The following is a 57,210-nucleotide window of genomic DNA, read 5'->3' as shown; positions in this document are numbered from 1 at the left end:
AGAGGCCGGTCTTGGTGTCTGTGATTGCATTCATGCCTGTATTCTCCAACTGGAAAAGGGTGGGTCGTGCTCACGGCCAGACAACGAGCCATCCGATACTAGCGCCTGCGAAAAATGGCACTACTGTGCATTATGTCACTTGACGGTGCGGAGGAGGTGGCATAGCAACAGCCACTGCTCGAGCAACGCCGGAGGGGCAAGGAGCGCAGCCAGTTCAGCTTATTGGTGATGATGATTTGGGCTTCGTATGGAGCAAAAATCTGCCGTGGTGAACCTGTGTCGTTCAGGTATCTCATGCTACATTGCCCACTGGTTATTGAATTGTGAAACTATGGAGCGTCCCATGCCTGCCATCCCCTATTCCGTTCTCGATCTGGTGCCCGTCCCCGAAGGATCCGTGCCGGCCGAATCATTCCGCCACTCGCTGGATCTGGCGCAGCATGCCGAGCGCTGGGGCTATCACCGCTACTGGCTGGCAGAGCACCACAACATGCCCGGCATCGCCAGCGCCGCCACCTCGGTGCTGATAGGTCATCTGGCGGGCGCGACCCAACGGATGCGGCTGGGTTCCGGCGGCATCATGCTGCCAAACCACTCTCCTCTGGTGATTGCCGAACAATTTGGCACCCTGGCATCTCTCTACCCGGATCGAATCGATCTGGGGTTGGGGCGAGCACCCGGTACCGATCAGCGCACCATGCAGGCACTGCGTCGCCAACGCAGCGGTGAGGTGGACGACTTCCCGGCCGATGTACGCGAGCTGATGCGCTACTTCGGCGACCAGCCGGGCGCCGTGCAGGCGGTACCCGGTCAGGGGCTGCATGTGCCCATCTGGCTGCTGGGATCCAGCCTCTACAGTGCCCAGCTGGCGGCGGCTATGGGACTGCCATTCGGCTTCGCCTCCCACTTTGCACCCGGCCAGTTGTTGCAGGCATTGGAACTTTACCGTAGCCAGTATCAGCCCTCCGCCCGCTGGCCCAAACCCTATGCGGTGGTGTGTATCAACGTGATAGCAGCCGACACCGATCGCGAGGCCCGCTTCCTGTTTACCACGCTGCAGCAGCAGTTCCTGCGGCTCTATCGCGGTGATGCGGGCAAGTTGCCGCTGCCGGTGCAGGCGTTGGGGGATGAGTGGTCACCGCGAGAACTGATGGCGATGGAGCAGACCCTGGCTCGATCCTTGGTGGGAGACAGGGACAGAGTTCGTCACGGCTTGCAGGCATTGCTGGCGGAAACCGGCGCCGATGAGCTGATGTTTAACGGTCCCATCGTCTCCCACGAAGCCAGGCTGCGCTCGTTCGAGATCGCCGCCGAGCTGATGCAGGGGCTCTGAGTCGTATATGAGCGCCGAAGTTCCATGGCGGTGGCGCTCATCTCCCGGATCCTGCGATGAAGCAGCTAAACAGGTTCGGGTAGCGGAAATTTTGGGTGTCGGATCCGGATGCTTCGCCGTCATGATTCGTCCCAGAGCTGGGCTAAGAGTCCATCATATGATGATGGTAATTCATTGATTTACAACGGAAGTCAGGTTGATGTCAGGCCTTTGTCGTGTTGCCTTTCCTCACTCGCCCCTATGCTGGCCCTGTCAATAACCACGAGGAGCCGATGATGATAGTCAGGAAATTGAGATTGCAGCGAGGTTGGTCCCAGGAGCAGTTGGCGACCCTGTCTGGTCTGAGTGCGCGCACCATACAGCGTATCGAACAGGGACAACAACCCGGACTGGAATCCCTCAAGGCCCTGGCCTCCGTCTTTGAGCTCGATGTGACTCAACTGCAGGAGAGCGAGATGAAAGGCAATGAGTTCGACAGCCAGGGTGCCGTGCATGTCGCCCAAGATGAGCGGGAGGCGATGAAGTTCGTCGAGGGGTTGAAGGGCTTCTACGGCCATCTCATCAGCTATGTTCTGGTGATAGCGGGTCTGTTTGTCATCAACTACCTGAGCAACCCGGATTACATCTGGGCCTGGTGGCCCATGCTGGGCTGGGGATTGGGCCTGATGTCTCATGCCATCAACCTGTTCCAGCCGTTCAAGCTGTTCGGCCCCGAGTGGGAGCGGCGCCAGGTCGAGAAACGGCTGGGTCGCAAGTTGTGATCGAGTGACGCTCAGATAAAAAACGGGCCCGGCTGCATGCCGGGCCTGTTTCATTGCTGAATCGTGCCGCCGTTCAAGACGAGGCCGTGACTATGCCTCATTTGGCGTAGGCGGGGCAGGGCGTCGCTATCAGGGCATCATCTTCATAACGCCACATGGTGAGGCTATTGCCCCACACGCAGCCTGTGTCCAGCCCCTTGATGTCATCCTTGCCGGTAACCCCCATCAGGGCCGCCCAGTGGCCGAACACCAGTATGGGATCGTCCACATGGTGCTCACGCTGTTCAAACCAGGGACGCAGGCCGGGAGTGGACTCCGTGGGGCCCTTCTTGCATTTGAAGTCGAGTCGACCGTCGAAGTAGCAAAAACGCATGCGGGTGAAGCTGTTGATGATGTAGCGATAGCGCTCTATCCCCAACAGATTGTCATCCCAGCTGTCCGGCTGGTCGCCATACATGTTGTGCAGCAGCCACTGGTACTGATCGCCGCGCAGCAGGCTCTCCACCTCGCGGGCACAGTTACGAGCGGTACGGGCATCCCAGGCGGGAGAGAGGCCGGCATGCACCATCATGATGGGCAGATCCGGGTGTTCCGCCAGCAGGGGGCGCTGGCGCAGCCACTCCAGCAGCTCGTCCCTGTCCGGCGCCTCCATCAAGGGCTGCAGCTTGTCTTTCTTCTTGAGCGGTGCCACCCCGTCAGCTACCGCCAACAGGTGCAGATCATGGTTGCCAAGCACGGTGACCGCACGTTGGCCCAAGGATTTGACGAAGCGCAGGGTATTGAGGGAATCCGGGCCGCGGGCGACCAGATCGCCACAGAGCCAGAGCATATCCTTGTCGGAGTCGAATTTGGCAAGGTCCAGCAGACGGCGCAGGTCGTCGTAACAGCCCTGGACATCACCGACAAAACAGTTTGCCATGAAACCTCAGTTAATTATGTTGGGAACGGCCAGCGTGAAGGGGGCTATGGGGGCCTCGAACTGCTGTCCCGACTCATCTTGCAGGGTGTAGCTGCCCTCCATCACGCCGAGGGGCGTGTCGAGGGGCACGCCACTCTGGTAGCTGAAGGTCTCGCCGGGGGCGATGAAGGGTTGCTCTCCCACCACCCCGGGTCCTTCCACTTCCTGCATCTTGCCATTGGCGTCGGTGATGAGCCAGCGTCGATACAGTAGTTGCACAGTGCCCGGCCCCAGATTCTCTATCTCGATAAGATAGAGAAAATGGTATGGATCCTGGGTGCCGGTCACATACAGTGGGTGCGGGCGGATCACTATCCGGGACTGTGTCATGGGATCAGGCCTTTGGCTGATCGGCCAGCCAGTTGGCGATCATGACGAACTGCTCAAGGGAGAGATTCTCCGGGCGCAGGCTGCCATCGATGCCAAGCTCGGTCAGCTGAGCTTCGGTGATGAAGTTGGAGAAGCTGTTGCGAATGGTCTTGCGACGCTGACCGAAGCCCTCGGTACAGACGCGGCTCAGGCAGCGCATGTCTTTGGCGACTATGGTCGGGTTCTTGTGTGGCATCAGGCGTACCACGGCAGAATCGACTTTTGGCGCCGGTTTGAAGGCGCCAGGGCCCACTTCCAGCACCGGGATCACCTGGCAGAAGTACTGAACCATGACGCTCAGGCGACCATAGGCCTTGCTGCCCGGGCCGGCGCACATCCGCAATACTACTTCCTTTTGCAGCATGAAGTGCATGTCCTCCACCCGATCGGCGAACTCGCACAGGTGGAAGATGAGTGGAGTGGAGATATTGTAGGGCAGGTTACCGAAGATGCGCAGCGGCCCCTTGCCTTCTCCCATCAGGGTGCCGAAGTCGAAGCGCATGGCATCGGCTTCGATCACGGTCAGCTTGTCTTTCAAAGTGGGATGCTCGCGCAGGCGCGCGGCCAGATCCCGATCCAGCTCGACCACGGTCATCTTGTCCATCTGGGATGCGACCGGCTCGGTCAGCGCGGCCAGACCAGGACCGATTTCCACCAGATTCTGACCCGGCTGCGGGTTGATGGCCGCCACTATCTGGTCGATCACATAGCGGTCGTGCAAGAAGTTCTGACCGAAACGCTTACGGGCCGTGTGGCCCATGTGCACCTTATTGCTCTGCACCTTACTGCTCATATCTTTTTTTCTCTACCATCTTGATGGCGTGGTTAATCGCGGTGATTAGGCTACCCGAGTCCGCCAGGCCTTTGCCTGCCAGATCCAGCGCGGTGCCGTGATCCACCGATGTGCGGATGAATGGAAGTCCAAGGGTGATATTGACCGAGTTGCCAAAGCCCTTGTATTTGAGCACCGGCAGTCCCTGGTCGTGGTACATGGCGAGTACCGCATCCGCATCCTTGAGGTATTTGTCCTGGAACAGGGTGTCGGCCGGCAGAGGGCCGACCAGATCGATCCCTTCCTGGCGCAGTGCGGCCAGGGCGGGTTCGATCACCTCAATCTCTTCCCGACCGAGGTGGCCACCTTCCCCGGCATGGGGATTGAGGCCACAGACGTAAATACGGGGTTGATTGATGCCAAATTTGGTCTTGAGATCCGCATCCAGGATGCGGATCACCTTGCCGAGGCGATCTTCGGTGATCGCCTTGGCCACGTAGGCGAGCGGGATATGAGTCGTCGCCAGCGCGACCCGCAGCCCCTCTGTCGCCAGCAACATCACCACATCGGCGATGCCCGATTGCTGGGCGAAAAATTCGGTGTGCCCACTGAAGGAGACGCCAGCCTGATTGATGATCCCCTTGTGCACCGGGCCGGTCACCACGGCAGCAAACTCGCCGCTGAGGTTGCCATCGCAGGCCCGTTGCAGGGTGGCCAGCACATAGCTGCCGTTGGCCTCATTGAGCTCACCCGGTACCACCTGGGCGCCGAGCGAGATCGGGCAGAGGCTCAGGGTGCCCGCCCGCTGTGGTTGGGCCGGCGCACTGGCATCGTAGGGTTGCAGCGTGATGGGCAGGCCCAGCAGGGCTGCCCGTGCCAGCAGCAAGGCCGGATCGGCAATCACCACCAGCTGGTGAGGCCAATCCTGCTGAGCTATCTGCAGCACCAGATCCGGACCTATGCCCGCCGGTTCACCCGGCGTGATGGCAAGACGACGACAGCTCATCTGCTCATCGCCCATCAATTGGGTTCGATCTGGATGTAGGCCTCATCACGCAACTCATCCAGCCAGGCTTGAGACTCTTCGGTGAAGCGGCGGTTGAAGATGAGTTGATAGGCGCGCTGCTCCTGTGCCTTGCCGGTGGCATCCTGGCTGCGGCGCTCTTCCAGTTGCACTATGTGCCAGCCGTGGCTGGTGCGGAACGGCTCGCTGATCTGGCCTGGCTGCAGGCGGTTGACCATGTCGCGGAACTCCGGCACGTAGACGTTGGGATCGGACCAACCCAGTTCGCCACCCTGTACAGCCGAGCCCGGATCTTCGGAGTATTTTTCCGCCATACTGGCGAAGCTGGCCTTGCCGCTCTTGATGTCGTGCAAGATGCCGTCCAGTGTCCCCTTGGCCTTCTCCTCACTCAGTATGATGGAGGGCTTGATCAGGATGTGGCGCGCGCGCACTTCGGAGACCATGACTTGCTGCTGGCCCTTGGTGTCGAAGACCTTGACGATGTGCAGACCGGCGCCGGAGCGCAGCGGACCTATGATGTCACCCTTGCTGGCACCTTGTACCGCTTCGGCCATCAGCGTGGGCATCTCCTGCGGGCTCATCCAGCCCCAGTCACCCCCTTCCAGGGCCTTGGGACCATTACTCTCGGCGATGGCCAGCTTACGGAAATCAGCGCCACCCTTCAGCGCGGCCAGGATGCGTTCAATCTTGGCTTTGGCAGCATTGAGCTGTTCGGCGTTCGGGTTGTCCGGCAGGGCAACCTGGATGTGGCCAACATGGTATTCGGTCTGTTGCTGGCCCTGTTTGCTCAGTGCCTCGACCACCTGCTTCACCTCCTGCTCGGAGATGTTGATGCGGCGGCGAACCTGGCTGCGGCGCACTTCGTTCATCAGGATCTCGCGGCGGACTTCTTCCCGGTACTGGGCATAGGTCAAGCCTTCGCGCTCCAGCTGGGCACGCAGTTGCTCCAGGGTCATCTTGTTGTCGGAGGCGATGCTCTGGATGGCCTGCTCCAGCTGGGTGTCACTGATCTTGAGGCCTTGGCGATCCGCTAGTTGCAACTGCAGGCTCTCCTGGATCAGGCGATCCAGCGCCTGTTTGCGCAGGGTGGCGTCATCGGGCAGGGATTGGCCGCTCTCCTGAGCGGATGCCTTCACCTTCTGTACCAGTGCGTCCTGCTGGCTGACCAGTACCACGTCCTTGTTGACCACGGCAAGCACCTTGTCCATCAGCTCGGGAGCGGCAATGGCACCCTGGCTCATGACACCAAACAGGCCTGCCGTCAGCAGGGAAATCAACGTCTTCTTCATATCCATCTCTCAAGGCGTTTGCCAGACCGGTTATTGGTCTCGCAGGTTAAACGGACGAATGTAAGGCAGTGCTTCGGTATCCAGGGAAGTGCCCTTGGAGCCGGTACCCACGCTACCCAATCCTTTCATTTCAAATTGAATGCCCAGGCTGCGCTCGGATGTCGGTGTCATGTTCACGTTGTCCGGCGTGTTGACCCACTCCAGGTTGAAGTTGATGCTCCAGCAGCAGGAGTCGTACTTCAAACCCACCTTGCGGTCAGACTTCACGTTCTGGTTGAGCTCCTGATAGTAGCCGCCATAGAGGTGCCACTGATCGTTGAGCGGCGTGGTCAACAGCAGGCCGATTTGGTTGAGATCGGTCACCTGACCCTTGTTGTCTAGGTCGTAGTTGGCGTCGCGCACGAAGCGGTGGTTCAGCTGGCTTATCAGCTTCTCACGGCGGTATTCAAGGGCGCTGTTGGAGGCGCTCATCTGGCGTTGTTCCACATCATATTGTGCCCCGGCATGGGCGAACCACTGTTCGTTGATCTTGGCATCCCCCTCGAACGACAAGGGGGAGCGATTATTGGTGTTCACCACGTCGCTGGAGTAGAGCTTGACCCTAGGGGCCACGAAGTCGAAGGCTTGGGCAACGGCCAGCCGGATTCGTTCATCGCCAGCAGGATCATAAATGCGGGTGGTGACACCCACAGAGATGCGGTTGGAGTCACTGATGCGATCCAGGCCAGCAAAACGGCGGTCACTGAACAGGCTGTAGTAGTCCTGGCGCATGGTGGTGGAGTCATAGACCCCGATGTTGTCCTGGTCCTTATAAGGCACATAGAGATACTGGAATTCGGGCTCCAGGGTCTGACTGGCCACCTCTCCGAACCACTGCTGATCACGCTCGAAGGTCATGCCCCCCTTGAGGCGGAACGATGGCAGCACGCGGGTGATGGTACCTTCTTCCAGCGTGACATTTTCTTGTTTCCCGGTTCCGGTATTGACACCTTTTGAAGTGGGATCAAATTTGTCACGGAATGCTTGGCTCATGTTGTCCGGCACCGTTTGATCGTAGCGGGTGTACATCAGCTTGTATTGACTGTCGAGGAAGTAGCCAGCCTGGTCGATGAGCGGGATGGTCAGGGTGGGAGCTGTGTAGAAACGGGTCCCGGTGTAGGCCTCCCCCTGATTCTGGGCGATGGCCTGATCATTGTTGTAGCCGAAGTTGGTCAGCTCGGTGTTCCAGGCCAGATCGTACCAATTGCCTTGATGGTAGTAGTTGTGGTTGATGCGCGGCATCAACTCGTGGGGCTGCTGGGCGCTGGCCAGCAGGATCTGGTAGGTCCGCACCTCGGCATTGAGGTTCCAGTTTTGCTGGAAATAACCTGCCATCAGGGACTGCTGCAACTGGTTGTCGACCTGGGTGCCCACTCTGGGGGAGAAATCGTTGAAGTAGTTGTAGTCCCGGTCCCGTACCTTGGTGTAGTCCACCGCGATGCGCAACGCATTGTCCATAAACATGGAATTGTGACGGGCGTTGAGCAGATAACGGTGGCCATCGGCCAGGTTGTCATTGAGGCTGTCGGTCTCGTCGTACTGCTTGTCGTCTGCCAGGTTTTCGAAATAGAGGCTGCCAACATGGGCCGGATCCGGCATGTAGCGGAACTCGACTTGCTCCATCAGGCCGCGTCTGTCCATGAAGCGAGAGGTGATGGTCGCGTCGTAGTTCGGCGCTATGTTCCAGTAGAACGGCTGGGTGATGTCCATGCCGTTCTTGGAGCTTTGGGTATAACCCGGATAGAGCAGGCCGGTCTTGCGCTCATCCTTGATGGGGAAGTTGATATAGGGGAAATAGAAGACCGGGTAGTCATAGAGCCAGAGGCTGGCGTTCCAGGCTTCCCCGAATACCTCGGCCTGATCGATATCGATGCTGCCCGCCTTCAGGGTCCAGGCCTCCTGGCCCGGTGGGCAGGTGGTGTACTGTGCGCCTTCCAGGGTGATGTTCTGGTTGTTGTTGGTCATGGTCACCTTGTCGGCAAAGCCGCGCACCGGTGAGCCATGAACCTGGTACTTGCCCTCTTCCAGCTCGGAGTTCTTGGTGTCCAGGTTGGATTTCAGGGTCTTGTCACTGGTGACCGTGATCTGGCCATCGTTGTAATAGATGTTGCCGATGGCGATGACATCCCGGCTCTTCTGGTCGAGCTGGGCATAGTCGGAGTCAAACTTGCGCACCCCCTGACGAACCTTGACGTCACCCTCATAGACGGCGGTGCCGCCCTGTTTGGCTTCCAGGCGATCCGCATCCACCTCGACGGGCTGGGCGTTGGCTTCCTCATTCGACTTCGGTTTCTCTACCTTGGGCACATAGTCATAGCAGAGGCTGTCGAGGATCCCGGTGGCCGGTGGCGCATTGAATGGCGCTGCCTGTACCGCGATCGGACTCAGGGCAGGAACAAGGCTGATGGTCAGGGCGATGGGATAAGAAGACCCCAGTGTCCATTTTGTCATGTGAAGGGCTCGCGCAATCCGTGATAAAAACGGTTGATTCAGGGCATGCATTTTATGTCAGGATCCATCGAGTTGACATTGCATGTCATTGCTTTATGTTAGCCAGCAATGATAAAGCATTATTGCGGCCAGGGCTAACAGCCAAGTGCTGCTTTCCAATTTGGTCCCCGACTCATGCACGATCGCGATTCCCTGTTATTACAATGGGCGCGCCGGATATCCGGTGATGCCAGCCTCCAACTTGCCCTGATCTCCGGTGACGCCAGTTTTCGCCGCTACTTCCGTGGTGGCGCTCTGGTGTGGGTGGATGCCAATCCGAAAACCGAAAAAAATCATGAATTTGTCCGCAATGCAGCCGCGCTGAAACTGGGTGGGCTGCTGGCCCCCGAGGTCAGGGCGGTGGACTATGAACTGGGATTGCTGGCGGTGACGGATCTGGGCGATACCCAGCTGATAAACTGCTTGGACTCGCACAACGTACTGGCCTGGTATGACAAAGCCATCGCCCTGTTGCCGAGGCTCGGCGCGGTCGCGCTGGCGCTGGAACCCTTCGATAAAGCCTTTATGGCCCGTGAAGATGCCATCTTCCCCGAGTGGCTGCTGGGTCATCACCTGCAACTAGCCTTGAGCGAGGCCGAGCAGCAACTGCTGGGCGACACCTTCGCCTGCCTCACCGCCAACAACCTGGCGCAACCTCAGGGCGTGATGCACCGGGATTTTCACAGCCGCAACCTGATGGTGTGCGGCGAGCCGACCCCCACCAGCAGCGAGCTGGGCATCATCGATTTCCAGGACATGGTGATTGGTCCCCTCAGCTATGACCTGGTGTCCTTGCTTAAGGATTGCTACGTACGCTGGCCTGACGAGGTGATCGAGCAAGGCATGCGCCACGGCTTCGCGACCCTGAGTGAAGCTAACTTGCTGGCCGGGCTCGACTATGCGCGCTTTCGCCGTCACGCCGATCTCACCGGCATGCAGCGTCATCTGAAGGCGGCGGGCATCTTTACCCGCCTCCATCATCGGGATGGCAAGTCAGGTTACCTCAAGGATATTCCCCGTACTCTGGGCTATGTGGTGGATGTGTGTCGCCTGCACGGGGACGATTACCCTGTGTTGTCTCGTTTTGGTACTTGGTTGCAGCAGAATGTTTTGCCCGCCCTGGCACGAGTGGGTGCGTCGGTATGAAGGCGATGATCCTGGCCGCCGGCCGTGGCGAACGGATGCGCCCGCTCACCGATCTGTTGCCCAAGCCGTTGCTGGCGGTGGGGGGCAAGCCGCTCATCGTGCATCATATCGAGAAGTTGCAACGTGCCGGAGTGACGGATCTGGTCATCAACCACGCCTGGCTCGGTCACAAGCTGGTGGAAGCGCTCGGTGACGGCAGCGAGTTTGGGGTACAAATTCAGTGGTCGGCGGAAGAAACCGCGCTCGAAACCGCAGGCGGCATAGTTCAGGCACTGCCGCTGCTGGGGCCTGAGCCATTTCTGGTGATCAATGGCGACACCTGGCTGGATCTGGACTATCGCACCCTGGTGAACCAGAGGCTGGGAGACGATCTGGCCCACCTCTGGCTGGTGCCCAATCCGCCCCAACATCCTCATGGGGATTTCGCGCTGCAAGCCAGCCGGGTGCTGGACACACCGGCGCTGACTTTCAGTGGAGTTGGTGTGTATCGTCCCGAGGCCTTTGCAGATCTTCCCGTCGGCGCGCGCAAGCTGGCGCCCCTGCTGCGAGAGTGGATGGCACAGGGCCGCGTCGGCGGCAGCCTGCTGGCCGGTGAGTGGCGGGATATCGGTACAGTCGAGCGGCTACGGGAGCTGGATGACGAACTCCAAGTCGGGGCAGCACGGCAGCACAATTAATTTTCGACAGCATTGTTTGCCGACCCCTCCAGACTCGGGTTGGCGATCTACTCATTCATCTCACGAGGTCTTGAACCATGCGTATTTGGGGTAAGGTGCTTGGCGCCTTCTTCGGTTTTCTGCTCGGCAACATCTTTGGTGCCCTGCTGGGCCTGTGGATCGGCCATCGTTTCGATCGGGGCATGGGCATGTCTTTCCGCCGTGCGCCCACCCAGCAGCAACAGGATATCTTCTTCCACGCTACTTTTGCCGTCATGGGCCACATCGCCAAGGCGAGCGGTCAGGTCACCGAGCAGGAGATCCGGGTCGCCTCCAACCTGATGGACAGGATGCGCCTCTCCGGCGAGCAGCGAGTGCGGGCGCAGGAGTCGTTCCGCCAGGGCAAGGAGAGTGGCTTCCCACTGCGGGAGACCCTGGCCGAGTTCCGTCAGGCGAGCCAGGGGCAGCGCGATATCTTGCGCTTCTTCTTGGAGGTCCAGCTGCAGGCCGCCTTCGCCGATGGCCGGGTTGAAGCGGATGAACGCGCCATCCTGCAGACCATCGCCGATGAACTTGGTGTCAGCCGCATCGAGCTGGCGCGCATTCTGGCCATGGCCGAGGCGCAGATGAATTTCTTCCATCGCCAGCAACAGAGCGGTGGTCAGGGCCAGCAATACCGGCAGGAGGCTCCCTCGGCGGATCGCCTCAAGGATGCCTATCAGCTGCTGGGGGTGAGCGAGAGTGACAGCGATCAGGATATCAAGCGCGCCTATCGCAAGGAGATGAGCAAGCACCATCCGGACAAGCTGGCCGCCAAGGGCTTGCCACCCGAAATGATGGAGATGGCCAAGGAGAAGACTCAGGAGATCCAGCAGGCCTGGGAGTGGATCCGCGAGGCACGCGGCATCCGCTAGCCTCTGATCACCGAACGTTAATCATAAAAAATGCCCGTCGATGACGGGCATTTTTGTGTGTGGCAGCCGTGCTTAGTGGCTGTCGACCCAGACGAACTTGATAACGAACAGCAGGGCAACCACCAGCACGCAGGGGTTGATCTCGCGCCAGCGGCCAGTGCCTGCCTTCATCACGCAATAGGAGATGAAGCCCACGGCGATCCCCTCGGTGATGGAGAAGCTGAACGGCATCATGACCGCGGTCATGAAGGCCGGTACCGCCTCGGTCAGGTCTTCCCATTTGACCTTGGTCAGCTCGGAACACATCAGCACACCCACGTAGATGAGGGCGCCAGCGGCGGCGTAGGCGGGCACCATGGCGGCGATGGGGGAGAAGAAGATGGCCAGCAGGAACAAGACGCCAGCGACGATGGCAGTCAGGCCGGTACGGCCACCCACGGCGACCCCCGAGCTGCTCTCGATGTAAGCAGTGACCGATGAGGTACCCATAAAGGCGCCACCGACGGAACTCACGCTGTCGACCATCAGCGCCTGTTTCATGCGCGGGAAGCGACCCTTGTCATCCGCCAGCTTGGCACGGCTGGTTACCCCAATTAGGGTGCCGGATGAGTCAAATAGGTTGACTAGCATGAAGGAGAAGATGATCCCCGCGAGGCTGATGTCCAGCGACCCCATCAAGTCCAGTTGACCAAACACAGGGGTGATGCTGGGCGGCATGGAGACGAAGCCCTTGAAACTCACATCGCCAAACAGCCAGCCGAGGGTGGTGGTGACCACGATGGCGATCAGCACGGCGGAGTGCACGCCACGAGCGGAGAAGATGCAGATCAGGAAGAAGCCGAGCAGCCCCAGCAGGCAGGGCAGGGAAGTGAGGTTGCCCACCGTCACCATGGTGGCTGGGCTCGCGACCACAATACCGGCGTTATGCAGGCCGAGCAGGGCGATGAGCAGGCCGATGCCGGCGGTGATGCCGACTCGCAGGGTGAGCGGAATGTTGGCAATCAGCCAGTAGCGCACTCGCAGCAGGGTGAGGATCAGCAACCCCAAGGCGCCCCAGAAGATGGTGCCCATGCCGACTTGCCAGGAGTAGCCCATGCCGGCGACGACCACGAAGGCGAAGAAGGCATTGAGGCCCATGGCGGGGGCCAGGGCGATGGGCAGGTTGGCCAGCAAGCCCATGAGAATGCTGCCGATACCGGCGATGAGGCAGGTGGTGACGAACACGGCCTGGGTGTCCATGCCCGCAGCGGAGAGGATCTGCGGGTTGACGAAGACGATGTAGACCATGGTCAGGAAGGTGGTGATGCCGGCGATGACCTCGGTGCGGGCCGTGGTGCCATGACCTTTCAGGGCAAACAGACGCTCGAGCAATCCTTGCCCGGCCGCCTGGCTGGTGGCTTGATGTGATTGATTCATTTTGGATTCCAATGGGTGACGTGAAATAGGCAGCAGGCGCGATCCCGCCCATCCATAGGGGCTTGACCTTGTCGGTGGCGACTTAATCGCCAGACTCGTCCTGATACCGTGACAGCGCGCACATTTTTACACAGGCGCCGCGGTTTACAAACCCCGGATCTGCGAAGCGGATCAATGAATAGAGTAAAAATTCAAACGTTTGCTATCGGAGTGGCAAAAATGGAACTCGATAGAGACCATTATGCTTCCTGGTGAGGTTCAGAGGGTCTTGAAGTAGCGTTCGACCAACTGGGCCAGCATGGCGTCGCTGCGCTCTTGCAGGGCCGTCAGGGTCAGCCCCATCCGCTGTAGCAGCAAACTGGCCTGCGCGTCGTTCAGCTTGCGTCCCTCGATGAAGAATTCCTGCTCGGGCAACTGCTTGTCATGGCGTGGCAGCAGCACCCAGCTCACCCGCTCGGGTTCGATGGCGGCGAAGATCCGGCCAGCGGCGGCGCAGAAGGTTTCTATGTGTGACTTGCCATCGGGCCCGAGGCAGCCGGGTTCGATCCGGATCTGGATGGTGAGTTTCTTCACACTGCCTGTGGTCTGGGTCATCGGTTGGCATCGGTAGGGGGAGGCGGGGAGATTGTAAGCAAAAGGCAGCAAAAAGGGGAGCCCGGCTCCCCTTGTCACATACCTGATTCACCTATTTGGTGATGCGTTTGTACTTGGCGCGATGCGGTTGCACCGAGTCGGCGCCATAGGTCTTCTTCTTCCACTCTTCGTATTCGCTGAAGTTACCCTCGAAGAAGGCGATGTTGCCCTCGTCCTGGTAATCCAGAATGTGAGTGGCGATGCGGTCGAGGAACCAGCGATCGTGGGAAATGACCATGGCGCAACCCGGGAATTCCAACAGGGCGTTCTCGAGGGCGCGCAGGGTTTCGATGTCCAGATCGTTGGTTGGTTCATCGAGCAGCAACACGTTGCCGCCGGTTTGCAGCAGCTTGGCCAGATGCAGACGGCCACGCTCCCCCCCGGACAGCTCGCCAACCCGTTTCTGCTGGTCGGCACCCTTGAAGTTGAAGCGGCCGATATAGGCGCGGCTCGGGAACTCATGGTTGCCGATACGCAAAATATCCTGACCATCAGCCACTTCCTGGAACACCGTCTTCTTGTCGTCCATGCTGTCACGGAACTGATCCACCGAGGCCAGCACCACTGTGTCGCCCAGGGTGATGCTGCCGGAATCCGGCTGCTCCTGGCCTGACATCATGCGGAACAGGGTCGATTTACCGGCCCCGTTCGGACCGATAATGCCAACGATGGCGCCCTTCGGAACGGAGAAGGAGAGATCGTCGATCAGCACCCGATCACCGTAGGATTTACGCAGGTTGGCCACTTCCAGCACCTTGTCGCCGAGGCGGGGTCCGGGCGGAATGAACAGCTCGTTGGTCTCGTTGCGCTTCTGGTAGTCGTTGGTATTGAGCTCTTCGAAGCGCGCCATACGGGCCTTGGACTTGGCCTGGCGGCCTTTCGGGTTCTGACGAACCCACTCCAGTTCCTTCTCGATGGACTTGCGACGAGCGGCCTCGGAGCTGGCCTCCTGCGCCAGACGAGCATCTTTTTGCTCCAGCCAGGAGGAGTAGTTGCCCTCCCAAGGGATACCTTCACCACGGTCCAGCTCCAGGATCCAGCCCGCCACGTTGTCGAGGAAGTAGCGATCGTGGGTGATGGCCACGACGGTGCCCTCGTAGTCGTGCAGGAAGCGCTCAAGCCAGGCCACGGATTCCGCATCCAGGTGGTTGGTCGGCTCGTCCAGCAGCAGCATGTCCGGCTTTTCCAGCAACAGGCGGCACAGTGCCACGCGGCGGCGCTCACCCCCGGAGAGGTGCTTGATCTGGGCATCCCAGGCAGGCAGGCGCAAGGCATCGGCCGCACGCTCCAGCTGGTTTTCCATGTTGTGACCACCCTGAGCGGAGATGATGGCCTCCAGCTCGCCCTGTTCGCGGGCCAGCTTGTCGAAATCGGCATCCGGCTCGGCATAGGCCGCATAGACCTCATCCAGCCGCGCCATGGCACGTTTCACGTCACCAACGGCCTCTTCGACCGCTTCGCGTACCGTCTGCTCCGGATCCAGTTTTGGCTCCTGGGGCAGGTAGCCTATCTTGATGCCCGGCTGCGGGCGGGCTTCCCCTTCGATCTCTGTGTCGATCCCCGCCATGATGCGCAGCAGGGTGGATTTACCGGCCCCGTTCAGACCCAGCACACCGATCTTGGCGCCCGGGAAGAAGGAGAGGGAGATGTTCTTGAGAATATGACGCTTTGGCGGCACGACCTTGCCGACCCTGTTCATGGTGTAAATAAATTGAGCCATTGGCTAATTCTCTTCCTTTTCAGCAGTTTAATGTCTTGGCATTAACAGACTGATGTCGTGGTGGGGCCTGGTCGGCACAGACCAACCCGGTTCCAAAAAACCTGTCGATTGTAAACCAATGGGAAGGGGGCGGCAAAGCGGCGCACCGGTTGGTCATTCCGAGCCGGAAGTGGGCCAGCAAAGGACATAGAAGCCAGAGTGCTGTTTGGTAAATTGCCAGCCAAGGTGCGCGCTCCGCAGGCTTAATTTTTCCTTAAGCCTGTCTCGATAGGATTCGCTCTGAACTTGAGCCGTATCCGGACTTGCCACTGGTGTCGATGTTAGCGTCTGCCATCAGCGTGGCGTTTAGTTTCCTTGGGTTGTTGGTGTCCCGAGTAATAGAGCACCCGCTGCACATATTCCTGGGTCTCCTGATAGGGAGGCACGCCGCCATAACGAACCACGGCCTGTTCACCGGCGTTGTAGGCGGCACTGATCCTTATCCAGTCGGGGCCAAATTGTTTTTCCAGCCATTTCAAATAGATCATGGCGCCCCTTATGTTTTGCTCCGCATCGAACGGGCGGGTCACGCCGAAACGCTGCTGGGTTTCGGGGATGAGTTGCATGACCCCTTGGGCCTGTTTGGGTGAGACGGCGAAGCTGTTCAGGTTCGATTCGGCGATGGCGATGGCCAGCGCCAGTTGGGGGTTGACCTTATGACGCTGAGCCGCCAGGCGGATCATGCCGGCCAGCTTCTGCTTGGTCATGGACTGGCGAGCCAGGTAACTATCCTGATCGAAGGGGGTTGAGGGGCGTATCCAGGGGGCTCCACCGCCAGAGCCGCCGCCGACGCCGCAGGTGCCAAGAGGCGCATTGCCCACCCGCTCGTTGTAATAGCGGGCGGCTTGCTGGTTGCCAAGGCGCATGGCCATGGCGAGATAGGTATTGGCGTAGCGAGCGCTGCGGATCCCCTGTGGTCCACGGGCCAGCAGGCGACCGATGCGGAAATAGGCTTCCGGGTTGCCGAGGCTGGCCGCGTTGCAGTAGTAGGCGATAGCCTGCCTCGGATTGCTGCGCTCGATGGCGGCGCCCTGGCGCAAGGCATTCATCGCCTTGGGGGCTTGGCGAAAGGAATCGGCGTGGGTCGATGTGGTGGCCAGCAGGAGCAAGAGCCCCCAGCCCCAAGTGCAGAGTCTCTGCATGATGGATACCTCGTTTTCGTATCCGGAAGATATAGGCTCGATATGGGGGCGCTGCCAGCCAGCCGATGGAACATGTGGTTATGTGCGCGGTTATCAGAGATGAAAATGGTATGGAACTTTTGGCAGAGGGAAAAGCTTCCTTTCAGCCTGCATCAGCAACAATGGAAATGAGGCTATCAGACGAGATTTTTCGTCTCACCAAAAATGATAAACATATCATTTACAGGGTGGTAAACTTTATCGATTGTGCTTAACACCTTGTATTTGCATGAAGTTATGAAAACGGTCTGCGCATATCTGATGGCGCAAGCAGCAGACATGGTTGCACCCTTGGTCATAGTCGGGAAGCTCATATGGTTTATGCAGTCGATGTATCAGTAGTCGTTCCCGCCAAAGATGAGCGGGATAATCTGGCGTCTCTCATCGGTGAAATTGATGCCGCATTGGCCGGTAAATACGACTACGAACTGATCTACGTGGATGATGGTAGTGAGGACGACAGCTACGCCTTGCTGTGCGAATTGAAGACCCGTTTCACCAGGCTGAGAGTGGTTCGCCATGCCAAAGCCGTGGGTCAGAGCATGGCGGTACTCAGTGGTGTGCGGCACGGTCGTGGTGACTGGCTGGTGGTACTCGATGGTGACGGTCAGAACGATCCGGCCGACATTCCCGCCATGCTGGAGGAAGCCAAGCGCCGCTTCGCCGCAGACAAGAATCAGGTCGGGCTCATCGGTCACAGGGTGAATCGCCGTGATGATTGGGTCAAACGCCTCTCCTCCAAACTCGCCAACGGTTTTCGCGATCTGTTGCTGCGCGATGGTATCCCGGATACCGGCTGCGGCCTTAAGGTGGTGCGGCGCGACTGGTATCTGCGCCTGCCCGGTTTCAACCACATGCACCGCTACATTCCGGCGCTGATCCAGGCCCAGGGTGGCCGCATGTCACCCTGGCCGGTCAATCACAGACCCAGGCAGGCGGGTGTCTCCAAGTACGGCGTCTGGAACCGGCTCTGGGTCGGGCTGGTGGACGTGGTCGGTGTCTGGTGGCTGCAACGTCGCTCCAAGGTGGTTGAGGTAAGGGAGATACTGGAGTGATCGATACTCTGCTCTCGGAGCCACTGCTCTGGCTGGAGTGGACGGGCCTGCACGTGACGGGCTGGAAGATCATCGGCTATGCCGGTGCGCTGATGTTTGGCGGCCGCTGGCTGGTACAGTTTGTCGCCTCCAAGCGGGCTGGCAAGCCGGTCATTCCGCGCATGTTCTGGTATATGAGCGTGCTCGGCAGCCTGATGACGCTGAGCTATTTCATCTTCTCGCCCAAACAGGATTCTGTTGGCGTGCTGCAGAATCTTTTCCCTACCTTCACCGCACTCTACAGCCTCTATCTGGATATCCAGCATCGAGGTTGGCATCGCGATAAGGCCTCCGCTAAGGATGTACACAATGGATAGTGTTGATACCCGGCTCACCCTGCGCGCTGAATATCCGGCTCCTGGCGAGCTGTCAGTGCCCTGCTTGCGAGGTCTACCATGGTGAATGATCGCGCCTTGCTCAATCAGACTTCGCTTGGCTGGTTGTTGCTCATTGCACTGGTGGTGCTCGGCGCCGGTCTTGGTCTGCGAGACCCCTGGCCTGCTGATGAGCCACGTTTCGCCCTGATCGCCAAGGAGATGGTCGAGAGCGGCCAATGGCTGTTCCCCATGCGCGGTGGCGAGATCTATCCGGACAAGCCTCCGATGTTTATGTGGGGCATCGCCATCGGTTATTTGCTGACTGGTTCCATCAAGGTGGCCTTCTTGCTGCCTTCCCTGCTGGCGGGTCTGTTGACCATAGTGCTGACCTGGGATCTGGGGCGCCGGTTGTGGAACCCGGCCGTCGGCTTCATGGCAGGCTTGCTGCTGCTGTTTACCGTCCAGTTCACCCTGCAGGCCAAGACGGCCCAGATCGATGCGCTGGTCACCTTCTTCATCACCCTCGGGGTTTATGGTTTCGTCCGCTTCCTGCTCTGTGATGGTGGTTGGCGCTGGTACTGGCTCGGCTGGTTTGCCGCCGGGCTGGGTATCATCACCAAGGGAGTCGGGTTGTTGGCGCTGTTGATCCTGATCCCGGCTATCTGGACTCACAGAGATAAGATCCGCGCCGCTTCCCGGGCCGACTGGCTCAAGGGGCTGGCGGGGCCGCTGTTTATGCTGCTGGCCATCGGCCTGTGGCTGGTGCCCATGCTGATCGCGGTGGCCCAGAGTGGCGACCCCATCTTGCAGGCCTACCGGGACAACATACTGCTGCGCCAGACGGTGACCCGTTATGCCAACTCCTGGCATCACGTCAAACCCTTCTGGTACTACCTCACCTCGGTGATACCGCCATTCTGGCTGCCATTGTCCCTGTTGCTGCCCTGGCTGGTGGTGGAGTGGCGCAAGGCGGTTCAGGGGCAGGACAAGCGGGTCATCCTGCTGCTCGGTTATCTGCTGCTGGTGGTGGTGTTCTTCTCTGTGTCGCCTGGCAAGCGCGGCGTCTACGTCACGCCGGGTACGCCGGCACTGGCCTTGTTGACGGCTCCCTTCATCGGTGCGCTGTTGACGCGAGTCTGGCCGGGCCGCCTGCTGAGTGGACTCGGCTGGCTGCTGGGGATCCTCTGTGTGGGGGGCGCCGTGGCGTTGGCGTTCAGTGCCAAGCTGGCGAGCAAGGTCGGTGACATAGGTCCGGCGCCCTGGTTACCCCTGCTGGCGATGGGCGTGGCGCTGCTGTTGATCAATGTCTTGCTGCGGCGGGCACCGCTCAGCGCCATCCTCTGCTCTCTTGCTGTGGGTTGGCTCATCTACTCCAGCTGGATCTGTGTGAAGCTTAACGATATGCGCACCCCACAGGGCGTGATGACGCTCGCGGCCGAACGCGTGCCGGCAGGTGACGAACTGCTGCTCACCGGTTTCAAGGAGCAGCATTTGTTGTTCACTCAACAGCCGCTGCGGCACTATTCCTACCAGATGCCCGATGGAGAGCAGGCCCGTGAGGCGGCTGCCTGGGTGGTGGCAGCGCCCAAGCGCTGGGTGCTCGGCGCGGCCGATCTCATGGTGGTGTGCTTCGATCAGGAGAAGATGAGCAATCTCGGCAACCGTCATCGCACCGACTGGTTGCTGGCCGGGCCGGACGCTCTCAAGCCGGAATGCCAGGGGTTGACTCCCAAGATTGAACCCTTCAGCTACACACCCGGCCATTGAGGTCTGAACAACACAAAAGGGCTGCCACTGGCAGCCCTTTTTCATGGTCAGGCGGCGACTCGCCGCGGTCAGACGCGATAGTACGCTTTGTACCAGTCGACGAAGCTGGCCACCCCTTCCTCCAGCCCGACCCTAGGGCGATAGCCGGTGGCCTCGAACAGCGCCTCGGTATCGGCCCAGGTCGCGAGCACGTCACCGGGCTGCATCGGCAACAGGTTGCGAATGGCGGGTTTGCCGAGCGCCGCTTCGATGGCCTCCACGAAGTCGATGAGCCGTACCGGACTGCCATTGCCGATGTTGAAGAGTCGGTAAGGCGCCGGGCTGGCATCGGCTGCGCCTTGCCAGTGAGGATCGCCCTGTGGAGGCCGGTCCGCAACCCGGATCACCCCTTCGACGATGTCATCGATATGAGTGAAGTCCCGGCTAAGCTGGCCCTGGTTGTAGATGTCGATGGGCGCACCGCTCAGGATGGCGCGCACAAACTTGAACAGCGCCATGTCGGGTCGCCCCCAGGGGCCGTAGACGGTGAAGAAACGCAGCCCCGTGGTGGGCAGCCCATAGAGGTGGGAGTAAGAGTGAGCCATCAGCTCGTTGGCCTTCTTGCTCGCCGCGTAGAGGGAGACAGGGTGATCCACCCCGTCCGAGGTCTTGAACGGCATCTGCTCGTTGAGGCCATAGACCGAGCTCGACGAGGCATAAACCAGATGCTGCACCCCGTGGTGGCGGCAACCCTCAAGCACGGTGAGGGTACCGTTGAGATTGCTGTCGGCGTAGGCAAACGGGTTGTCGAGCGAGTAACGCACCCCGGCCTGGGCACCGAGGTGGATCACCCGATCGAACTGCTCGCGGGAAAACAGCGCAGGGATGGCAACCCGATCGGCGAGATCGAGTCGCTCGAAGCGAAAGCCGGGCAGTGGCAGCAACTGCGCCAGCCGCGCCTCCTTCAGGTTGACCTCGTAGTAGTCGTTGAGGTTGTCGATGCCAACCACCTGATGGCCATCATTGCAGAGCCTGCGCGCCACATGAAAACCGATAAAACCGGCGACACCCGTGACCAGATACTTCATTTGGCATGCTCCAGGCTGTTGCCACGGCCGATGGCGTAATAGGTGAAGCCACGTTGGCGCAGGCGGGCCGGATCATAGAGATTGCGTCCGTCGAAGATGACCGCCTGTTTCAGCGTTTGCTGGATCAGCTCGAAATCGGGAGCGCGGAACTGCTGCCACTCGGTGCAGATGAGTAGGGCGTCGGCTCCCTTGAGGGCCGCCTCCGGGGTGCCACACAGGCTCAGATCGTCGCGCAGACCATAGAGGTGCTGGGCCTCGGTCATGGCTTGCGGATCGAACGCCTGCACCTTGCCACCGGCGGCCCAGATAGCCTCCATCAGCACCCGGCTCGGGGCCTCTCGCATGTCATCGGTGTTGGGTTTGAAGGCGAGTCCCCAGAGCGCGAAGGTGCGCCCCGTCAGGTCGGTGCCGAAGTGCTGCTGTACACGCTCGACCAGCTTGTGTTTTTGTCGGTCGTTGACGCGCTCTACCGAACGCAGCAGCGGCGCCTCGCAGCCAATCTCGCTGGCGGTGTGGATCAGCGCCTTGACGTCTTTCGGGAAGCAGGAGCCGCCATAACCGCAGCCGGGGTAGATGAAGTGATAGCCGATGCGCGGATCGGCGCCTATGCCCTTGCGCACCGCCTCGATGTCGGCCCCCAGCTTCTCGGCCAGATTGGCCATCTCGTTCATGAAGGAGATCTTGGTGGCCAGCATGGCGTTGGCGGCATATTTGGTCAGTTCGGCGCTATGTACATCCATGTGGATGATGCGGTCATGATTGCGATTGAAGGGGGCATAGAGTTCTTCCAGCAGCGACATGGCATGGGCCGAGTCGGTACCGATGATGATCCGATCCGGCCGCAGGCAGTCGGCCACCGCCGCCCCTTCCTTGAGAAACTCCGGATTGGAGACCACCTCGAGCGGGAAGTCGACTCCGCGCGCATCCAGGATGGCCGCGATGTGCTGGCGTACCTTGGTGGCCGTGCCGACCGGTACCGTGCTCTTGTTGATCACCACCTTGCTGCCCTGCATCAGGCGGCCTATGGTGCCGGCCACCGCCAGTACGTGCTTGAGATCGGCCGAGCCATCTTCATCTGGCGGCGTGCCGACCGCGATGAAGATAAGCTCGGCAAAACTCACCCCCTCGGCCACGTCCGTGGTGAAGTGCAGGCGACCGGCCTGATAGTTGGCTTGCACCATGGGAGCCAGACCCGGTTCGAAGATGGGGATGATGCCCTCTTTCAGGCGCTCGACCTTGGCTGAATCCACGTCCACACAGGTCACTCTGTGGCCCATTTCGGCCAGCACGGCGGCCTGGACCAATCCCACATAACCTATTCCGAATACGGCGACTCTCATCTGCTTTCGTTCCTTGGTGCTGACAATTGCAAGGCACCTATTCTAGAACGATTCGCGCGTTTGAGCAGCGGGATCCTGCGACTCGTTCAGAATGGGATCAGGCTGGCGCGAATGGGATATTTTGGTGCAATGGCTGTAACGCAGATCTGACGAGCCCCATATTGGTGCGTTTGGCCGGTTGTTGTGATCCGGCTCACTATAATCGGACACTGTCGCCATAACGAAGCCCCGATCACGGGGCTCGCACCCACTCGCAAGGGCATGAAAACACTCAATTCACTTCGCTATGGACATAGGTTATGGACAACACCCCCCGCTTGGCACATCCGCTCTATGAGGATGTGCTCGCCCTGCTGACCGCGGCAGGCTTCGTTTCACTCGGTATCTTCCTGTTTCATCAAGTCGGTCTGCTCACCGGCGGTACCGCTGGCTTGGCATTGCTGCTGCAACAAGTAACTGGGCTGAGCTTCGGCCTGCTGTTTTTTGGCATGAATCTGCCGTTCTATGCCTTGGCCTGGCTCAGGATGGGGCCGCGCTTCACCCTCAACACCTTCGCCTCGGTCGCGGCGGTCTCCTTCATGACGGATCACCTCAATGCCGTGCTGCAGATTGGCAAGATAGAGCCGGTCTACGCTGCCCTCATCGGCGGCACCCTGATCGGCATGGGGCTGCTCATCATGTTTCGTCACAAGTCGAGCCTGGGTGGCTTTAACATTCTGGCGCTATTTATTCAGGACAAGTTCGGCATTCGGGCAGGAAAGCTGCAAATGGGGCTGGATTGCACCATCGTCATCGCCTCTTGTTTTGTGGTTTCCCCCTGGTTGCTGGCGCTCTCGGTGATTGCGGCCATCATCTGTAACCTGGTGTTGACACTCAATCACAAGCCGGGCCGCTACCAGATAGCCTGAGCCTTGCCTGCCAGAGCGCTGCCATTGGCCGGTGATGGGCAATGGCGAATCGGGTTTCAACCAGATAGCCGCGGCGACCCCGCCAGTGGAAACAAACAGAGCGCCCAAGGGCGCTCTGTTGCTATCTGCGTGTAGTGGCGAGTTCGCCGTCATACCACCATGGGCAGGCCGGTATCCGGGTGATGCAGCACCTGCGCCGGATAGCCATAGAGACGAGCGATGAGCTCGGGGGTGAGCACCTCGGTCGGCGCTCCATCCGCCATCACCCTGCCTTGTTCCAGCATCACCAAGCGATCGGCATAGCGCGCCGCCAGATTGAGATCGTGCAGCACCACCAGTACGGCGGTATTGCGACCGGCGAGGGCGCGAGCCATGGTGAGCAGCTGGTGCTGATATTTGAGATCGAGCGCCGAGGTGGGCTCGTCCAGCAGCAGCAGACGTGGCGCCTGGGGATCTTCCGGCGCCTGCCAGATCTGGGCCAGCACCCGGGCAAACTGCACCCGCTGCCGCTCGCCACCCGACAGGCCGGGATAGAGGCGGCCCACCAGATGTTCAACCCCGGCGTGGGTCATGGCGGCTTGCACTATCTCGTCACGGCGGCTGCCGGGTTCGGTATGAGGCAGTCGCCCCATGGCCACCACCTCTTCACACAGAAATGGAAAACTGAGCGATGAACTCTGGGGCAACACGCCGAGTCGGTGTGCCAGATCCGTGCTGACCCAACTTTGCCGCGCGCGGCCAAACAGACTGATCTCGCCGTCATATTCCAGCTCGCCGGTCAGGCACTTGAGCAGCGAGCTTTTGCCCGCGCCGTTTGGGCCGAGCAGGGCGGTCAGGCTGCCTGACTGCAAGGAGAGGCTGAGTTTGTCCAGAATGAGACGTCCCCCCCGCGTCAGGCTGACATCCTGGCAGCCAAGCAGGGGAGATGAGGATTGTCCGGGCAAGATGAGGTTCTCCTGTTACAGCGTCTGGCGACTCTTGACCAGCAGCCAGATAAAGAAGGGGGCACCGAGCAGGGCGGTGATGATGCCGACCGGCAGTTCGGCGGGGGCCAGCAGGGTGCGGGCCAGCATGTCGGCCCCCAGCAGCAGGGCTGCGCCGAGCAGGGCCGAGAGCGGCAGCAGCCTGACATGGTTGGGGCCGGCCAGCAGTCGTACCAGATGAGGCACCACCAGACCGACGAAGCCGATCATGCCCGCCACCGCGACGGCGACACCGACGCCTGCGGCGGTGAGCAGGATCAGTCGCCGCTTGAGGGATTGTACATTGACCCCCAGGTGGCGCGCCTCGCCCTCTCCCAGCAGCAGGGCATTGAGCGGATTGGCATCGCGCATGAACAGCAGCAGCAGCGCGGCCAGGGTTGCCAGGGCTAAAGCCACATCCGCCGGTTTGCCCGCGGCCAGGGAGCCCATCTGCCACAGGCTGAGGTTGCGCAGCATCTGATCGTCGGCCAGATAGGTGAGCAGGCCAATGACGGCGCCCGACAGCGCCGTGATGGCGACCCCGGCCAGCAGCATGACGGTGACCGAAGTGCCACCTTCACGAGTGCCCAGCAAATATACGAGCGTGGTGGTCAGGGCGCCGCCGAGGAAGGCGAGCAGGGGTAGCAGGCCGAGACCGAGCAGGTTCTGCAACTGCTGACCGAGGGGAGCCAGCAGCACTATGGCCAGCGCCGCACCGAGGGCGGCACCGCCGGAGACCCCTATGATGCCGGGATCGGCGAGGGGATTGCGAAACAGCCCCTGCATCACGGCGCCACAGAGGCCGAGGATGCCTCCCACCGCGATGCACAGCAGGGTGCGGGGCAGGCGGATCTCTTGCACGATCAGCAGCTTGTGCGCTTCGATCCCGCTCTCTTTACCGGCAAACAGGGCCTGCAGGCTCTCGCCAAGGGACAGGGACATGGGGCCGGTCGCCAAGGAGCCCACCAGCAGCAGCGCCAGCGCGCCGCAGGTGAGGCCAAGCAGCCAGGGCAGGGGCAGACGCATCATGAACCCTGCTGGATCCACAAGGCTATCTGGTTGGCCTGTTGCAGGGAGCGCAGGCTGAGACCACCTTGCAGGGCATGACCATCGATAGCATGGATGGCCTTGTTCTTGCCCGCCGGGGTGGCGGCCAGCGCCGGCACCTGGGCCAGCACGCTGTCGATATTCTGGAATTGTTGCCAGTCACGACCACTCACCAGCACCAGATCTGGCTGCATCTCGATCAGGGATTCGGTGGAGACGGGCTTGTAGTCATGGAGCTGGGCCACCGGGTTGACGCCGCCGGCCAGGGTCACCAGGGCGCTGGCGGTGGTATTGCCGCCGGCGATGCTGGTGGGTTGGCCCTTGTGCAGCAGCAGGAAGGCGACTTTGAGCGGCTTGTTCTGTTTGGCCTGGGCCGCCAGCTTGTCACTCTGGCTGGCGATGTCGGCCTTCAGCTTGGCGCCCGCTTCCGGGGTACCCAGCAACTGGGCCAGGGTGTCGATGCGCTCGTTGAGGTTGGCCAGCGTCGGGGCCGTGGCCATGACGTCGACCTTGACGCCGGCGCGGCGCAGCTGCTCTAGAGTGGCATTGGGGCCCATCTCGTCGCTGCCAACCACCCGGGTCGGGGCCAGGCTCAGGATCCCTTCGGCGGCCAGGGCGCGATGATAGCCCACCTTGGGCAGGTTCTTGGGCTCGGGGCTGCTCACATCGGTGGCGATCAGGCTGGATTGCCCCCCAAGGGCCAGGATCAGCTCGGTGGTGGCCGGGCCTACACTGACGATGCGCTCTTGCGCCATCGCTGGCAGAGACAGGGCGGACAGGGAAAGAGTGGCGCAGCCGAACAGGCTGAGAGCGAGGGCAAAACGACGGCCCATGCGAACCTCCGAGGGGTGAGTGAGAGTGGGATTGCCGCCGAGAATATCAATCTCGGGAAGAAATTGCACTGATAATAGAAGCGATTATCAATTGCGTTGAGGGGGCCGCTTTATTACAGTATCCGCCGCGAGACTGAGCACCATAGCCAGATCATCCAAGGGAGAAATGATGAGCATTGCACAACGCATTCATGAGCTGCTGGCACAAGATCCCAGCGCCCATCCCTCCAGCATCGCCACCCAGTTGGCGGTCAGTGAATGGGAGGTGGTGCGCCACCTGCCCGCCGAATTGATGACCCAAGTCCCGGCCGATCAGGCCGAAGCCCTGCTGGCGGATCTGGCCAGCTGGGGCCCTGTGACCACCATCGTCGAGTCCGATGGCTCCATCTTCGAGGTGAAGGCGCCCTTCCCGAAAGGTAAGACGGCCCGTGGCTACTACAACCTGATGGGTCGTGATGGCGAGATGCACGGTCACCTCAAGCTCGACAACGTGGTCGGGATTGCGCTGGTCAGCAAGCTGTTCATGGGCAAAGAAGGTCACTCCTTCCAGTTCTTCGGCCACAGCGGCCGCTGTATTTTCAAGGTCTATCTGGGACGTGACGAGCAGCGCCAGCTGCTGGCCGACCAGGTGGAGCGTTTCATGGCCCTGCGCCATCAGTATCAAGAGGAAGTGAAAGCATGAGTGAACGTCAGGAACGTCTGCAGAACCGTCTGCAACCGGAGATCCGTGAGTTTCGTGACGGTTGCCGTACCCTGCAACTCGCGACCGTGGACAGCGAAGGCAACCCCAATGCCAGCTATGCCCCCTTCGTGCTGCAGGAAGATGGCTACTATGTGCTGATCTCCGAGATCGCCCGCCATGCCCGCAACCTGCAACAGGTGCCGAAGGTTTCCTTGATGCTGATCGAAGACGAGACCGGTGCCCGTGAGCTGTTTGCCCGCAAGCGCCTGACCTTCGATGCGGTTGCCGAAGTGGTGGCACGCGATGACGTGCGTTGGGAAAAGGCCATCGGGGCCCTGGAAGGGCGTTTTGGCGAGATCGTCAAAGGCCTGTCCAACCTCAAGGACTTCGTGCTGTTTCGCCTCAAGCCCGAGCAGGGTCTGTTCGTCAAGGGCTTCGGCCAGGCGTTCCGGGTCTCCGGTGACGAGCTGGTGGACTTCGTGCACCTGGTGGAAGGCCACAAGCGCGTCGACAACGGCGCCGAGCTGACCAGCGAGACCGACGCACCGGTCTGATGATGCATCCTTAAGATGAAAAACGGGCAGCCTTTGGCTGCCCGTTTTGTTATCTGGCGCGACTCGCGCCGACTCAGTCCTGCCAGGAGGCCCGGTTGGGGAAGGCGCTGCGATCGGCCTGGGTAGCGGTCTCGTTGCACTCGCCCCGGATCTTCCAGGAGGTCTGGCTCAGTACGATGTAACCCGTGTGGCAATACTTGCGCTCTGCCAGGGTCTGGGTCAGTTGTTCGTCCTGCAGCGCGTCACGGCGCTCCAGCAAGCTCTTGCTGTTGCGACTGAGGCGACTGTCATCGTCTTGCAACCGGCTCGGCAGCATGTCGTAGGGGGCCGCTTCGAAGGTGAAGCGTTTGCTCCCCTCTTCATTGATATGGGTCCGAAACAGGGGGGCAGGGCCATCCGGTGTCGACCCCGGCAAGCCGGCGCAGGCGGTGAGCAGTGGTAACAGCAGCATGCAGACAGCGGCAGGCAATAGACGCACAAAAGACTCCATCAGATCAGGTCGACAGGGGCGGGCAGCTTAACACGCTACCGCCACTGGGGTGGCGCCGAGCAGCTCATCCGTGGTGAGCAGGGTCACGCTTCTGCCCTCTGGCAGGCTGAGGTGGCGCCACATCCAGTGGTGATGCTCGATGATCTGCTCCGCAGTGAGGTGAGGCCTGTCCGCCGTGGTGTGAGCATCGGTGAGTACCGTCACGTCAAAACCCTGACCCGCCGCGCTGCGCAGGGTGGTATCGACGCAAAAATCGGTGGCACAGCCGCAGATCAGCAGCCTGTCCACCGCCTGCTCCGCCAGCAAGAAGCCGAGCTCGGTGCCGAGGAAGCTGTCGCAGGCGGTCTTGCGCACCCGGCTCTCCGTGGGCTGCGGGGTCAGGTCGGCGTGCAGTTGCCAGCCCGGGCTGTGGGGCTCGAGTTCCGAGCCCGGCTCGTCATGCTGGACATAGATGACACGGCCCTGACTGGCGCGCACGCTCTGTGCCAACCGGTTGATGTTGGCGATGACCTGCGCGTCCTGATGGCGGGGTTGTGCGAACAAGCCCTGTTGCATGTCGATGATCAGTAACACATCCATATGAGTTCCTCAGAACCCGCCCACCATCATGCTATGAGACGCCATTTGGTCACATATACCACTACAAAACCATGATTTATTAGCATAAATCACTGTTTTTGCACGGCTATACGCCCTCATTGACGAGGTCTCGCGACTGACGATGGGCAGGATCCTTGCCGATTGTCAGGGTTGCAGCCACTGGCTGCAGTCACGACTGCGGGATTGATGCAGTGCGCCCATATCTTGCTTCATTTCATCGGCATTTAGCCAGCGTTCCGGCAAGGGGGCGATGCGAACGCTGACATCGGCACTGCGACCGGCGGCGGCCTTGTCATCGGTCTGCGGCACTATCAGCGCCACCTTGAGGGCCGGATTGCGGCTGGCGATGCGACTGGCGATGCCAAGCCCGCCTTCCACGTGGAAGTTACCGGCGATGTGCATGACGCGCTGGCCGGGGTGTTTGGCCAGGTAGTTGACCATGCTCTCGGCCATGGTGTCGTCCCAGCTGGTCTGGGCGGCGAAGCGGCGGGCATTGCTGTCGGCATCGCCGTGGTGCATGGAGGCCATGAACTTCTGGCGATAGCCATCGTCACCCAGGGTGAGGGTCTGGGCGAGCTGGCTGCGGCGGCTGGCGGGCAGCTTGTCGAGCCAGGCAGGCCCTTCCTGACCGACACAACTCACCAGCGGCTTGGGGGCGTTGGCGGCGATGACCGGCAGGTGCTGCGCCTTGGCGAACTCCACCAGCGGGCGATAGTCGCTCGGGTAGTTGGGCCAGGCATTGCCCTCGCGGATCAGCGCCGCTTCACCGATGCGACCGGCCAGATAGGCATCCAGGGTGGGCTGATCGGCGCGGGTGAACTGCTCCATGGAGAGCGCCAGGCCTCGTCCGTCATTGCGGGAGCGCTCGGTCAGCCCGGCCAGCAGGTTGGTCTGCAGCAGGTGCACGGCGGGATGGGTATGCAGCTCGCCCACCAGCACGACATCGGCATCCGCTACTTTGTCCAGCGCCTGGGCCAGGCTGAGTGGCTGCTGGCTCTGCCCTTCGCTGAGTTGATAGTGATAGAGGGTGTGGGGCGCTGTCTGCGGTGGCGTGGCGCAGGCGGCCAGCAGCAGGGGCAGGGCGAGCAGGGGCAGTCGTCGAGTCATGGTATCTCACTCACAAAGGCAGAGATTGGCAAAAGCGCGGCACCATACGATGGCAGCATGGCGAGCAGGAGAAAAGAGGCGGCTAGTGTAAAACTGAATGAAGACAAAAGAAAATGAGAATGATTCAGTTTATTATTGATCTTTGTTGTGAGCTGGGTAATATGCCTCCCGCTTGATAATAATTCTCAATAAGGATTTTGCAGTGGCGCACAACAACACCCCATCATTGATTGCCCTCGCCGTGGCGGCGGGCCTTATGTCCCCCGCTTTTGCCGCAGACAAGAAAGCAGATGAAGTCATGGTCGTCAGCGGCTCCCGGATGGAGCAGAAACTGGAAGACGTCTCGGCTCCCATTGCCGTCATCACCTCCGAACAGATCGAAGAGCAGGTCGTCAGCAACGTCGCCGACCTGTTCCGCTACGAGCCTGGCGTGAGCGTGCAAGGCGGGGCGGGCGATGCCCAGACCTTTACCATCCGCGGCATGAGCGAGAACCGGGTGAAGGTAGTGCAAGATGGCGTGCGCCAGAATGACGCCTACAAGAATGGCGGTGTCGGTCAGACCTATTTCGATACCGACATGATCAAGCAGATTGAAGTGGCCAAGGGGCCGGCCTCTGCCGCTTATGGCTCCGATGCTCTGGGTGGCGTCATCGCCATCACCACCAAGGATGCCAGCGATTTCCTTAAAGGCCGCGACAGCTATCTGGACGCGACCACCGGCTACGCCTCCAGTAGCCACCAGAACATGGCTGGCTTCACCGGCGCCCTGCGCACCGGCGATTTCGAGAACCTGCTGCGCTACACCTGGCGCGATGGTGGTGTGACCCAGAACTACGACGGCGACAAGAACGAGTTCGACATCGTCAGCCAGGCCGTGCTGTTCAAGAGTAAATGGAACATCAACGACGATCAGTTCCTGAAACTGACCGTCGACTACTTCACCGAAGGCCAGGATCCGGATGCCGTCGACCTGACCAAGGCGGGCTCCGTCTTCAATCAGCCGATCACCGATAAAGACACCGACAACGTCTCTGTGGTGCTGGATCACGGCATCGCCCTGAACGCGGCTTGGGTCGATCGCATCGACAGCAAGGTCTATTACGCCCGCACCAAGCAGACCCTGGATCAGTACGCCTCCTCCAAGTACCCGGTCAACCCGCGCAACCCCTATGTGACCAAGAACTCTCTGGATCACAACGGCTTCGAACAGAAGAGCCTGGGTGCCCAGGTGAAGTTCAGCAAGGCACTCGACAGCCAGCGCCTGGCCTGGGGTGTGGAGTATGAGCACACCGACAACGAGCGTACCCGCTTCAAGGCGCCGACCGTACCGGGTGACTTCGTTGGCTACAGCGAGCTGAGCTTCCCGTCCACCACCAGCGAGCGCAGCGCACTCTGGGCCTTCGACGAGATCAAGTTCGGCGAGCGCTGGGTGCTGACCCCGGGTGCCCGTTACGAATACTACAAGATGACCCCGGACGAGGATCCCGCCTACACAGGGGAGAACCTGCAGAAGGTTTCCGAAGGGGAGTTCTCGCCCAAGCTGGGTCTGGTGTTCAAGGCGCACGAGGCGGCCAACCTGTTCGCCCAGTACAGCCATGGCTTCAAGGCGCCGATGTATGACAGCGCCTTCTCCACCTTGAACCACCAGGCATACGGCTACCGTATCGAGCCGAACCCGAACCTCAAGTCCGAGAGCAGCGACGGCATCGATCTGGGTGTGCGTGGCAGCGCCGGCGGCTTCAGCTATGAAGTGGCCACCTTCTACAACAAGTTCGAGGACTTCATCGAGCTGGCGCAGGTCGGCACCGAAGGCCGCACCGCCGTCTATCAGTACCAGAACCTGGATAAGGCAACCACCAAGGGTGCCGAGGTCAAGGCAGATTACTGGTTGAACGATCTGGTCAACGTCTGGGGTAACCTGGCCTACATTGATGGCAAGGATGGCGATGGCAACTACATCAACAGCCTGAGCCCGCTCAACGGCAGCGTCGGTCTGCGTCTGGAGCAACCGAACTGGAACATCAACACCGCCCTGCGCTTCGCCGATGACATGGACAAGGTGCGCAAGGATGCCAAAGGCAACGACAACATCACCAGCGCCGGTTGGGGTGTCGTAGACATCTTCGCCCAGTTCAAGCCGATGCAGGATCTGCAGCTTAACGTCGGTGTGTTCAACTTGTTTGACAAGGAATACGTCAGCTACGAGAGCATCACCGGTCTGGCCGCGTCCAGCAGCACCAGCAACCTGACCGAGCCGGGCCGCAACCTGAGCGCCCGCGTCAAGTACGTGTTCTGATACGCAAGCACATAACGGTAATGACAAAGGGGCCCTCGGGCCCCTTTTTGCTGTGTACGACATCTGGCCAGCGCTACTTCGGTGCCAGCTCGCCATAGAAGTAGGAGGCGGTCACCCCGCCGTCGATGAGAAAGTCGCTGCCGGTGATGAAGGCACCGTCTGGTCCCATCAACAAGGCGGCCAGATTGGCTATCTCGTCCGGTGTCCCGGCGCGCTTCGCCGGGCAGAGGGAGAGCATGCGGCGATAACCTTCCCCGCGCGGCCCGCTCAGCTCGTCCTTGGCCAGGGGGGTGATGACGATGCCCGGGCTGATGGTGTTGACGCGCGCCCCGCGTTTGCCCCAGCGCACGGCCTCGGCCATGACCCGCAGTGCGTTGGCACGCTTGGACAGCTGATACGCGTGCAGGGGATCCTGCACCTGACTCGGTTGCAACATGGGCAGGGCCAGCAATTCCTCCACCGGGGTGGTTGCCAGCAACGCATCCTGCTCGGCACTGAGCGCCCCCAGTCGATGGCCGGACTGGGAGGCGATCACCACAGCGGCCCCTCCCGGTGCAATCACCTCACCAAAGGCATCCAGCACCAGCGCGGTGCCGTATAGATCGACCCGCAAGATCACCTCGGGCGTGGCTTGGGACGGCGACACACCGGCGGCATGGATCACCCCGCTCACGGTGCCGATGGCCGTGGCCGCGTGCACCAGCGTCTGTACCGAGGCGGGCGATGCCACATCGACACACATGGTGCTCACCACGAAGCCGGCCTCGCTCAAGGTCTTGGCGGCCGCGTCGGCGTTTTCCTGGCGCAAGTCTGCCAGCAGCACATGTTTGCCGGCCCCGACCCGGCGGGCGATGGCCTGGCCGATGGAGCCGGTACCAATGAGAACGATCACGTCTTTGTTCATGAGAATGTCCTTGCCTTGAAGCTGTGGTGAAGGCCGCTTGCCGTTGCAAACGGGCTCAGGTGTCGCGTGCGGGCACCGCCAGGGTATCGGCGGCGCCCGCTTGGGTGATGTGAGCCTAGAGGGCCAGCCTCAGTATGCCGGTCACCACCTCCCGGTCATAGGTGTCGGCCAGTCCGAACCAGCGGGCGTTGCCCAGTACATTGTCAACGATGACGGGCAGCTGCTGCGCCGTGATGCCCAGTTGCGACAGCCGGGTCGGCGTCCCTATCTTGTCAAACCAGGCCTCCAGTGCGGCTATGCCTTCCTGCGCCGTCGCCACCCCAAACAGCTGCTGTGCGAAGCGGGTGAACTGCCCCGGGTTGCGCTCCTGATACCACTTCATCCAGGCCGGCATGATCACCGACAGACCAGCGCCGTGGGGCACGTTGAACAGGGCCGAGAGGGAGTGCTCCATCATGTGGTTCGGGTAGCCAAACCCCGAGGTGCCGGCATAGGTGATGCCGTTGAGCGCCAGGGTCGCCGCCCAGGCAAACTCGGCGCGCGCGTCATAGTCGAGCGGATCGGCCAGCAGCGCTTCGGTCGTCTCCAGCACGGTGGCGATGACGGATTCCACCAGTCGGGATTGGAGACGGGGCTGCATGCTGGCGGTGAAATAGCCTTCGGTGGAGTGGGCAATGATGTCGGCGGCTGAGTAGACCAGATAGTCTCGGGACACCGTCTGCATCAGCGCCGGGTTGACGATGGAGACCCGGGGGAAGCTGTGCACCGAATTGATCGCAAACTTCTCCTTGGTCACCTCGTTGGTGACGACGGCGCCCGCGTTCATCTCGCTGCCGGTGGCCGCCAGGGTGAGGATGGCGAAGATGGGCAGGGCCGAGGCTATCTCCCCCTTGCCGATGAAGAGGTCCCACACATCTCCCTCGTAACGGGTGCCGGCGGCGATGGCCTTGCTGCTGTCGAGCACGGATCCCCCGCCCACGCTGAGTACCGCATCCACCTGATGGTCGCGGGCCTGGGCGATGGCCTCGCGCACCTTGGAGAGCAAGGGGTTGCTGACGATGCCGCCACACTCCACCAGGCTGATGCCGTGGGCCGCCAGACTCTGGCTGACGGTGGCAAACAGGCCATCGCGCTTGATGCGCTCGCTGCCATAGGTCAGCAGCACCTTCTTGATGCCGTGCTCGGCCAGGATGGCGCCAATCTGTTGTTCCTTGTCCTTGCCAAATTCGATGCGGGTCGGGTTGTAGAAGCTGAAGTTATCCATGGGGAAGTCCTATGCCTGGCACGGGGTGTGCCGATGGCGTGAACTTTAGGCGCGCAATAGGGATTGCACTAGAGGGTAAAGTGGTGAATTAATTACAACCAAATGATGTAAATACCCGGGATCCATCATGATCAACGAACTGCGTTCCATCACCACCTTCGTGCGCACCGCCGAGCTTGGCAATCTCAGCAAGGCCGTCGAGGCGCAGCAGATCTCGCCCCAGGCTGCCAGCAAGGCGCTGGGGCAGCTGGAGGCTTATCTCGGGGTTCGCCTGTTCCATCGCACCACCCGCAGCATGTCGCTGACCGAGGAGGGGCAGCGCTTCCTGGAGGCGACCCAGCCCTCACTGCTCGGCTTGCAGCAAGCGCTGCAGACGGTGCGACAGGCGCGGGAGGAGAATGCCGGGCCGCTGCGCATCGTCGGGCCGCGCACCGTGTTGCAGCCGATCATTGGCCCGGTGCTCGATGAATATTGCCGCCTCTATCCCGCCGTGCAGCCGGAGATCCAGCTCGATGACAGGGTCGGTAACTGGGTGGCGGACAGGGTGGATGTGGGCTTTCGACTGGGCAATGCGCCCGAGGAGGGGCTGATCGCCCGCCGCCTGTTTCCGCTGCAGCTCATCATCTGTGCCAGCCCGGTTTACTTGCGCAAGCACGGGGTCCCCCAGGGGCTGCAGGATCTTGGCGCGCACCGTTGCAGCGCCTTTCGCCGCAGCAGTGACGGACGCATAGCGCCCTGGCGCGTGCAAGTCGGGGACGAGGTGCAGGAGCGGCTCGTCACCCCGGCGTTTTCCACCAATGACGAGGAGGTGGAGCTGCGCGCCGCGCTGACCGGGACCATCATGGGCCAGTTTGCCGGCTCCACGGCGGCGCCTCATATCCGCGCCGGGCGGTTGATCCCGCTGCTGCTGGAACATGTCTGCAGCGACTACAGCCTCTATCTCTATTACGGCAGTCGCGCGGCGCAGCCTGCCCGGGTGCGCCGCTTCATCGATCTCGTCATCGAGCGGCTGGCCGAGCGTCAGGAGCTGGTGCTGGGGGCGGCGGAGTTGCAACAGGCTCACGTCCGTGGCATGGCGGCTTTGCGCGAAGGCACATGAACGCATGAGGTGGGGGAAGTGTCATTTAATAGGGTGAACTCTGTGACAGAGCTTCAACTTTATTGATATCGATGGCGGTTACTGCCCCTTGCCACTGGGGATCCCGCTACCAAGTTGGGTTATCATTTGTGCCCCTTGCGCCCTTGCCGAGTCTCTATGCCCGCCTTCTCCTGGTTAGCCCTGTTCTTCAGTGCCTTCTACTTCGTCTATGGCGCTTACTTGCCGTTCTGGTCGCTCTGGCTGGAGGGGATAGGGGTGAGCGCCGAGCAGATCGGGCTGTTGCTGGGGGCCGGCATGGCCATTCGCTTCGCCGGCAACCTGATGGTGATGGGCCAGATCAAGGGGGCGGCCCAGCTGCTGCCTGTCACTCGCCTGCTCTGTCTGCTGAGCCTGCTGGCCTTCCTCGGCTTCTATCTCAGCCACAGCCTCTGGTGGCTGGTGGTGCTGACCCTGGTGGCGAATTTCATCTACCCGACCCTGATGCCGGTGGGGGAGGCGCTGGCCACCCGCATGGTGGTACAGGTGCACCTCGACTACGGCAAGGTGCGGCTGTTCGGCTCCTTTGCCTTTATCGTCGCCTCTACCTTGGTGGGGGCCCTGGTCAGCAACTTCGGCACTGACTGGGTGCTGCACACCATGGCGGCAGGGCTGTTGGCGATGCTGCTGCTCAGTGCGCTGCCGCTGCGGCCGGCGCCACAGGATCTCAAGGGGGAGCGGGCCAGGGCCTCCCTGAAGGAGACGCTGAAATCTGCATCGGTGCGGCGTTTTCTGCTGATAACCGCCCTGCTGCAGGGCAGTCATGCTGCCTACTACGGTTTCAGCGCCATCTATTGGAAGGCAGAAGGCTACAGCGGCACCATCATCGGCTATCTCTGGGCGCTCGGGGTGGTGGCGGAGATCTGCATGTTTGCCGCCGACAAGCGCTTCCTCCAGCGGTTCGGGGCCCAGACCCTGTTCCTGGTCGGCGCCGCCGGCTGCGTGCTGCGCTGGACGCTGCTCGGTGCCTCCAGCGAGCTATGGGTGCTGGTGATCGGCCAACTGCTCCATGCGGTTACCTTCTGTGTCAGCCATCTGGGGGCCATTCGCTTCATGACCCGCCAGCTGCCCGCCGAGCAGATGATCCCGACTCAGGGACTCTATGCCGCCTTGGGCCTCGGCATGATGGTGGCAGCCCTGATGACCCTGTGCGGCCTGCTGTTCGAGCCCCTCGGCGGCGGCATCTTCTTCCTGATGATACTAGTGGTGCTGCCGGTCTTTTTCTTGCGCTTGCGGGCCCCGGCGGTCGGGGCGCAGGCGTGAGCGGCGCTCGCCGCACTGCATGACACTGGCCCGCCGGCTCTTTAGACTGGCGGGGCTCTCAACACCTCTGGACAAGGGAATTAGCTAGATGCACCAAGGATGGCTGCTGATCGGGTTGTCGCTCGCCTATCTGGGCTTGTTGTTCCTCATCGCCTTCGTGGCGGATAAAAACAAGCGCCGCCGCCTCAAGGGCCAACCCCTGCTCTACAGCCTGTCGCTGGCGGTCTATTGCACCTCCTGGACCTTCTTCGGTACCGTCGGCCAGGCCAGCGAATCCCCCTGGTCCCCGGTGCCCATCTACCTCGGCCCCATGCTGGTGTTCCTGTTCGGCTGGCGGCTGCTGGCGCGGCTCATCCTGGTGGCCAAGCGCGAGCACATCACCTCCATCGCCGACTTCATCGCCGCCCGCTATGGCAAGTCCCAGCGACTCGCCATGGTGATCACCCTGATCGCCGTCATGGGGATACTTCCCTATCTGGTGCTGCAGCTCAAGGCCATAGTGACAGGGCTGGATCTGCTGATGGCTAATGCTGCACCAGCCGGACCCACTGGCAATACCGCGGAATTGGCGCTGGGTGTCACTGTGATACTGGCCTTGTTCAGCATTTTGTTCGGCACCCGCAATCTGGATGCCACCGAACATCACAGGGGCATGGTAGTCGCCATCGCCTTTGAGTCCGTGGTCAAGCTGCTGGCCTTCATGGCGGTGGGGGGCTTCGCGCTCTGGCTGATCCTGAGCAAACCGAGCGAGGCCCGCAGCCTGGTGGCCAGCGACTTCTTCGATGCGGTGGTGGCGGTATCCCCGGGCAGCCTGCTGGAGCTCGCCATCTATACCCTGGTGGCCATGTGCGCCGTCATCTGTCTGCCGCGCCAATTCCACGTGACTGTGGTGGAGAACAATCAGGGCCAGGATTTGCACTGGGCACGCTGGCTGTTCCCGCTCTACCTGTTCGTGATGGGGCTCTTCATCTGGCCGCTGGCACTGGCGGGCAAGCAGTGGGTGGGGGCCGGCATGGCGTCCGACACCTATGTCATCAGCCTGCCGATGTCGCTGGGTTACGACGGCATGGCGATGCTGGCGTTTCTCGGCGGCACCTCGGCGGCCACCGGCATGGTGATCGTCTGCACCATCGCCCTGGCCATCATGGTCAGCAACGATCTGGTGCTGCCGGTGCTGCTGCGCCGCTTCTGGCAACAGGGGCGGGACGAGCGACTGGTCCGCTTGCTGTTGCAGGTGCGTCGTGGCGCCATCTTGCTGATCCTGCTGGCGGCCTGGGTGCTCTATCTCTGGCTCGGCGATCTCACCAGCCTGTCGCGCATCGGCTACCTGTCGTTTGGCGCCGTGGCCCAGTTCGCCCCGGCGCTGTTGCTCGGCCTCTACTGGCGGCACGGCAATCGCAAGGGGGTCTACCTTGGGCTCGCCCTCGGGGTCAGCCTCTGGTTCCTCACTCTGCTGGCCGAAAGCGGTCTGCTGGCGGGCTCGCCGCTGGAGGCGCTGCTGGCGCCGCCGGACTGGCCCGCGTTTCGCGATCTGAGCCTGGGGGCCTGGTGCATCTTCATGAGCCTGCTGCTCAACCTGATCGGCTATGTGGCGGGCTCGCTGTTGTCGCGGGCGGCGGTGAGCGAGCGGTTGCAGGCGGCCAACTTCGTTGGCAAGCCGAGCCGGGATCAGGCGGCGCTCTACCAGGCGCGGGTCTCGGTCAAGGAGCTGGAGATGCTGGCGGCGCGTTTCGTCGGCTCAAGCCGGGTCAAGCGCGCCTTTGGCCGCTTCGCCGGCGAGCGGGGTGGCACCCTGGCGCCCCAGATGCAGGCCTCGGCGGAGCTGATTGCCCACACCGAACGGTTGCTGGCGGGGGTGTTTGGCACTTCATCCGCCCGTCTGGTGCTGGCCTCGGCCCTGCAGGGGCGCAACATGCAGCTCGAGGAGATCGCCACCATAGTGGACGAGGCCTCGGACGTGTTTCGCTTCAACCGGGGTTTGCTGCAGGGGGCCATCGAGCACATGGGCCAGGGCATCTCTGTGGTGGACAGGGAGCTCAAGCTGGTGGCCTGGAACCGGCGCTATATCGAGCTGTTCCACTACCAGCCCGGCCTCATCCAGGTGGGCCGCTCCATCGAAGAGATCATTCGCTACAACGCCGAGCAGGGGCTGTGCGGGCCGGGTGAGCTGGAGGCCCATGTGGCACGGCGGGTCGCCTTCATGCAGCGCGGCAGCCCTCACATCTCGGCGCGGGAGCGCCCCGATGGCCGGGTCATCGAGATGCAGGGCAACCCGATGCCGGCGGGGGGCTTCGTGATGACCTTCACCGACATCACCCCCTTCCGGGCGGCGGAGCGGGTGCTGCGCGAAGCCAACGAGCACCTGGAGGCGCGGGTGGCCGAGCGGACCCATGAGCTGTCCGAGCTCAACCGCCAGCTGCTGCTGGTGAATCAACAGGTGGAGCGGGCCAATCACTCCAAGAGCCGCTTCCTGGCGGCGGTGAGCCATGATCTGACCCAGCCGCTCAATGCGGCCAAGCTGTTCACCTCTTCCCTGCTGGAGATGCTGCCGCAGGAAGGGGAACAGGTGCGCATCGCCCGCCACATCGATGATGCGCTGGGGGCGACCGAGGATCTCATCACCGACTTGCTCGATATCTCGCGACTCGAGGCGGGCAAGTTCAAGGCCAAGCGGCTCGATTTTGCCCTGAGCGACGTGTTTGACAACCTCAAGGCGGAGTTCGGGGTGCTGGCCCAGGCGGGGGACATCCAGTTCTCGGTGGTGGAGAGCAAGCTGGCCGTTTACAGCGACGTGCGGCTGCTGCGGCGGGTGTTGCAGAACTTCCTCACCAATGCGTTTCGATACAACCCCGGTGGCCGGGTGCTGCTCGGTTGTCGCCGGCTCGGGAACAAGGTGCGCATCGAGGTGTGGGATAACGGCCCCGGCATTCCTGCCGACAAGCAGGAGGCCATCTTCGATGAATTCTCCCGTCTCGATCACTCGCGCACCGCCAAGGAGCAGGGCTTGGGGTTGGGGCTAGCTATTGCCCGCGGCATCTCGCTGGTGCTGGGTCACCAGCTCTCCCTGCGCAGCTGGCCAGAGGCCGGCTCGGTATTTGCCATTACCCTCAACCTAGCAACCCGACCGGTGATGCCGAGTCAGGCGGCGGCCCCGGCGGTGCGCGACAGCCAGCTGGAGGGGGTCAGGATCCTCTGCATCGACAACGAGGAAGACATTCTCACCGCCATGCACTCCCTGCTCAGCCGCTGGGGCTGCGAGGTGCGCTGCGCCCAGAGTCTGGTGCAGGCCGAGGAGCTCATCGGCGCTGGCTTCCTGCCGCAACTGGTGCTGTCGGATTATCACCTGGACGATGGCAAGACCGGCTTGCAGGCGCTGCACATGATCCGGCTGGCCCATGGCAATGGGGTAGGCGGCATCATCATCAGTGCGGATCGCAAGAGCGAGTTGCAGGCACAGATCCGCGAACATGGCTATGGCTATGTCAGCAAACCGGTCAAGCCGCTCAAGCTGCGGGCGCTGATGAACAGCCTGTTGTTGCCAATACAGTGAACGGCATCACAAAATCAAACGATGACGAATTGTAACGGAAATGATCACTTCGCCGATGTTGCCAGATGATACTCATTCTTCATTGCACAATCTTGACCAAGTTAAAATAGTGAGTCCCAGCTACTGTCATTTTTACTAGGTGGCGTGGCGTCTTCACTCATCTATAGTCATTCGGCGATTATTTTCATCGCAAATCAAGTTGTGCAAAAAAGGCAAACCGGATGAAAGTCCGGGACGCAAAGCCTCCGGTCTAAGGGTCAAAGTACCTAAGATAGCGGGGCCACCACAGGTTGTATCGTCCATGGGCCAAGCCATGGTGTCGATGTTGTCTGCGTTACCTGGCCGGTTGCGTTGCCTTTTTTCGTTGTTAATTCCAATAACGAAATAAGGAAGTTCAAATATGTTAAGTCCAAAATACTCCCTGCTTGCACTGCTGGTCGGGGGGCTTTGCACTACCTCCGCCTTCGCGGCCGCACCCGGTAAGCCCACCATAGGCACGGGCCCTACCAAGTTTTCCATCGTTGAAGTCAATCAGTCCGCCAGCGCCTACAACCAGCTGGTGACCGTCCATGCGGATGGTGCCCCGGTCAGTGTGACCTGGAACCTCTGGTCAGGTGATGTGGGCCAGACCGCCAAGGTCCTGCTCGATGGCAAGGAAGTCTGGTCCGGCCCGGCGTCAGCCGCAGGCACCGCCAACTTCAAGGTGACCAAGGGCGGTCGCTACCAGATGCAGGTAGCCCTGTGCAACGCCGATGGCTGCACCCTGTCCGACAAGAAAGAGTTGATGGTGGCCGACACCGACGGCAGCCACCTGGCGCCGCTCAATGCGCCGCTGCAGGAGAACAACAAGCCCTATACCAACAAGTCCGGCAAGGTGGTCGGTGCCTACTACGTCGAGTGGGGCGTCTATGGCCGCAAGTTCACCGTGGACAAGATCCCGGCTCAGAACCTGACCCACATCCTCTACGGCTTCACCCCCATCTGTGGTGGCAATGGCATCAACGACAGCCTGAAAGAGATCTCGGGCAGCTTCGAGGCGCTGCAGCGCTCCTGTGCCGGTCGGGAAGACTTCAAGGTTTCCATCCACGATCCCTGGGCGGCCGTGCAGATGTCACAGGGCAACCTCAGCGCCTGGGATGAGCCCTACAAGGGCAACTTCGGCAACCTGATGGCGCTCAAGAAGGCCAACCCCAATCTCAAGATCCTCCCCTCCGTGGGGGGCTGGACCCTGTCCGATCCCTTCTTCTTCTTCGGTGACAAGGCCAAGCGTGACATCTTCGTCGCCTCCATGAAGGAGTATCTGCAGACCTGGAAGTTCTTCGATGGCGTGGACATCGACTGGGAATTCCCGGGTGGTCAGGGCGCCAATCCCAGCCTGGGTGGCCCGAACGATGGTGCCACCTATGTGGCGCTGATGAAGGAACTGCGCGCCATGCTCGATGAGCTGGAAGCCAGCACCGGTCGTCAGTATGAGTTGACGTCGGCCATCAGCGCCGGTGGCGACAAGATTGCCAAGGTCGACTATCAAGCGGCCCAGCAATACATGGACCACATCTTCCTGATGAGTTACGACTTCAGCGGCGCCTTCGACCTGAAGAACCTGGCCCATCAGACCAACCTGTTTGCATCCAGCTGGGATCCCAATACCAAGTACACCACCGACAAGGGTGTCAAGGCGCTGCTTGGCCAGGGCGTGACGCCGGGCAAGATAGTGGTCGGCGCCGCCATGTATGGCCGTGGCTGGACCGGGGTCAATGGCTATCAGGCCGGCAACCCCTTCACCGGCAGTGCGACCGGCCCCATCAAGGGCACCTGGGAGAATGGCGTGGTGGATTACCGCGACATCGTCAACAACCGCATGGGCGCGGGCTGGGAGCAGGGCTATGACGAGACCGCCGAGGCGCCTTACGTGTTCAAGGCCAGCACCGGCGAGCTCATCAGCTTCGACAACGACCGCTCGGTCAAGGCCAAGGGGCAGTATGTGCAGGCCAACCAGCTCGGCGGCCTGTTCGCCTGGGAAATCGATGCGGATAACGGCGACATCCTCAACGCCATGCACGAAGGGCTTGGCAACGGGGACGGCGGCACCACGCCACCGGTCAACAAGCCGCCTGTGGCCAATGCGGGTAGCGATCTGAGCGTGACCGGCCCGGCCGAAGTGACGCTCAATGGCAGCGCGTCCCACGATCCGGAGAGCGGTGTGCTGAGCTACAGCTGGAAGCAGGTCTCGGGCCCGCAGACCACGCTGCTCGATGCCACCCAGGCCAAGGCCCGTGTGGTACTCAATGCCGTCAGCACTGACATCAACCAGGTGTTCGAGCTGACCGTCACCGACGATCACAACCTCACGGCTAAGGATCAGGTTGTGGTGACCAACAAGGCGCCGCAGCCGAACCTGCCACCGGTGGTGACAGTGCCTGCTACCGCCAGCGTCGAATCCGGCAAGCAGGTGACCATCAAGGCCACCGCCTCCGATCCGAACGGCGATGCCCTGACCTATCAGTGGAGCCTGCCTGCGGGTCTCACCGCCACCGGTCAGAACAGCGCGACCCTGGTGGTCACCGGCCCGAGCGTGACCAGCGACACCGCCTATGACCTGACCCTGGTGGTCACCGACGGTTCCCTGGATGCCAGTGCCGGCACCCGCCTGACCGTCAAACCGGCCAGCACGGGCGGTGGCTGCAGCACCACGGATCCGGATGCCGCCAATCACCCGGCCTGGAGCGCCAGCACCGTCTATAACACCGACGCCAAGGTGAGCCACAAGCAGCTAGTGTGGCAGGCCAAGTACTGGACCCAGGGCAACGAGCCAAGCCAGACTGCGGATCAGTGGAAGCTGCTCAGCCCGGTGCAGCTCGGCTGGAATGCCGGTGTGGCGTATAACGCCCAGGACATCACCACCTATAACGGCCGCAAGTGGAAGGCTCAGTACTGGACCAAGGGCGATGAGCCCGGCAAGGCCGCAGTCTGGGTTGACCAGGGCGCTGCCAGCTGTAACTGAGTGTCATCACTCAAGCAATGGGGCCCAGTGCCCCATTGCTTTCTCCCCATTCCTTCCCGACCTGCCAGATCTTCTCAATCTGCTTTCAGAACGTCGTAAATAAGCGCCTACGCGCACTAGAGGACACTTTCAATGCACCATGACAGCACGCAGTGGATGGCCAAACTCTCCATCCTGGGGCTGGCGATCCTGAATGTCAGCCCGCTGGCGATGGCCCAGCAGAGCAGCACGACCGGCGAGTTTCGTAAAGATCAGAGCAGCCCCAAGGTGTATAGCCAGGAGGGCTTGGTGGATAACTTCCCCCAGCAGTTGCCGGTAGGGGCGACCTTCGCCCCGCTGCTGACGGCCTGGGACGCCGATGATGGCGATCTCACCGCCAGGCTGGTGCAGCTTAGCGGGGTCAACACCCAGCTGCCCGGGCAATATGTGGCGAAATATCAGGTCACGGACAACGGCCTACCCACAGTGGATGGCTTCAAGGGGTGGGGCAAAAGCACCACCACCTATTCGTTGCCGGTGACCGTCTACGATCCGGCGCTCCAGCAGCCGGAACACAACATCACGCTGGGAGCGCTCTGGCAGGATGGCGATGTCTCGGCTCAGAGGATACTGTTGGCACCGGGACAGGCGCTGAGCCGCAGCATCCTGATCGATGGTGGCTCGCTGCCGCTGCTGGGTGACAAGCTGACGGTCACCACCTTTCAGTTCCAGGAGGCCCAGTGGGGGGGTAACAACCGCCAATTCACCGTCATGCTGACCGACATGGAGAGTGGCGAGCAGATTGCGAATGTGTCGGCCACCGTCGCCAGCACCCGTCTGGTGCTCGCCGAGCCCGTCACTTTGCAGGCAGACAAGGAGTATCGCCTCACCCTGAGCTACCTCGCCGGCCCAAATAGCCAAGGCTTCAGACTCAATGCAGACGGCGACTTCTGGCTGCAAGGGGAGGGCCAGCAGACACAGGCGCTCAACTCCTATGCCCAGGTGCTGGCGGATCCCGCGAACCAGCTGGCGTTCGATCCCGGTCTGAGCCGTCCGCTCAAGGAGAAGATGCTGAGCAGCAAGGGCGGCAACGAGGCGCTCTATATCCGTAAGTTGCCCGCTGCCGAGGCGCAGGATCTGACCTACGTCATCCAGGATCCTGCGCTCGCGAGCCTGCAGGTACAGGCGGGCGCACAGCAAGACAAGCTGGTGCTGAGCGGTCTGCGGGCGGGGGAGACCAACCTCGAGATCCGCGCCAACGGCCAGCCGGTGGATCTGGTGCGTCTGGTGGTCACCTTGCCCAAAGAGGTGAGCCTCTCCTACAGCTATATCGCCTTCCCCGGCGAGACCAAGACTCACCTGTGGGACGACGGCGCCCTGATCGAGCGCGAGCTCACCCGCCGCTACGCCCCCTACAACATCCAGCTCAAGTGGGTGGATAACGGCGTGCTGGTGCATGACTGGGACAAGGACGGCAATGGCGACTCTTATGCCGCTGACCGCTCCGAACAGGACGCACCGCTGAAAGAGGGCTGGATCCCGAACCAGGAACAGGTCTTCTCCAATCTCTATGTCCTGCGGCGCTATAAGGACGATGCCAAGGGATGCGCCGGCTCAGGCGGGGGCTCCTCCACGGGCTCGGGGCCGACCGATGCGCCTCCCCGTGAGGGTCATCGCGCCGCCTGCCCGGGCAACGCGACCGAACTCGGCCAGGCGTTGACCCTGGCCCACGAGCTCGGCCACAACCTGGGGCTGTGGCACACCAAGGACACCGATCCTAATGGCGCCGCCAATCTCATGTATGTCGGTCGCCAGGAAGGGATCTTCTTCGCGAACCAATGGCGAACCATCCACCAGACGCTGGTGGCCCGCCTCGCCGCCGGCGAGCCGGGAGTGCGCGAGGGGGCTGGCCCGGCGCAGACACCGCCACCGCTCGTCAACCAGCCGCCGCTCGCCAATGCCGGTGGCGATCTCAGCGTCACAGGCCCGGCCGATGCGGTGCTGGATGGCGCCGCCTCCCGGGATCCAGAAGGGCAGGCGCTGCGTTATCAATGGCGTCAGCTCAGCGGCACTCCGGTCATTCTCGATCGTGGGGACGAGGCGCAGGCCAGGATCGCCGTGCCCGCTAGCCAGCAAGACAGCGAGCTGGCGTTTGAGTTGACGGTGACCGATGCGCAGGGCGCGCAGGGGAAAGACCAGGTGCGGGTGCATAACGGCGCCATGGCGGTGAACCGGGCCCCGACCGTCAGCCTGCCCGCCGCCTTCACCGCCAAGGGCGGGCAGCAGCTGAACATCCAGGCCCAGGGCAGCGATCCCGATGGAGACGCGTTGGCGTATCAGTGGCAGCTGCCGGCGGGCCTGGTGGCGAGCGGGCTGGACTCCGCCAACCTGACCATCACGGCGCCGGAGCTCGGCACCGAGCAGAGCTATGAGCTGACCCTGACCGTCACCGACGGCGCGCTGGATGCCCAGGCCAGTACCCGCCTCACCGTGCAACCCAAGGCGAATTCAACCTGTGCCAGCACGGATCCCGAGGCTGCCAGGTACCCCGCCTGGCAGGGGAGCAAGACTTACATCGGCAAGGAGCTGGTGAGCCATAACCAGCTGCTGTGGCGGGCGAACTACTGGAACCAGGGCAACCCACCCAGCCGCAGCACCGGCCATTGGGCGCTGGTCAGCCAGGTACGACTCGGCTGGGAGGCAGCAGTGACTTACAACGGGGGCGATCTGGCCAACCACGGCGGGCACAGCTGGCAGGCCAGGTACTGGACCCTCGGCAACGAGCCTGGCAAGTCGGATGTCTGGTTCGACCTGGGAGTGGTCGACTGCCCATAGATCATGCCTGCCGTTTTGCGCCAGGCCTGACTGTGGCGAAGGGAACCGACAGCCACAGAGGGCCTGGTACTGGGCAAGGATGCAACAGATGCTGGGGCAGAGCGACTCGTTGAGCGCTTCACCCCGGCTGCGTGGACGGTCAACCCGTTCCCGCGACCAGTTCAGACTCGGGAGGCCGGCGAGTGAGATGGAGGATCCGTCTCCTGTATTGCCGCCTCCCTCATAGGGGCATGTGGACATGCCCCATCACCATGAGAACCATAACAATGAAAAAAACACAGCTAGCCAGCCTGATCATGGCCACCCTGGCGAGCGGCCCCTTGCTGGCCGCCGTTCAGGCACCCACCCTGCAGCCATTCAATACTCAGGTGCCCACCAACGATCTGCAAGGATCCCTGGCGGCGCAGGTACTATTTGCCCAGAGCCAAATTTTTCCGGCCCATGTCGCCGAGGGGGATAACCAGCCCAGACTGACTGCCCTGCGCAAGAGCCTGCTGCTGGTGCGGCCCCTGCAGGCCGATCCCGCGGCGCCGATGACGGTGACCGCGCTCAATGGAAAGGGACAGCCGCTCGGCACCCTGGCCCTCAACCCGCCTGAGCAGCAGCCGAAAACGGCCTATTACCTCGATGGTTCACCAGAGGGTGGCGTTGACTTCACGCCGGGCGCGGGCACCACCAATATCATCCGCAGCAGCGCCGAGCTGGCACGTCTGAAGGATCCCGCGGCGGCCTTCCTGCTCCAGCGTCTGCAACAGCATGCCCTGGTGGAGGTACAGACCGCCGATGGTCAGTGGGTCGGGGATATCTATCTGCCAGACGGTGCGGCGCTGGAGGGCAAGATGGTGCGTACCAGCTCCAATGCCGGTTACAACTCGACGGTGCGCTACAGCGGCCGCCAGGTGACGCTCTCCCGTGGCCAGACCCTGCAATTCAAGTTCGTGGACGGCCAGTGGATCCGCGAGGGGGAGCTGGAGAACAACGGCATCCGCTATGCGACCGACGCCTGGAGCGCCGTGCTGCCAGCCGACTGGATCAAGCCCGGGCTGAGCCTGCAGTTCAATCAGGGCGTGCTCAGCGGTGAACTGACGGCGCTCGAGGTCGGCGCGCCGAGCGAGCTGCTCATTCACACCATCGACATCGGCATGTTGACCGCCCCCCGTAACGAGTTCGACTTCGCCAAGGATCCCGAGGCGCAGCGCGAGTATTTCCAGACGGTGCCGACCAGTCGGCTGATCGTCAGCCAGTACGCGCCGCTCGCCCTGGCGGAGGTGATGCTGCCAAACGGCACCCTGCTCACCGATTTTGATCCCAGTCAGGGTGGCTGGCATGAGGGCACCATGCGCCAGCGCATCGGTAAGGAGCTGATTTCCCTCGGCATCGACAACGCCAACTACGGCATCAACAGCACGGCCGGGGAGGGGGAGAACAGCCACCCCTATGTGGTGGCCCAGCTGGCGGCCCACAACAGCCAGGGCAAGTACGCCAACGGTATTCAGGTGCACGGCGGCTCGGGGGGGGGTGGCATCGTCACCCTCGATAGCTCCCTTGGCAACGAATTCAGCCACGAGGTGGGTCATAACTATGGCCTCGGCCACTACGTCGGCGGCTTCGCCGGCTCGGTGCATCGCAGCGCGGGCGAGATCAATTCGAGCTGGGGCTGGGACGGGGACAAGAACCGCTTCATTCCCAACTTCGGGGTCGGCCGCGACGGCCAGAGTACCTGTCTCGACGGTCAGTGCCAGGCTCCCTTCGAGGGTCACCCCTTTGGCCTGGATGCCATGGCCGGTGGGGCGCCCTTCTCCGGCTTCAACCGTTTCACCCTCTATACCCCCAACTCGGCCGCCATCATCCAGCGCTTCCTCGAGAGCAAGGCGGTGTTCGATGCCGGCTCGGCGACGGGATTTAGCAAGTGGAATGCCGCCACCGCAACCATGGAGCCCTATCAGCACAAGGTGGACTTCCTGGAGCAGGTCACGGCGCCGGTGAGCGATCTGGGTGAGGTGAAGCTGGCGGCACTGCTAGCGGAATACGATCTGGTCAAGATTGCCATGTGGGACGGCAACTGGACGCGCAACATCCGGCTGCCGCTGGCCTCGGCGGTGAATCCTGGTCGCATCGTCAGCGTCGATCACAATGCCGGCTACAACAGCACCCTGTTTATCAATGGCCAGCAGATCACCGTCTCCCGCGGCTTCAAGAAGAGCTACACCTCCGATGGCAGTCGCTGGAACGAAGGGACGCCGGCGGACCTGCGCATCGACCGCAAGCCACAAGCCTTCGGGGTGCCGGTGACCACTCTGGTCGGCTATTACGATCCCAGTGGCCAGCTGCCGAGCTACATCTACCCGGCGCTGCACGGCGCCTATGGGTTTGGCTACGGCGATGACGCCAGCCGACTGGCAGACAAAGATTGCCAGCTGCAGGTGGAAACCCGTGACGGCTTGCTGCGTTTCAGACTGGCCAATCATCGTCTGAGCACCGGGGTGATGAACAAGTTCCACATCAACGTGCCGACGGCGAGTGCACCGCAGAGCGCCGCGGTGATCTGCGGTGCGAGAACGCTGGATCAGCAGACTATCTCGGCGCCGGGCGAGACGCTCACTTACACGGTCAATGGCCGCCCACTGTAGTGGTTGTTTATGCTAAAAATATTTACATTAGTAGTGTTATGTAGCGTAGAAAGCCAATGAATCATGCAATAAAAAAGGCCCCTCGGGGCCTTTTTTCATGGAACGACATGGGTCATCAGAGCGGCTTCTGCCACAGACTCAGCAACATATCCTGCTCCATCTCGTCCGGTCCCTGGTGGGTGAAGGCGTGACGCTGCTCGCCGCCGGCGCGCCAGCCGAGGCGGCTGGTTTCCAGCACGTGGCCGCGCAGACCCTGATCCATGACCATGGTGAACTGGCAGCGCTGCTGTTGCAGCGGGTTGAGTCCGGCCAGGGTGGGCCAGCTCAAGGGATGCTCCATGCTCACCGGGTTGAGGCTGACTCTCAGTTGCCACTGGTGACGCGGGCCGGGCTGCAGATAGAGCAGGTAGCCGCCCGGTGCCAGCCAGCTGACCAGGGATTCGGTCTTGACCTTGAGATCGTTGACCAGCAGCACCTGGGCCGAGCCGGGTTGCAGCGGGGCGCGGGCCGGATCGGCGATGACGAAGTGGCCTTCTGGCTGCGCCTTGTTGGCGGCGAAGATGGCATTCTTGGCCAAGTCGACCCCGCCGAAGCGCCAGTCGGGCAGGCGCTCGGCCAGGGCGCGGCAGTAGTAGCCTTCGCCACAGCCGAGGTGGATCAGCTCATGGGTACCGAGAGGGGCCAGCAGCGCCGCCATGGCCTCCACCAGCGGCAGCTGGTGGCCTTGCTCCAGGAAGTGGCGCTTGGCGCGCATCAGCATACGGCTGTCGCTGTCCTTGGGATCCTTCTTGCCGGGAATGAGGTCAAGATAGCCTTCCGGGGCCGGATCGAAATGGTGCTTGTTGTCGCAATAGACCCCGCGGGAGGCTTCATGAAGATGCAGGGGGCTGCGACACAGGGGGCATTGAAGATGCATAGCTACTCGCTTGGTTGAAGCCAGGGAAGGGCGTTCGGGATTATAGGGGAGATGATAGAAAAAGGCTGCCAGGGCAGCCTTTTATCTGTCGATGCCAAGGTGGCTGCGCCAGGCGCCGCCACCTGCCCGATCAACGGGTACCAAACACCACTATGGTCTTGCCGTGGGCGGAGATGAGCTCTTGCTCTTCCAGCATCTTGAGGATGCGGCCGACGGTTTCGCGAGAGCAGCCGACGATCTGGCCGATCTCCTGACGGGTGATCTTGATCTGCATGCCATCCGGGTGAGTCATGGCATCCGGCTGCTTGGCCAGGTTCAGCAGGGTCTGGGCGATCCGGCCGGTCACGTCCAGGAAGGCGAGGTTGCCGACCTTCTGGCTGGTGTGCTGCAGGCGCTTGGCCATCTGGCCGGAGAGACGCAGCAGGATGTCCGGGTTGACCTGGATCAGCTGGCGGAACTTTTTGTAGGAGATCTCGGCGACTTCACAGGCTCCCTTGGCACGCACCCAGGCGGAACGCTCCGGATTCTCGTTCTCTTCGAACATCCCCATTTCGCCCAGGAAATCCCCCTGGTTCAGGTAGGACAGGATCATCTCCTTGCCCTCGTCGTCCTTGATCAAGACGGCGACGGTCCCCTTGACGATGTAATAGAGGGTTTCCGCCTTCTCACCGGCATGGATCAGGGTGCTCTTGGCGGGATACTTATGAATGTGGCAATGCGACAAGAACCACTCCAGGGTGGGATCGCTTTGCGGTTTGCCAATGATCATGAGACTTCCTCTGTAGTGTCTTTTTTATGGACTCGTGCGTCCAGGCAAGTTGCCAGTCTTGCCATTCCTTGTATTGGGTCGCAGTAGGATAAGAGCCTTTGTCTGTGCTGACAAGGCTTTGGGTTTTTTTGCCCCTGGCCTGTGGCCTCGTTCTGCTGCGCTATCCCGGCCATTCTAGGTAAGAAGAGGGGAATAGATGTTGATTTCGATCTATTTACCCCACGAGTGTGCAAGATAATGGGCTGTGCCACTCGGGCCTCGGCTGAGGTATGCTATGAGCGTTAGAACCGTCGTCATTGAGAGGAAATGTGAGATGAAAGCCAAGGTCAGCTGGGTGGAAGGCATGAAGTTTGTGGGCGAGAGCGAGTCTGGTCATCAGGTGACCCTGGACGGCGCCAACCCGGGCGAAGGTGCCAGCCCGATGGAGATGATCCTGCTGGCGGTCGGTGGTTGCAGCTCCATCGACGTGGTCTCCATCCTGGAGAAGGCGCGTCAATCCGTGACTGCTTGTCATGTGGAGCTGGAAGGGGCCCGAGCCGACACCGTCCCCCGGGTATTTGAGAAGATCCATCTCAACTTCGTCGTGACCGGCAAGGGGCTGGCCGAGAAACAGGTGGCCCGTGCGGTCGATCTGTCGATGGAGAAGTACTGTTCAGTTTCCCTGATGTTGGAAAAAGCGGTAGAAATTACCCATAGTTATCAAATTCTTGAAGCTTGATAGTTGTAGTTTGTCCCGTCGATAACGCCATGACATAAGGAAAGTACAATGAAAAAGACGATAATGTTGCTTCCCCTGTTCGGACTGGCCGCCTGCAGCATGCCGCAGCCGACCCAGTATCAATACAGTCAGTATCAGTGTGGGGAAGAGATGTTGGCCATCACCTATGATGCCCAGGCCGACATGGTGCAGTTCCCCTACGCCGGGGTCTATCACAAACTGGGCCGCATCGACTCGGCCAAAGACACGGCCAGCTATTCCGATGGCGTGACCACCTTCTCCCATCAGGACAAGAAGGCCACCCTGGTCCAAAAGGGTGTGACCCTGCTGACCTGCGAGCTCAAGTAATCGTCATGGTGTGACTGCGCGGCATGGCAACATGCTGTGTCCCCAACGGCCTGCCTCGTGCAGGCCGTTGTGTTTTGGGAATGCATCAGTTGCCGGGCAGGGCGCTCAGCAACTGAGCGGCTAGCTGCTGACTCAGCTGGCGACGGTTTTCTGCGTCGATGGGGGTATCGCTGGCGAGCTGGATGGCACTGCTCCAGAGTGTCTGCTGGGTCTGCCGGTCGATCAGCATGACGGCCAGGGTGCCCTTGCGGGCATCGGCGTCGGCCTGCAGGCCCGGGGTCATGCCGAGGCGGGCGAATATCTCGCCATCGCTCATATCCTTGCTGCTGGCCACCCCGATGGCGACCAGCACATCGGCCTCATCGAGCGGCACGCTCTGCCAGCCCTTGCCGTTGAGATCTTGGCTGACGGCCTGCTGGATCGGCTCCAGCCAGGGCGCGGCACTGTTGCCCGCATACTGGTACTGCTCGGCCAGCGCATAGCGCGGTGTGGCGCCGTAGCGCCAGTGGTCCGCCGGGCGCACCACCATGGTGCCCGTCTCGACGGTGGGGGGGGCGGGCCCTGTGCTGCAACCACCCAGCAGGGCCACCAGTGTTAATGAGAGAAGTGCAGCGCGCATCATAAGCTCCTTGGCTCAGGTGATCTTGCCGGTTTCGAGCAACTGCTGGATCAGGGGGCGCAAGATAAGCTCCATCGCGAAACCCATCTTGCCGCCCGGCACCACTATGGTGTTCATCCTCGACATGAAGGCGCCGTCGATCATCGACAGCAGGTAGGGGAAGTCCACCTGCTTGATGCCGCGAAACCGGATCACCAGCATACTCTCGTCCAGGCTGGGTATCACCTTGGCACTGAAGGGGTTGGAGGTGTCGACGGTGGGCACCCGCTGGAAGTTGATGTGGGTGCGGGAGAACTGCGGCGTGATGAAGTTGATGTAGTCATCCATGGAGCGGACGATAGAGTCAGTGACCGCCTCGCGGGAGTGGCCACGCTCCGAGGTGTCGCGGATCAGCTTCTGGATCCACTCCAGGTTGACAATGGGCACCACGCCGATGAGAAAGTCCACGTGCCGTGCCACGTTGTGCTCGCCGGTGACCACGCCGCCGTGCAGCCCTTCGTAGAACAGCAGATCCGTCTCTCCCGGCAGATCCTGCCAGGGGGTGAAGGTGCCCGGCATCTGATTGAAGGGCACAGCCTCGTCGAAGCTGTGCAGGTAGCGCCGGTATTGGCCGCTGCCGCTCTGGCCGTACTCCTGGAAGAAGGATTCCAGCAGACCGAAGTCGTTCGCCTCCGGGCCGAAATAGCTGATGTGGCGGCCCTGCTCGCGCGCCTTGCGGATCGCCACGTCCATTTCGGGCCTGGTGTAGCGATGAAAACTGTCCCCCTCGACCACGGCCGCGTTATACCCCAGCTGATGAAACATGGAGCGAAAGGCGTTGGTGGAGGTGGAGGTGCCGGCACCGGACGAACCGGTAACCGCAATGATGGGATGCTTGGCCGACATAGCGTTCTCTCTTCCTTGGGAGTTCCGTTATAAGGGCATGTTCAAAGTGCGGTCAAGTGCGCCTTCAAGACAATGCCGTGCCATTTCATGCTGATATCACCGCACCGTCGGCTTCCCGGTATGTGCCGATACCATCCGGGCGGGTCACTACGGGTGTCTTGCCAGAGGATCTTCTCCGCGCAGGTAATAGCCGCTCGCCGACGGTATTTTTAGCGGCGATCATCGGTGCCCAGAGAGACCCTGTTCAGGTGCAGTTCAAGGTCATTTCCCGACCCTGTCTCATTGTTCCAGGAAGTCATCGGCCGGTGAATTGCTCAAGTTTTCCCTGGGCACGACGTTAACACTCTCGTGCAACTCGCTGTAGACGAGCACGGCGCTACCTTGTAGTAATTGTTGTCTGACCTCTTCGACCTTGTCGGCCAGGCTGACATCCTGTTCACCGTATTCGGTGCCTTCTTGCAAGACAAAATGCTCTAGCAGGTTATTGAGGGTGTCTGGATCCAGTTCTTGCCAGGGGATAATCATGGTTTCATCTTCAGTGACTCGCGTATGGATATTGTCGGTGTCTGGCCGACAAGCGCAAGGAGTTTGTCTGGATCCAAGCGAGGGTATGCATGTTATCTGCTGAACAACGTCGCCTCTCCAGTCACTTCGACCATCACCTGAACGAGGTACGCCGGCGCGCCCTGAACGGGGGATTGCGCTGGTTCTGGGTCATCAACCTCATCTCCATCCTGTTTCTGCTGACGCGTTTCTACATCTACTGGGACGCCCACATGATGCCGAGCGGGGCCCTGCCTTGGCACTATGAGTGGCATCTCATCGCCATGTTTGCCATCTGCCTGCTGATGCCCGTCTTGTGGCGTTACCTCTCCCGCCAACCGGCCTCCGTCTGGCGACCCCGGTTGTGGGGCGGCGCCTTGTGCTGGGGAATCGCCTGGGCATCCATGGGTTACAGCCTCTCCCTCGTCGACCCCAAGGCGGGGTTTAGTCTGAGTTTCAACATGGTCAGCCTGTTGCTGCTGACGGCGCTGATCGCTTTTTATAGCGAGCTGCGGCTGTTCTACTGCCTGGCAGCTGCTCCCTTGCTGTTTCTGCTGGTGCGGGCCTATGGCAGTCCATTCCCCATCGATGTGGTCAACGTGCTGGCGGTGGGGATGCTGCTTACCGTGCTGGAAACCGGGCGGCGGATGCTCAATGGCTGGTTCGAACTGGCAGTGTTGCGCGAGCATGACAATCTGGTGCTGGCGCGCAAAATGGATGCCATGGCCAATCGGGATCCCCTGACGGGGCTCGCCAACCGCCGCCACTTCGATCTGGTCTGCAAGAATGCCATCGCACAGGGGACCACCCTGGGGACGCCGCTCACGCTGATTTTGCTCGATGTGGATTTCTTCAAACGTTACAACGATCACTACGGCCATCAGGCCGGGGATGAGTGTCTGATCCTGGTGGCCGAATGCATGGAGGAGAGCGTGCGTGAACCCGGCGATCTGGTGGCCCGTTATGGCGGCGAGGAGTTTGTGGTCTTGCTGCAGGACACGGATCTGGCGGGCGGCCAAGAGGTTGCCGAGCGCATCCACACTACCCTGGCGGCCCGTGCCTTGCCGCACGCAGGGTCAGAGGTGGCGCCCCACCTCACCCTGAGTCAGGGTATTGCCCAGTGGCAGCAGGGAGAGAGCCTCGTCATGTTGCTCGAACGGGTTGATGGTGCCCTCTATCGCGTCAAGGGGCAGGGGCGCAACGGCTATGCGACCGCAGAGTAACCCTGTTCATTGAGCCATTGGCTGATCCGCTCCTCCAGCCAGAAGCGGGGACGCCAGGGGGTGCCATGCAAGAAGCCCACATGGCCGCCACGGCGGCTCAGCTCGTAGCGCACCAGGGGGGAAAGCTGCTCCGGCTGCGGGATCACCGCATGGGTCATGAAGGGATCATCGGCGGCGTGGATCACCAGGGTCGGGATGGCAATGCGGGCCAGCAGACCGAGGCCGGAGCAGGTGCGGTAGTAGTGATCGGCACTGTCGAAGCCGTGTAGCGGCGCCGTCACCTGTTCGTCAAAGTCGCGCAGGGTCGAAATACGTTCCACCTGCTCCGGTTGCCAGCGAGCCTGGGCCGCCGCCTGATGACGGATCTTGCTCTGCAAATTGCTGCGCATGGTGCGCAACAGATAGCTCTGATAGACCCGTGAAAAACCCTGGTTGACCCGATCGGCGCAGCTGGCCAGCTGCAAGGGGGCCGAGATCACCACGGCGGCAGCCAACTCGGCCGGACAAGCCCGCGCCAGCAGATTGACCAGCATGTTGCCGCCAAGGGAGTAGCCGATGGCCACCATCGGCTTGCCGGGAAAACGGCGACCCAGCTCTGAGATCAATGCTTGGGCATCCTCGATGGCGCCGGAGTGATAGGCCCGCAACAGCCGATTCGGCTCACCGCTGCAGCCCCGAAAATGCATCAATACCGCCTCATTACCCTGCCGCTGCAAGTGGGCAAACAGCCCCTTGGCATAGTGGGAATGGATGCTCCCTTCCAGGCCATGGAACAGCACCAGCAACGGCTTGTTCCCCTGACTGATGGGCCCGCTCCAGGCGAGATCGACGAAATCCCCATCCGCCAATTCGAACCGCTCGGCGGTGAAGCGCGCCGGTGCCCGGCGCAGCCACTTTGGCAAGATGGTTTGCAGGTGGGGATTGCGGGCCCACCAGGGGGCGTGGAAGTGGCTTTCTGTCAGCATGAGATGGCTCTGGACATAGAGGTGGGGATTGGGCGGCGAGCCTGTTGCTCGCCACCGTCATCTTACATTAGGCGTCAGGCGGGCAGACGGTCGTGGTGTTCGGCACCGCGCAGCATGGCCTGGATCAGTTCGTTGGCCTCAAACTTGGTCAGCGCTTCATGGGCGCCCACCTGATGGGCCCGCTCCACGCTGATCTCGCTGGAGAGCGAGGTGTGCAGGATGATGTAGGCCTCCGCCAGCTTGGGATCGCTCTGCACCTCGAAGGCCAGCTCGTAGCCATCCAGCCCCGGCATCTCGATGTCGCTCACCAGGATGTCGATGCGGCTGCCTTGACCGACCTTGGCCTGCATCAGGCTGAGGGCATCGCGCCCGTTGGTACAGACCTCGTAGGGAATATTGATGTAATCCAGCGCCGCCATCAGCTGGCGGCGGGCGACCGAGGAGTCGTCCACCAGCAGGATCCGCATCGGCTTGAGCCGCTCGCGCTGTACGTCGGTCAACACGGGGTAGAGATGGCTGGGATCGTCCGGATAGACCCGGGACAGGATCAGCTCCACGTCCAGCAGCTGGATCAGCTGCTCGCCGACCTTGGTCACCCCGGTGACGAACACGTTTTGGCCGAGGGAAGGGGGTGGCGACTCTATGTCACGCCAGTTGCACTCGGTGATCTTGTCGATGCCGCGCACCAAGAAGCCCACCAGGGTGCGGCGGCAGTCGGTGATGATGATGAAACACTGCGCCATCTCCTCCTTGGCGATAGGCCTGTAGCCCACCGCCATCGCCATGTCGATCACCGGTATGGTGGTGCCTCGCATGCTGGCGGCACCGAGCACTGTCGGGTGCGAGTGCGGCATGGCGGTGAGCTGGGTGTAGGGCACTATCTCCTTCACCTTGAGGGTACCGATGGCGAAGGATTGGCGGGCCGAGAGGTGGAACAGCAACATGCCCTGGGATTGGTTGGCCTTGCTCGTCATGGCGGATGTCCTGTTGATCTAAAGGGTGGCGGTCAGCTTGGTACTCAGCATAGAGGATGATAAAAGCAATGAGCTGCCTGTTATTAGCGGCCATTGGCCCCAAAACTGGACTGCTTTCACCACTATTTATTTCCTCATCCGGCTCACTGTGAGGGTTGCTGTAACAGGGCGTCAAGGGTCAGCCCCAGCCATTGCTGGCAAGCCTCGTCCAGCGCCGAGTCATCTGAATAACCGAGTTTGCTCATGACCTGCGCCGGCTTGCTGCCGCTTCTGAGCAGACGCACCGCCTGCAACAACTGCCACTGGGCGCCGAGGGCCACGGGATCCAGCCCGGCGGCCATGAGCGTTTGCCCGGCGGTGAGGTCGCCCGCCTGCAGTGCACGCCAGGCGCTTTGCAGCGACTGATCCGCCTGTGAGCGGATGGTGCAGCCCTGCAACTCGTCCTGGATCACCCGCAGGCGGTGGCCATAGGCCCCCTGCCAGTCAGGCTCCCTGTTCCAGCTGGCCAGGCTGCCGAGCAAGGCATCGAGCAAGGGGGTCGGTTGCAGCCAGCCCGCCTGAGCGGGTTGGGCCACCCGCAGGGAGCAGATCAGCCGATCATAATGGCAGCCCGCCAGGGGAGTGAAGGCGGCGAGGGCATCGGCGCACAGCCAGAAGTGGCTGCCCGCGGTCAGCAACAGCTCATGGGCGCCGAGTCTCAGCAGCGCCGCTCCCTGGGTAACACGCAGCAGCTGGCCCATGGGGGAGCGTTTGCGGGCACCGACTTGCAGATGAGGAGTGGAAAAATGCTGATATTCGATGGCGTGATGCATGTAAAAACCCTGATATGATGCTGCCTGGAGGTAACGAAAATGGAAACCAGACGTAAAAAGCGCTTCATTGCCG

At 61.4% G+C, this 57,210-nt stretch carries 51 protein-coding genes and 1 riboswitch (2 of these 52 running past the window's edge); of the genes, 22 read left to right on the top strand and 29 right to left on the bottom strand.

Translation table 11 applies throughout. The features are described 5' to 3' along the window. Positions 1-34: the start of a DUF1842 domain-containing protein gene (locus BN1137_RS08125; protein WP_050718115.1), read on the bottom strand. Its footprint begins 407 nt before the window's first position; 34 of the gene's 441 nt are visible here — the first part of the coding sequence; its start codon is at positions 32-34; the stop codon falls past the left edge of the window. A gap of 309 nt (positions 35-343) precedes the next feature. On the opposite strand from BN1137_RS08125, the gene BN1137_RS08120 reads away from it, so the two are divergent. Further along, entirely contained in the window at positions 344-1,333 is a 990-nt protein-coding gene (locus tag BN1137_RS08120; protein ID WP_050718114.1) for a luciferase-like monooxygenase, read from the top strand. Between the two features lie 275 nt (positions 1,334-1,608). Beyond that, complete coding sequence (locus BN1137_RS08115; protein WP_050718113.1) at positions 1,609-2,094, top strand: 2TM domain-containing protein; 486 nt, start codon at positions 1,609-1,611, stop codon at positions 2,092-2,094. A 97-nt stretch (positions 2,095-2,191) separates the two neighbouring features. Here BN1137_RS08115 and BN1137_RS08110 read toward each other — a convergent pair whose 3' ends face one another. From BN1137_RS08110 to lptD, 6 genes are read right to left on the bottom strand one after another with little or no spacing between them, the layout of a single operon-like run. Beyond that, complete coding sequence (locus BN1137_RS08110) at positions 2,192-3,013, bottom strand: symmetrical bis(5'-nucleosyl)-tetraphosphatase (protein ID WP_050718112.1); 822 nt, start codon at positions 3,011-3,013, stop codon at positions 2,192-2,194. A gap of 6 nt (positions 3,014-3,019) precedes the next feature. Beyond that, positions 3,020-3,382 (bottom strand): Co2+/Mg2+ efflux protein ApaG, encoded by a 363-nt coding sequence (apaG, locus tag BN1137_RS08105; protein WP_050718111.1) that lies wholly within the window; start codon positions 3,380-3,382, stop codon positions 3,020-3,022. 4 nt (positions 3,383-3,386) lie between these two features. Then, positions 3,387-4,214: a 16S rRNA (adenine(1518)-N(6)/adenine(1519)-N(6))-dimethyltransferase RsmA gene (gene rsmA, locus BN1137_RS08100; protein ID WP_050718110.1), complete on the bottom strand. Its 828-nt coding sequence runs from the start codon at positions 4,212-4,214 to the stop codon at positions 3,387-3,389. Then, positions 4,204-5,199 carry a 4-hydroxythreonine-4-phosphate dehydrogenase PdxA gene (gene pdxA, locus BN1137_RS08095; protein WP_050718184.1) on the bottom strand — a complete coding sequence of 332 codons (996 nt, stop codon included), beginning with the start codon at positions 5,197-5,199 and terminating at the stop codon, positions 4,204-4,206. The genes rsmA and pdxA overlap by 11 nt, the downstream gene beginning before the upstream one ends. A gap of 14 nt (positions 5,200-5,213) precedes the next feature. Beyond that, positions 5,214-6,506 (bottom strand): peptidylprolyl isomerase SurA, encoded by a 1,293-nt coding sequence (gene surA, locus BN1137_RS08090; RefSeq protein WP_050718109.1) that lies wholly within the window; start codon positions 6,504-6,506, stop codon positions 5,214-5,216. Between the two features lie 30 nt (positions 6,507-6,536). Further along, positions 6,537-8,996 (bottom strand): LPS assembly protein LptD, encoded by a 2,460-nt coding sequence (gene lptD, locus BN1137_RS08085; protein WP_050718108.1) that lies wholly within the window; start codon positions 8,994-8,996, stop codon positions 6,537-6,539. 174 nt (positions 8,997-9,170) lie between these two features. Between lptD and BN1137_RS08080 the strand changes: the two genes are divergently transcribed. The 3 genes from BN1137_RS08080 to djlA all read left to right on the top strand — a co-directional run bounded on the left by BN1137_RS08080 (position 9,171) and on the right by djlA (position 11,751). Then, complete coding sequence (locus tag BN1137_RS08080) at positions 9,171-10,181, top strand: aminoglycoside phosphotransferase family protein (RefSeq protein WP_050718107.1); 1,011 nt, start codon at positions 9,171-9,173, stop codon at positions 10,179-10,181. Further along, entirely contained in the window at positions 10,178-10,858 is a 681-nt protein-coding gene (gene murU, locus BN1137_RS08075) for an N-acetylmuramate alpha-1-phosphate uridylyltransferase MurU (RefSeq protein WP_050718106.1), read from the top strand. The genes BN1137_RS08080 and murU overlap by 4 nt, the downstream gene beginning before the upstream one ends. A 77-nt stretch (positions 10,859-10,935) precedes the next feature. Further along, positions 10,936-11,751, top strand: coding sequence for a co-chaperone DjlA (gene djlA / locus BN1137_RS08070; RefSeq protein ID WP_050718105.1), 816 nt, complete (start codon positions 10,936-10,938; stop codon positions 11,749-11,751). A 72-nt stretch (positions 11,752-11,823) separates the two neighbouring features. Here djlA and BN1137_RS08065 read toward each other — a convergent pair whose 3' ends face one another. The 4 genes from BN1137_RS08065 to BN1137_RS08050 form a co-directional block, all read right to left on the bottom strand. Continuing rightward, complete coding sequence (locus BN1137_RS08065; protein ID WP_050718104.1) at positions 11,824-13,167, bottom strand: NCS2 family permease; 1,344 nt, start codon at positions 13,165-13,167, stop codon at positions 11,824-11,826. A 258-nt stretch (positions 13,168-13,425) separates the two neighbouring features. Continuing rightward, positions 13,426-13,761: a hypothetical protein gene (locus BN1137_RS08060; protein WP_050718103.1), complete on the bottom strand. Its 336-nt coding sequence runs from the start codon at positions 13,759-13,761 to the stop codon at positions 13,426-13,428. Between the two features lie 91 nt (positions 13,762-13,852). Next, on the bottom strand, positions 13,853-15,520 hold the full coding sequence (gene ettA, locus BN1137_RS08055; protein ID WP_050718102.1) for an energy-dependent translational throttle protein EttA: 1,668 nt from the start codon (positions 15,518-15,520) through the stop codon (positions 13,853-13,855). Between the two features lie 320 nt (positions 15,521-15,840). Further along, on the bottom strand, positions 15,841-16,701 hold the full coding sequence (locus tag BN1137_RS08050) for a lytic transglycosylase domain-containing protein (protein WP_050718101.1): 861 nt from the start codon (positions 16,699-16,701) through the stop codon (positions 15,841-15,843). A 353-nt stretch (positions 16,702-17,054) separates the two neighbouring features. Between BN1137_RS08050 and BN1137_RS08045 the strand changes: the two genes are divergently transcribed. From BN1137_RS08045 to BN1137_RS08035, 3 genes are all read left to right on the top strand, one after another. Further along, positions 17,055-17,795 carry a glycosyltransferase gene (locus BN1137_RS08045; protein WP_050718100.1) on the top strand — a complete coding sequence of 247 codons (741 nt, stop codon included), beginning with the start codon at positions 17,055-17,057 and terminating at the stop codon, positions 17,793-17,795. After that, complete coding sequence (locus BN1137_RS08040; protein WP_157433675.1) at positions 17,792-18,151, top strand: lipid-A-disaccharide synthase N-terminal domain-containing protein; 360 nt, start codon at positions 17,792-17,794, stop codon at positions 18,149-18,151. The genes BN1137_RS08045 and BN1137_RS08040 overlap by 4 nt, the downstream gene beginning before the upstream one ends. A gap of 78 nt (positions 18,152-18,229) precedes the next feature. Continuing rightward, positions 18,230-19,918: an ArnT family glycosyltransferase gene (locus BN1137_RS08035; RefSeq protein ID WP_050718099.1), complete on the top strand. Its 1,689-nt coding sequence runs from the start codon at positions 18,230-18,232 to the stop codon at positions 19,916-19,918. 68 nt (positions 19,919-19,986) lie between these two features. On the opposite strand, the gene BN1137_RS08030 is transcribed toward BN1137_RS08035, so the two are convergent. Continuing rightward, a complete protein-coding gene (locus BN1137_RS08030; protein WP_050718098.1) occupies positions 19,987-20,985 on the bottom strand; it encodes an NAD-dependent epimerase in 999 nt (332 codons plus the stop codon). Continuing rightward, complete coding sequence (locus BN1137_RS08025; protein ID WP_050718097.1) at positions 20,982-22,325, bottom strand: UDP-glucose dehydrogenase family protein; 1,344 nt, start codon at positions 22,323-22,325, stop codon at positions 20,982-20,984. Before BN1137_RS08025 ends, BN1137_RS08030 begins: the two co-directional genes overlap by 4 nt. A 299-nt stretch (positions 22,326-22,624) precedes the next feature. Here BN1137_RS08025 and BN1137_RS08020 point away from each other — a divergent pair, with 299 nt between their 5' ends. Beyond that, positions 22,625-23,233: a YitT family protein gene (locus BN1137_RS08020; RefSeq protein ID WP_050718096.1), complete on the top strand. Its 609-nt coding sequence runs from the start codon at positions 22,625-22,627 to the stop codon at positions 23,231-23,233. 149 nt (positions 23,234-23,382) lie between these two features. Here BN1137_RS08020 and BN1137_RS08015 read toward each other — a convergent pair whose 3' ends face one another. From BN1137_RS08015 to BN1137_RS08005, 3 genes are read right to left on the bottom strand one after another with little or no spacing between them, the layout of a single operon-like run. Beyond that, positions 23,383-24,177, bottom strand: coding sequence for a heme ABC transporter ATP-binding protein (locus tag BN1137_RS08015; protein ID WP_050718095.1), 795 nt, complete (start codon positions 24,175-24,177; stop codon positions 23,383-23,385). 15 nt (positions 24,178-24,192) lie between these two features. Further along, the gene (locus tag BN1137_RS08010; protein ID WP_050718094.1) at positions 24,193-25,224 is read right to left on the bottom strand and encodes a FecCD family ABC transporter permease; all 1,032 of its coding nucleotides are present in this window, start codon (positions 25,222-25,224) and stop codon (positions 24,193-24,195) included. Beyond that, the gene (locus BN1137_RS08005) at positions 25,221-26,075 is read right to left on the bottom strand and encodes a heme/hemin ABC transporter substrate-binding protein (RefSeq protein ID WP_050718093.1); all 855 of its coding nucleotides are present in this window, start codon (positions 26,073-26,075) and stop codon (positions 25,221-25,223) included. The genes BN1137_RS08010 and BN1137_RS08005 overlap by 4 nt, the downstream gene beginning before the upstream one ends. Positions 26,076-26,244: 169 nt before the next feature. Here BN1137_RS08005 and hutX point away from each other — a divergent pair, with 169 nt between their 5' ends. Further along, entirely contained in the window at positions 26,245-26,757 is a 513-nt protein-coding gene (gene hutX / locus BN1137_RS08000; RefSeq protein WP_050718092.1) for a heme utilization cystosolic carrier protein HutX, read from the top strand. After that, positions 26,754-27,311 (top strand): heme utilization protein HutZ, encoded by a 558-nt coding sequence (gene hutZ / locus BN1137_RS07995; protein ID WP_050718091.1) that lies wholly within the window; start codon positions 26,754-26,756, stop codon positions 27,309-27,311. The genes hutX and hutZ overlap by 4 nt, the downstream gene beginning before the upstream one ends. A 73-nt stretch (positions 27,312-27,384) precedes the next feature. Here the strand turns inward: hutZ and BN1137_RS07990 are convergent, their stop codons facing one another. The 3 genes from BN1137_RS07990 to BN1137_RS07980 form a co-directional block, all read right to left on the bottom strand. Continuing rightward, complete coding sequence (locus tag BN1137_RS07990) at positions 27,385-27,789, bottom strand: hypothetical protein (protein WP_050718090.1); 405 nt, start codon at positions 27,787-27,789, stop codon at positions 27,385-27,387. A gap of 39 nt (positions 27,790-27,828) precedes the next feature. After that, on the bottom strand, positions 27,829-28,380 hold the full coding sequence (locus BN1137_RS07985; RefSeq protein ID WP_050718089.1) for a cysteine hydrolase family protein: 552 nt from the start codon (positions 28,378-28,380) through the stop codon (positions 27,829-27,831). Positions 28,381-28,545: 165 nt separating this feature from the next. Next, entirely contained in the window at positions 28,546-29,508 is a 963-nt protein-coding gene (locus BN1137_RS07980; protein WP_050718088.1) for a ChaN family lipoprotein, read from the bottom strand. Between the two features lie 202 nt (positions 29,509-29,710). On the opposite strand from BN1137_RS07980, the gene BN1137_RS07975 reads away from it, so the two are divergent. Continuing rightward, positions 29,711-31,804 carry a TonB-dependent hemoglobin/transferrin/lactoferrin family receptor gene (locus tag BN1137_RS07975; RefSeq protein ID WP_050718087.1) on the top strand — a complete coding sequence of 698 codons (2,094 nt, stop codon included), beginning with the start codon at positions 29,711-29,713 and terminating at the stop codon, positions 31,802-31,804. Positions 31,805-31,877: 73 nt separating this feature from the next. On the opposite strand, the gene BN1137_RS07970 is transcribed toward BN1137_RS07975, so the two are convergent. Together BN1137_RS07970 and BN1137_RS07965 are read right to left on the bottom strand one after the other, a co-directional pair. Further along, entirely contained in the window at positions 31,878-32,708 is an 831-nt protein-coding gene (locus BN1137_RS07970) for an SDR family oxidoreductase (protein WP_050718086.1), read from the bottom strand. Positions 32,709-32,823: 115 nt separating this feature from the next. Beyond that, entirely contained in the window at positions 32,824-33,972 is a 1,149-nt protein-coding gene (locus tag BN1137_RS07965) for an iron-containing alcohol dehydrogenase (RefSeq protein ID WP_050718085.1), read from the bottom strand. A gap of 127 nt (positions 33,973-34,099) precedes the next feature. On the opposite strand from BN1137_RS07965, the gene BN1137_RS07960 reads away from it, so the two are divergent. From BN1137_RS07960 to BN1137_RS07935, 6 genes are all read left to right on the top strand, one after another. Beyond that, positions 34,100-35,071 (top strand): LysR family transcriptional regulator, encoded by a 972-nt coding sequence (locus BN1137_RS07960; RefSeq protein ID WP_198150612.1) that lies wholly within the window; start codon positions 34,100-34,102, stop codon positions 35,069-35,071. A gap of 156 nt (positions 35,072-35,227) precedes the next feature. After that, positions 35,228-36,370 carry a 3-phenylpropionate MFS transporter gene (locus BN1137_RS07955; RefSeq protein ID WP_050718084.1) on the top strand — a complete coding sequence of 381 codons (1,143 nt, stop codon included), beginning with the start codon at positions 35,228-35,230 and terminating at the stop codon, positions 36,368-36,370. Positions 36,371-36,458: 88 nt separating this feature from the next. Next, on the top strand, positions 36,459-39,920 hold the full coding sequence (locus BN1137_RS07950; RefSeq protein WP_050718083.1) for a hybrid sensor histidine kinase/response regulator: 3,462 nt from the start codon (positions 36,459-36,461) through the stop codon (positions 39,918-39,920). Between the two features lie 201 nt (positions 39,921-40,121). Continuing rightward, positions 40,122-40,208: riboswitch (cyclic di-GMP riboswitch) on the top strand. A gap of 112 nt (positions 40,209-40,320) precedes the next feature. Beyond that, positions 40,321-42,921: a glycosyl hydrolase family 18 protein gene (locus BN1137_RS07945; protein ID WP_050718082.1), complete on the top strand. Its 2,601-nt coding sequence runs from the start codon at positions 40,321-40,323 to the stop codon at positions 42,919-42,921. A gap of 132 nt (positions 42,922-43,053) precedes the next feature. After that, the gene (locus BN1137_RS07940) at positions 43,054-45,735 is read left to right on the top strand and encodes a PKD domain-containing protein (protein ID WP_050718081.1); all 2,682 of its coding nucleotides are present in this window, start codon (positions 43,054-43,056) and stop codon (positions 45,733-45,735) included. Between the two features lie 266 nt (positions 45,736-46,001). Next, positions 46,002-48,365 carry a M66 family metalloprotease gene (locus tag BN1137_RS07935; protein WP_408605536.1) on the top strand — a complete coding sequence of 788 codons (2,364 nt, stop codon included), beginning with the start codon at positions 46,002-46,004 and terminating at the stop codon, positions 48,363-48,365. 115 nt (positions 48,366-48,480) lie between these two features. Here the strand turns inward: BN1137_RS07935 and BN1137_RS07930 are convergent, their stop codons facing one another. Together BN1137_RS07930 and crp are read right to left on the bottom strand one after the other, a co-directional pair. After that, a complete protein-coding gene (locus BN1137_RS07930; RefSeq protein WP_050718080.1) occupies positions 48,481-49,281 on the bottom strand; it encodes a putative RNA methyltransferase in 801 nt (266 codons plus the stop codon). Positions 49,282-49,411: 130 nt separating this feature from the next. Then, positions 49,412-50,050 carry a cAMP-activated global transcriptional regulator CRP gene (gene crp / locus BN1137_RS07925; RefSeq protein ID WP_025328082.1) on the bottom strand — a complete coding sequence of 213 codons (639 nt, stop codon included), beginning with the start codon at positions 50,048-50,050 and terminating at the stop codon, positions 49,412-49,414. Positions 50,051-50,363: 313 nt separating this feature from the next. Here crp and BN1137_RS07920 point away from each other — a divergent pair, with 313 nt between their 5' ends. Together BN1137_RS07920 and BN1137_RS07915 are read left to right on the top strand one after the other, a co-directional pair. Further along, entirely contained in the window at positions 50,364-50,768 is a 405-nt protein-coding gene (locus BN1137_RS07920; RefSeq protein ID WP_050718079.1) for an OsmC family protein, read from the top strand. Positions 50,769-50,816: 48 nt separating this feature from the next. Further along, positions 50,817-51,116, top strand: a complete 300-nt coding sequence (locus BN1137_RS07915; RefSeq protein WP_050718078.1) for a hypothetical protein — start codon at positions 50,817-50,819, stop codon at positions 51,114-51,116. Positions 51,117-51,201: 85 nt separating this feature from the next. Here the strand turns inward: BN1137_RS07915 and BN1137_RS07910 are convergent, their stop codons facing one another. The 3 genes from BN1137_RS07910 to BN1137_RS07900 form a co-directional block, all read right to left on the bottom strand. After that, positions 51,202-51,735, bottom strand: coding sequence for a DUF4136 domain-containing protein (locus tag BN1137_RS07910; protein WP_050718077.1), 534 nt, complete (start codon positions 51,733-51,735; stop codon positions 51,202-51,204). 15 nt (positions 51,736-51,750) lie between these two features. Beyond that, the gene (locus BN1137_RS07905; RefSeq protein WP_050718076.1) at positions 51,751-52,620 is read right to left on the bottom strand and encodes a phosphoribulokinase; all 870 of its coding nucleotides are present in this window, start codon (positions 52,618-52,620) and stop codon (positions 51,751-51,753) included. Between the two features lie 279 nt (positions 52,621-52,899). After that, entirely contained in the window at positions 52,900-53,145 is a 246-nt protein-coding gene (locus BN1137_RS07900) for a YheU family protein (RefSeq protein WP_050718075.1), read from the bottom strand. A gap of 89 nt (positions 53,146-53,234) precedes the next feature. Between BN1137_RS07900 and BN1137_RS07895 the strand changes: the two genes are divergently transcribed. After that, the gene (locus BN1137_RS07895; protein ID WP_050718074.1) at positions 53,235-54,386 is read left to right on the top strand and encodes a GGDEF domain-containing protein; all 1,152 of its coding nucleotides are present in this window, start codon (positions 53,235-53,237) and stop codon (positions 54,384-54,386) included. Here BN1137_RS07895 and BN1137_RS07890 read toward each other — a convergent pair. From BN1137_RS07890 to BN1137_RS07880, 3 genes are all read right to left on the bottom strand, one after another. Next, positions 54,368-55,351 carry a hydrolase gene (locus BN1137_RS07890; RefSeq protein ID WP_050718073.1) on the bottom strand — a complete coding sequence of 328 codons (984 nt, stop codon included), beginning with the start codon at positions 55,349-55,351 and terminating at the stop codon, positions 54,368-54,370. The genes BN1137_RS07895 and BN1137_RS07890 overlap by 19 nt on opposite strands. Before the next feature lie 74 nt (positions 55,352-55,425). Beyond that, a complete protein-coding gene (locus BN1137_RS07885) occupies positions 55,426-56,325 on the bottom strand; it encodes a chemotaxis protein CheV (protein WP_050718072.1) in 900 nt (299 codons plus the stop codon). Positions 56,326-56,468: 143 nt separating this feature from the next. Beyond that, positions 56,469-57,137: a hypothetical protein gene (locus BN1137_RS07880; protein ID WP_050718071.1), complete on the bottom strand. Its 669-nt coding sequence runs from the start codon at positions 57,135-57,137 to the stop codon at positions 56,469-56,471. 39 nt (positions 57,138-57,176) lie between these two features. Here BN1137_RS07880 and BN1137_RS07875 point away from each other — a divergent pair, with 39 nt between their 5' ends. Then, a protein-coding gene (locus BN1137_RS07875; RefSeq protein ID WP_050718070.1) for a YheV family putative zinc ribbon protein crosses the window boundary here: on the top strand, positions 57,177-57,210 show its beginning. Its footprint extends 173 nt past the window's final position; 34 of the gene's 207 nt are visible here — the first part of the coding sequence; its start codon is at positions 57,177-57,179; the stop codon falls past the right edge of the window.

This window comes from Aeromonas tecta, from assembly GCF_000820185.1.
In the GTDB taxonomy this organism is placed as follows: domain Bacteria; phylum Pseudomonadota; class Gammaproteobacteria; order Enterobacterales; family Aeromonadaceae; genus Aeromonas; species Aeromonas tecta.
The sequence above is the reverse complement of the archived record's forward strand: the minus strand, read 5'-3'. Positions and strand labels throughout refer to the sequence as shown.

Coding starts and splice junctions, on each gene's coding strand:
- BN1137_RS08080 (WP_050718107.1), top strand. CDS start 9,171: ATGCACGATCGCGATTCCCTGTTATTACAATGGGCGCGCCGGATATCC.
- BN1137_RS08050 (WP_050718101.1), bottom strand. CDS start 16,701: ATGCAGAGACTCTGCACTTGGGGCTGGGGGCTCTTGCTCCTGCTGGCC.
- BN1137_RS07945 (WP_050718082.1), top strand. CDS start 40,321: ATGTTAAGTCCAAAATACTCCCTGCTTGCACTGCTGGTCGGGGGGCTT.
- BN1137_RS07885 (WP_050718072.1), bottom strand. CDS start 56,325: ATGACGAGCAAGGCCAACCAATCCCAGGGCATGTTGCTGTTCCACCTC.
- BN1137_RS08060 (WP_050718103.1), bottom strand. CDS start 13,761: ATGACCCAGACCACAGGCAGTGTGAAGAAACTCACCATCCAGATCCGG.
- BN1137_RS08005 (WP_050718093.1), bottom strand. CDS start 26,075: ATGGGCCGTCGTTTTGCCCTCGCTCTCAGCCTGTTCGGCTGCGCCACT.
- BN1137_RS07895 (WP_050718074.1), top strand. CDS start 53,235: ATGTTATCTGCTGAACAACGTCGCCTCTCCAGTCACTTCGACCATCAC.
- BN1137_RS08120 (WP_050718114.1), top strand. CDS start 344: ATGCCTGCCATCCCCTATTCCGTTCTCGATCTGGTGCCCGTCCCCGAA.
- BN1137_RS08020 (WP_050718096.1), top strand. CDS start 22,625: ATGGACAACACCCCCCGCTTGGCACATCCGCTCTATGAGGATGTGCTC.
- rsmA (WP_050718110.1), bottom strand. CDS start 4,214: ATGAGCAGTAAGGTGCAGAGCAATAAGGTGCACATGGGCCACACGGCC.
- BN1137_RS07940 (WP_050718081.1), top strand. CDS start 43,054: ATGCACCATGACAGCACGCAGTGGATGGCCAAACTCTCCATCCTGGGG.
- BN1137_RS07960 (WP_198150612.1), top strand. CDS start 34,100: ATGATCAACGAACTGCGTTCCATCACCACCTTCGTGCGCACCGCCGAG.
- surA (WP_050718109.1), bottom strand. CDS start 6,506: ATGAAGAAGACGTTGATTTCCCTGCTGACGGCAGGCCTGTTTGGTGTC.
- pdxA (WP_050718184.1), bottom strand. CDS start 5,199: ATGAGCTGTCGTCGTCTTGCCATCACGCCGGGTGAACCGGCGGGCATA.
- BN1137_RS08010 (WP_050718094.1), bottom strand. CDS start 25,224: ATGATGCGTCTGCCCCTGCCCTGGCTGCTTGGCCTCACCTGCGGCGCG.
- BN1137_RS07915 (WP_050718078.1), top strand. CDS start 50,817: ATGAAAAAGACGATAATGTTGCTTCCCCTGTTCGGACTGGCCGCCTGC.
- BN1137_RS08045 (WP_050718100.1), top strand. CDS start 17,055: ATGGTTTATGCAGTCGATGTATCAGTAGTCGTTCCCGCCAAAGATGAG.
- BN1137_RS07930 (WP_050718080.1), bottom strand. CDS start 49,281: ATGCATCTTCAATGCCCCCTGTGTCGCAGCCCCCTGCATCTTCATGAA.
- BN1137_RS07950 (WP_050718083.1), top strand. CDS start 36,459: ATGCACCAAGGATGGCTGCTGATCGGGTTGTCGCTCGCCTATCTGGGC.
- murU (WP_050718106.1), top strand. CDS start 10,178: ATGAAGGCGATGATCCTGGCCGCCGGCCGTGGCGAACGGATGCGCCCG.
- BN1137_RS07905 (WP_050718076.1), bottom strand. CDS start 52,620: ATGTCGGCCAAGCATCCCATCATTGCGGTTACCGGTTCGTCCGGTGCC.
- BN1137_RS07920 (WP_050718079.1), top strand. CDS start 50,364: ATGAAAGCCAAGGTCAGCTGGGTGGAAGGCATGAAGTTTGTGGGCGAG.
- BN1137_RS07980 (WP_050718088.1), bottom strand. CDS start 29,508: ATGACTCGACGACTGCCCCTGCTCGCCCTGCCCCTGCTGCTGGCCGCC.
- BN1137_RS08030 (WP_050718098.1), bottom strand. CDS start 20,985: ATGAAGTATCTGGTCACGGGTGTCGCCGGTTTTATCGGTTTTCATGTG.
- BN1137_RS08025 (WP_050718097.1), bottom strand. CDS start 22,325: ATGAGAGTCGCCGTATTCGGAATAGGTTATGTGGGATTGGTCCAGGCC.
- BN1137_RS07900 (WP_050718075.1), bottom strand. CDS start 53,145: ATGATTATCCCCTGGCAAGAACTGGATCCAGACACCCTCAATAACCTG.
- lptD (WP_050718108.1), bottom strand. CDS start 8,996: ATGACAAAATGGACACTGGGGTCTTCTTATCCCATCGCCCTGACCATC.
- BN1137_RS08035 (WP_050718099.1), top strand. CDS start 18,230: ATGGTGAATGATCGCGCCTTGCTCAATCAGACTTCGCTTGGCTGGTTG.
- ettA (WP_050718102.1), bottom strand. CDS start 15,520: ATGGCTCAATTTATTTACACCATGAACAGGGTCGGCAAGGTCGTGCCG.
- djlA (WP_050718105.1), top strand. CDS start 10,936: ATGCGTATTTGGGGTAAGGTGCTTGGCGCCTTCTTCGGTTTTCTGCTC.
- BN1137_RS08065 (WP_050718104.1), bottom strand. CDS start 13,167: ATGAATCAATCACATCAAGCCACCAGCCAGGCGGCCGGGCAAGGATTG.
- hutZ (WP_050718091.1), top strand. CDS start 26,754: ATGAGTGAACGTCAGGAACGTCTGCAGAACCGTCTGCAACCGGAGATC.
- BN1137_RS07955 (WP_050718084.1), top strand. CDS start 35,228: ATGCCCGCCTTCTCCTGGTTAGCCCTGTTCTTCAGTGCCTTCTACTTC.
- BN1137_RS07890 (WP_050718073.1), bottom strand. CDS start 55,351: ATGCTGACAGAAAGCCACTTCCACGCCCCCTGGTGGGCCCGCAATCCC.
- BN1137_RS07985 (WP_050718089.1), bottom strand. CDS start 28,380: ATGGATGTGTTACTGATCATCGACATGCAACAGGGCTTGTTCGCACAA.
- BN1137_RS07935 (WP_408605536.1), top strand. CDS start 46,002: ATGAAAAAAACACAGCTAGCCAGCCTGATCATGGCCACCCTGGCGAGC.
- BN1137_RS08115 (WP_050718113.1), top strand. CDS start 1,609: ATGATAGTCAGGAAATTGAGATTGCAGCGAGGTTGGTCCCAGGAGCAG.
- BN1137_RS07970 (WP_050718086.1), bottom strand. CDS start 32,708: ATGAACAAAGACGTGATCGTTCTCATTGGTACCGGCTCCATCGGCCAG.
- BN1137_RS07910 (WP_050718077.1), bottom strand. CDS start 51,735: ATGCGCGCTGCACTTCTCTCATTAACACTGGTGGCCCTGCTGGGTGGT.
- crp (WP_025328082.1), bottom strand. CDS start 50,050: ATGATCATTGGCAAACCGCAAAGCGATCCCACCCTGGAGTGGTTCTTG.
- apaG (WP_050718111.1), bottom strand. CDS start 3,382: ATGACACAGTCCCGGATAGTGATCCGCCCGCACCCACTGTATGTGACC.
- BN1137_RS07965 (WP_050718085.1), bottom strand. CDS start 33,972: ATGGATAACTTCAGCTTCTACAACCCGACCCGCATCGAATTTGGCAAG.
- BN1137_RS08110 (WP_050718112.1), bottom strand. CDS start 3,013: ATGGCAAACTGTTTTGTCGGTGATGTCCAGGGCTGTTACGACGACCTG.
- BN1137_RS07880 (WP_050718071.1), bottom strand. CDS start 57,137: ATGCATCACGCCATCGAATATCAGCATTTTTCCACTCCTCATCTGCAA.
- hutX (WP_050718092.1), top strand. CDS start 26,245: ATGAGCATTGCACAACGCATTCATGAGCTGCTGGCACAAGATCCCAGC.